Origin of the sequence: Streptomyces blattellae (assembly GCF_009709555.1) — a bacterium.
Classification (GTDB): domain Bacteria; phylum Actinomycetota; class Actinomycetes; order Streptomycetales; family Streptomycetaceae; genus Streptomyces; species Streptomyces blattellae.
The window spans coordinates 1-57,671 of sequence record NZ_WJBG01000193.1 but is presented as its reverse complement, the minus strand read 5'-3'; the positions used below and the strand labels follow the sequence as shown (position 1 = coordinate 57,671).

Sequence of the window (57,671 nt, the reverse complement as noted above, 5' to 3'; positions counted from 1 at the left end):
ACGCCTGGCTCGCGTCCCCGGACGCCGAACCGACCGGCGGCGGCGAGAGCTTCACGGCGACGGGGACGCGGGTCGCGGCCACGAGGGACAAGCTGGTGGCGGCGTACACGGGTCACACGGTGCTGCTGGTCACCCACGTCACCCCGATCAAGACGCTCGTACGGCTCGCCCTCGGTGCCCCGCCCGAGTCGCTGTTCCGCATGGAACTCTCGGCGGCCTCACTGTCGGCGGTGGCGTACTACGCGGACGGCAACGCGAGCGTGCGGCTGTTCAACGACACGTCGCACCTGCGCTGAGCGCCGCGGCCTCGCGGGCCAGCGACTCGATCCGCGCCCAGTCCCGCGCGGCCACCGCATCGCCGGGAAGCATCCAAGTGCCGCCCACGCAGCCGACGTTGGGCAGCGCCAGATACTCGGGAGCCGACGCGAGCCCGATCCCGCCGGTCGGGCAGAACCGCGCCTGCGGCAAGGGCCCGGCGAGCGCCTCCAGATACGCCGTACCGCCCGCCGCCCGCGCCGGGAAGAACTTCATCTCCGTCACGCCCCGCTCCAGCAGCGCCACGACCTCCGACGTGGTCGACACCCCCGGCAGGAACGGCACCCCGGACGCCCGCATCGCCTCCAGCAGTACGTCCGTCCAGCCCGGGCTCACCAGGAACCGCGCCCCGGCCGCGACCGCTCGGGACACCTGCTCCGGCGTGATCACCGTCCCCGCGCCGACCACCGCGTCCGGCACCTCCCCGGCGATCGCCCGGATCGCGTCCAGCGCGACCGGCGTCCGCAGCGTCACCTCGATCGCGGGCAGCCCACCCGCGACCAGCGCCCGCGCGAGCGGAACGGCGTCGGCGGCGTCCGGTACGACGGCCACGGGGACGACGGGGGCGAGATCAAGGAGGGAGGCGCTCATGCCCCACATCGTGCCGCCGGCGAACAGTATGCGCAACGCGCGTTGCGCATACTGCAATAGACACTCCGGGGACCTAGTGAACCTCGTCCACCAGCACATCCAGCGCCCACGCCACCCCCGCCCGCCCCGGCGGCTCTGCCTCCACCGCATACCCCAGGTCGCGCAGCGCCTCCACCAGCTCCGCCGGCCCCTTCGGCGCGGCCCCGGCCGAGAGCAGACTCCGTACGATCCGCCCCTTCGTCGCCTTGTTGAAGTGGCTCACCACCTTCCGCGTAGGCGCATGCAGCACCCGCACGGTCGCCGTCCTCCCGGCCACCCCGCCCTTCGGCTTCCAGGCGGCCGCATACGCGGAGGACCGCAGGTCCAGCACCATCCCGTCCCCGGCGACCTCGGGCAGGACGGTGGCCATCGACGTACGCCAGTGCGCGCCCAGTGCCCCGAGCCCAGGCAGCTTCACCCCCATCGAGCAGCGGTACGAGGGGATCCGGTCCGTCACCCGGACGGCACCCCAGAGCCCCGAGAAGACCAGCAACGAGCGCCCGGCCCGCCGCTTCGCCCCGGTGTCGAGGGAGCCGAGGTCCAGAGCGTCGTACAACACCCCCGTGTAGATCTCCCCGGCGGGCCGCGCCCCCGCCGTCCTCAGCTCGGTGTTCTTCGCGACCTCGCCCCGCAGCCCCTCACTCAGCCCGAGCACCTCGCGCGCCTTCTCCGCGTCCCCCGCGCACAACTCGACCAGTTCGCCGAGGACCGCCTCCCGGGCCGGCGTCAGGCCGGGCAGCGACAGCGACTCCAGCTTCAGCGGGGCGCCACGGCCGGAGGCGGCCTTGCCTTCGGAAGGCGGCAGCAGGACAAGCACAGGTTCTCCTTCGGATCGGGCTTCGCGACAGCGTACGGCGTCGGATACCTGCGGATGCCACGCCCTCACCCCGGCCCTACGCTCGGTGTCATGCCCCGCCGCCACATCCGCGTGACCGGCGCCCCTGAAGCCCCCCTCCGGGCCGCCCTCACCGCGCTGCGCACCGAACTCGGCGTCTCCGCGAGCTTCCCGCCCGAGGCGGTCCCGGCCACTCCCGAGGCGCCCGACCACGACGCCACGGACATCCCCCTCTTCACCATCGACCCTCCCACCTCCAGCGACCTCGACCAGGCGATGCACCTCTCCCGCCAGGGCACCGGTTACCGCGTCCGGTACGCCATCGCCGACGTCGCCGCCTTCGTCGTACCCGGGTCACCACTGGACCTGGAGACCCACCGCCGGGTGACCACGCTGTACTTCCCGGACGAGAAGATCCCCCTGCACCCGACGCTGCTCGGCGAGGGCGCCGCCAGCCTCCTCCCGGACCAGCCCCGCCCGGCCGCCCTGTGGACCATCGACCTCGACGCGGACGGCCGCACGCTCGCCGTCGACGTCCGCCGGGCCCTCGTCCGCAGCCGGGCCAAACTGGACTACGCGGGCGTGCAGCGGCAGATCGACTCCGGTACCGCCGAAGAACCGCTCGCACTGCTCAAGGAGATCGGGGAGGCGAGGGAACGCCTGGAGATCGATCGCGGCGGCATCTCGCTCACCGTGCCCGAGCAGGAGATCACCGAGCACGACCACACATACGAGCTGAACTACCGCGCCCCCCGCCCCGCCGACGCATGGAACGCCCAGATCTCCCTGCTCACGGGAATGGCGGCAGCAGACCTGATGCTGGCCTACGGCACCGGCGTACTGCGCACCCTCCCCACCGCCCCCGACGGCGCCGTCGGCCGCCTCCGCCGTACCGCGCACGCCCTGCACATCGACTGGCCGCACCACGTCTCGTACGCGGCCCTGATCCGCTCCCTCGACCCGCACCGCCCGCACCACGCGGCGTTCCTGCTCGAATGCACAACCCTGCTGCGCGGCGCCGGCTACACGGTCTTCCGTGACGGCGCCCTCCCCACCATCACCACCCACTCCGCGGTAGCCGCCCCCTACGCCCACTGCACGGCCCCCCTCCGCCGCCTCGCCGACCGCTACGCCACCGAGATCTGCCTGGCGTCTGCTTCCGGAGGCGCCGCGCCCGACTGGGTCCTCGCCGCCCTCGACACCCTCCCCAAGCAGATGGCCGACGGCACGCGGAGGGCGGGCCAGGTGGAGCGCGCCTGCGTCGACATCGTCGAGGCCGCGCTGCTGAAGGACCGGGTGGGCGAGCAGTTCGACGGGTACGTGGTGGACGTGGAGGAACACCGGCCCACGGCCGGAAAGGTCCAGTTGGACTCCCCGGCCGTAGTAGCCCCCATCGAGAGCACCACGGCTCCCCTCCCCCTCGGCGAACGTCTCCACGTCCGCCTCATCCAAGCGGATCCGGCGGCGGCGAGGGTGCGGTTCGCGTGGCCGCCGCCTGCGTGATCGCGTGCTTCGTCGCCGCGGCAGGGTCAAGCGAGCCCTGTCCTGACGGTGACCGTGATCGTGGGCCACGCTCGACGGAACGGATCCCGATCTCACCTACAGGTGATCAGCCGATGTCCCCAGTCGCATCCGGCCTCTTCGGGGGCGCCGACTCCTGGATGCCCTGCGAGGGCGTCGCCATGGTGCTGGAGGTGACCTCCACCAAACCGCAGTCCGACCGCGAGGCCAAACGCCCTGTCACGCCCGCGGCGGCATCCCGCTCCATCTGCTGGCCGACCGCGAAACCTCCCAGGTCACACTCTTCAGTGACGCAAGGCAGGACGACTACCGAGAGCAGTGCACCCGCCCCTTCGGCAGACCGCTCACCCTCCCCGAGCCCTTCGCCTGCGAACTGGACACCGCGGACTTCCTCTGATCCCCTCGGGATGAGGGGGTGCAAGGTGAGCACACGGGAACAGGCCCGCTGGACCAGGGCGCGGCTCGGCCGCTGCGGCCCGCCCTTCTACCTCCTCACCGCCGCCTTCGACCGCCACGTCTACGCCCCGCACGCCCACGAGGAGTTCACGGTCGGTGTCTGCGTCAGCGGCGAGGAGGTCATCGACTACCGAGGCGGCCGCATCCGCACGGGCCCGGGCTCCATCGTCGTACTGGCCCCCGGAGAAGCACACACGGGCGGCCCGGGCACGTCCGACGGCTACGCGTACCGAGCGCTGTACGCCGAGCCGTCCCTCCTCACGGAAGGCACCGTCGGCGGACTCCCGCACTTCCGCGAACCGCTCCTCGACGACCCCGAACTGGCCGCGGCCTTGCGCCTGGCTCACACCGAACTCAGCGCCTGCCCCGACCCGCTGGAGGCGGAATCCCGCCTCCCCTGGCTCCTCACGGCCCTGGCCCGCCGCCATTCCACGGCCCGCCCGGCGGATGACAAGGTCGCGGGCGCGGCGCGCATAGCGCGGGAGGTACGAGAGCGCCTGGCGGACGAGCTGCGGACCCCGCCCTCCCTCACGGAACTGGCCGCCGGGCTGGACCTCTCCCGCTACCAGCTCCTACGGGCCTTCCGCACGGCGACGGGAATGCCGCCGTACGCCTGGCTGGCCCAGCACCGCGTGCACCGGGCCCGAGGCCTGCTGGAGTGCGGGCTGCGACCGGCCGAGGTAGCGGGGTCGGTGGGCTTCGCCGACCAGGCGCACCTCACGCGCTGGTTCCGACGCGTGCTCGGGGTGACACCGGCCGCGTACCGCAACAGCGTTCAAGACGGCGGACGCTGAGGCGGCCGAGACTGCGCGCATGACTGCACGTGGCTGGTTCCTGTTCTCGGTGATGAGCGTGGTGTGGGGCATCCCCTACCTGTTGATCAAGGTGGCGGTGGAGGCGGATCTGTCCCCGTCGATGGTGGTGTTCACGCGCTGCGCCTTGGGCGCCGCACTCCTGCTCCCCTTCGCCCTGCGCCAGGGCGCCCTGCCCCGGACGGTACGTCTGCACTGGCGCCCGATGCTGGCCTTCGCCTGCATCGAGATCATCGGCCCGTGGTGGACCCTGACGGACGCGGAACGGCACCTGTCCAGCTCGACGGCGGGCCTGCTGATCGCGGGCGTGCCGATCGTCGGGGTCGCCCTGGCCCGCTTCTTCGGGGCGGGGGAGCGGCTTGGGGTGAGGAGGGCCGCGGGCCTGACGCTGGGATTGGCGGGGGTGGCGGTCCTCACGGTCCCGCATCTCACCGGCGGGGACGCGCGGTCGCTGGGGGAGCTGCTGCTGACGGTGCTCGGCTACGCGACGGCACCGCTGATCGCGGCGCGCTGGCTGAGGCAGGTCCCGACGCTGCAGCTGACGGCGCCGTGCCTGGCGCTGGCGGCACTGGTGTACGCACCGGCGGCGGCGATGACATGGCCCTCGTCGGTCCCGTCGCCTTCGGTACTGGCTGCTTTGGCCGGCCTGGGTGTGATCTGCACGGCGGTGGCCTTCGTGACCTTCCTGGAGCTGATCAAGGAGGTGGGTCCGACGAGGGCGATGGTGTTCACCTACGTGAACCCGGCGGTGGCGGTGGCAGCGGGCGCGGCCTTCCTGGACGAGCAGCTGACGGCAGGGGTACTGGCGGCCTTCGCCCTGATCCTGACGGGCTCGGTACTGGCGACGGCGGCCGGACCGGGCAGGACCCCACGCCCGTTGCTACGCCGCCCCGGGAAGCAACCCCCGGACACCGGACCCGGACACCCAGCCGAACCGAGGCGACGCGCGAGCCCGGTAGCATGGTCCACACGGCAGACGAGCCGGGCGGACGGCCGCGTGGAGTCCCCCTCACGGGGTGCTTCCCGAGGAACGTCCGGGCTCCACAGGGCAGGGTGGTGGCTAACGGCCACCCGGGGTGACCCGCGGGACAGTGCCACAGAAAGCAGACCGCCGGGGACCGTACTCGTACGGCCCCCGGTAAGGGTGAAACGGTGGTGTAAGAGACCACCAGTGCCCAGGGTGACCTGGGCAGCTAGGTAAACCCCACCCGGAGCAAGGTCAAGAGGAGCCGCCTCTTCGGTAGAAAGGGCGACTCTGCGCGGACGTTCGAGGGCTGCCCGCCCAAGTCCGCGGGTAGACCGCACGAGGCCGGCGGCAACGCCGGTCCTAGATGGATGGCCGTCTCCCCGGCCGCCGCGAGGCGACCGGGCGACAGAACCCGGCGTATAGCCCGACTCGTCTGCCTTTATGCTGTTTTCGCAGGTTATGCCCGCTATGAATGCCTTGGCGGGTGTCTGCTGGGGTCGATTCGGGTCGAATTCCCGGTGGGGCAGCGCGAGACAACTCGTGCGTGTACGCCGAGTATCGTCGATCCCGTCTCGGCCGCAGGGGGCGGATTGGGAATGTTTCCAGCGTTTTGCTTGCAGTGGAGCACAGCCGGATGCTCGTGGACCGTGAGAAGGGGCCTTCGGCCTTCTTGACGGGGGTGTCGGTCTGCCTCGGGGGCGCCGGTCGGCGTTCGCAGCACCGGTTCGGTTGTGGTTCGTATTCCCGGCGGACCGGTGCTGCTCGGGGTGGAGCTTCCCCATGGATGCGGCAGTTGGGGGTCATCTGGTTGCGTTGATCAGTGCCGGATGCCTCCGTGCCCCGATTCTGACCCCACACATCCGTTTGCGGCGTCAACATATGCACGCCTATGCCTCGTGCTCAGTGCCGTGTACGGTGGATGGTATGAGGGACGACACTGGATCCGCTGCTGCGCCCTTGGTCACTGGGGCTGAGATTGCTCGGCTGGCGGGAGTGACCAGGGCCGCCGTGTCCAACTGGAGGCGGCGCTACGACGACTTTCCCGCCCCCGTGAGCGGTGGGGCGGGCACCCCTCTCTTCTCTCTTCCCGAGGTCCGTGCCTGGCTTGCGCAGCAACGAAAGGGGCAGGATCTCTCGGACGATGTGCGGCTGTGGCAGGCCTTGCGCGGAGCCTATGGTGACGACATGGTCAGCGGGCTCGCATTGGTTGCCCGGTTTCTCACCCGCGGTGCTGTACCGGGGCTGGACCCGGCTGTGTCGGAGCTGCTGACCCAGCTTGCTGCGCGTGAGTCGGCGGCACACGTGATCAAAGCGCTGACTGAGCGGTTTCTGGATTCGGCGCGTCGGGCCGGATCTGATCAGGTGACGTCCCCGCGGATTGTCCGGGCCGTGAGTCATTTTGTGCCGCCGTTGCCTGACGGCGGCACCGTCTTCGATCCAGCTTGTGGCATTGGGTCGTTGCTCTTCGCCGTAGGTCCGCTGGTCGGCTCCCGCCGCTGTGGGCAGGAGCTGGATCCCAGCGCTGCTGAGTTCGCGCAGTTGCGTGCCGACCTGATTGGGCTGAGGGACGTGTCCGTGGCGACTGGCGACTCCCTGCGCTCGGACAGTTGGTTGAACCTGCGTGCGGACCTCGTGGTGTGTGATCCCCCGGTCGCCGAACCCGACTGGGGGCGTGAGGAACTGCTGCTCGACTCGCGCTGGGAACTGGGTACGCCGTCCCGCGCGGAGGGGGAGCTGGCGTGGCTTCAGCACTGTTATGCGCACACTGCCCCAGGTGGCCACGTCCTGATCGTGATGCCTGCGTCGGTCGCTTATCGGAAGGCCGGGCGCCGCATTCGCGCCGAGATGGTGCGTCGGGGGATCCTCAGCCAGGTTGTTGCGCTTCCGCCGGGCACGGCAGCATCACACAAGTTGCCGGTCCATCTCTGGCTGTTGCGTCGGCCGTCGTCAGCCTCGGACGCCGTGTCCGTTGTCCGCATGGTGGATCTGACAGCCAACGATCCTGAGGATTCGTTGGAACCTGCGCCCGAGCAGATCGTGGACGTACCCCTCGTCGAACTGCTCGACGACATCGTCGACCTCACACCCGCAAGTCATGTACGGGCGTCGCACCGTGATTACTCCGCCGAATACGGTGCCATCCGGGAGGAAATCGAGGAGCAGCTGAGCGCGATGGCCAGACTTCTGCCGGCGCTCGGCGCAGAAAAGGGCGGCGATTCCCTCGACTCTGCGACCGTGAGTCTCGCGGACCTGGGCCGTGCGGGACTGGTCGATCTGGGCGACGACGGACCCACCTCGACGAGCGAGCAGTTGGACGAGGACTACCTGCAGGGTTTTCTCCGCAGCGCGGCCAATACGCGTCGCTCCACCAGCTCCAGCGGTACCTTCCGCTTGGACGCGCGAGGCGCGCGCATCCCCCAGATGGCCATTGGTGAGCAGCGTCGATACGGAGCCGTCTTCCGTCTGCTCCAGGAATTCGAGGAGCGGGTCAAGAAGGTGTCCCAGCTCGGCGAGCAGGCGGCCTCACTCGCCCGTGACGGTCTCACCAGTGGGGCGCTCACTCCGCCCCGCGAGGACGACTGACATTTCGCGCTTCAGCTGTCTCAGGCCCCCTGCGGCAGGAAGGGGCTCGGCGTGCCACTCCACGAGACGTGCAGCGCCTCGCGTGCCCGGGTGCACGCGACGAACAGCAGGCACCGCTCCCGCAGCATGTCGGTCTCGTGCTGCATCCTGTCCACGTCGGCCGGGGTGATCTCCCGGGCAAAGGGCACTGCGCTCGCTGTCACACCAAGCACCGCCACGCACCTGAACTCCAGCCCCTTCATCGCGTGCATGGTGGCCAGTCGCACGCTGTCCACGTCCGGCCCGGGATTGTCCTTGACGCGCACCGTGGGGACGCCTGCGTCCGTCAGCCTGTCGGCGACTCGGTTCAGCAACAGGTTGAATCGAGCGCATACGGCGATCTCGGCGGGTCGGACGCCCTGCGCCATCCAGTCCTCTATCCGCTTCACCAATGCCGCGACCTCGTCGTGCTCTGTCCTGTGTCCTGTGACGTAGGGGGTGCGGCCGTGCAGCAGTGAGCGGTAGCCGACGAGGTTGTCCGCTCCGTCGCCGGCCAGATCCTCGACGGTGACGTCAGAGAGGATGCCGGTCGACCAGGACAGGATCTCCTCCGTGCTCCGGTAGTTCACCCGGAGCCTGCTCGACCGGCCCGTGACGGTGATGCCGAGCGAGCCCAGTGAGACCCGTGAGTCGTAGATGCGCTGATGCGGGTCGCCTGTGATGAACAGGTCGTCGGGGCCGGGCGTCACAGCCGCGCGCACCACCCGCCACTGAGCAGGGTGCAGGTCCTGGGCTTCGTCGACCACCACATGGTCGTAGCGGTAGATGCCCCCTTCGGGGGCGTCCAGCAGTCGCGCGGCTTCCGCACATACCTGCAGGTGGGTGCAGACGCCCTGGGCTCCCAGGTCGGATGTGAAGCGTTCCACGGCGCCCCAGACCTGATCCCGCTTTGCAGGCTGAAGAGGGGTGCCCCTGCCCCGGCGTGCCGCGCGCCGGTACTCGTCGGCGGTCCGGATGTCCTGGGCGAGGATGACATGCCGGTATTCCTGGGCCAGGAACTGTTCCGTCCACGGCAGGGCCAGCTGCTTGCGCACCCGCTGCCAGACCTGGCGCTCCTCCCGGTCTCCGACGGGTGCGGGTGCCTTCCCTCGGAGCTCGGAGATAACGCGGTGCGCATAGGCGTTGACGGTCGTGACATCAACGCGCTCCAGCCGCTCCGCGTCGTCGAGGAGCAGGGCCAGGTTCTCCCGCAGGGCAGCTGCAAGGGCTCCGGTGTACGTGGTCAGCAGGATCCGGTGGTCCAGTGAACGGGTCAGGAGGTGCTTGACCCGGTGCAGAGCCGCGACCGTCTTGCCCGTGCCGGGTCCGCCGGTGACCTGTGCGGGACCTCCGTACGACGTCCGGTAGGCCACACGCCGCTGGGAGGGGTGCAGGAAGACCCGCCAGGCGGCGAAGGGCTTGTCGAGGATGTCGGCCAGCTCCTCCGGCCCGGTGACCAGGGTGATGCGGCTCGATGTGTTGGCGATGGCGGTGGCAAGGTCCTCGGTCGCCTCGGGCGCCGCGTCGGTGGGCCGGCGAACGGCTACGACATCCCGGTAGACCTCCTCCGGTGTGAAACCCTCCGCGAGAAACTGGAGGACCTCGAACTGGTCTTCCGGCAGCAACGTGCCGAAGGCTTCGAGCTGCGCCTGGTCGGTGATCGTGCGAACCGCACGAAGCACCTGGTCGTCGATGCCGAGTTCGCGCAGCACGGTGTCGGAATGCCGGGCGAAGAGCAGCTTGGGCGCCACGGCCGCTGCCTTCGCAAGCGCCGGGGTCAGCTGTTCGATGGCGACGACGTTCCGGACTTCAAGGCCCCTTGTCGCGGTGTTGACCGTGTAGAGCCGCTTCGCCGCCCAGGTGTACGCATCGTCATGCGGCACGACGTTGAGGAGCAGGAAGACGTCGCTTGAGTCGTCGGGGGCCAGGACGACTCCGCGCCAGAAGTCGTTGATGCGGATGGTCCGCATCCTCGGGTCCCGGGCCTTGTCCACCGATTCCAGGTGGATGCCCTTGTCCGAGTGGAGTTCGGCGACCGTGAGCTGCTGGAACTTCGCCATGGCCTTGCGCACGCCGGCCTTGACGGGTTTTTCCAGCACGTCGTAGCTCTCCCAGAAGCTGTGCGCGAAGGCGAGCTGCGGCATGGCGGGACTCCTCACTCCGTGCCGGACAGGGTGCGTTGATCAAATGTGCGAGCCTCGGGCGATCCGTTCGGCCAACTCCCGTACAGATGAGAGGAGGTCGGCGGGAGACCGGTCGAGGTCCAGCGCGTGCTGCTGGAGCGTGATTCCCGCGCGGCGGACGCGGTGGGCGGCGTGCGGGGCGTTCCCCTTCGCGTAGATCAGGTGCCCCTTGGGCAGCCCGAGGGCCGTGCAGTAGGCGAGCATCTGGTAAAGGTCGGCGTCAGGGAATCCCTCGGGCTTCTCCGCCTTGTATTTGGCGTCGGCCACGGCGAGCGGGCGACCGTCGTCGCCGTACCGAACGAAGTCGGGCCGCATCCGGACGGCGTTCTCCTCGTCCAGGTGCACGCCCCTGGCCTGGAGAGTGCAGTGCCCGCCGTACGGGGCCAGGGCCTCGCGGAGTGCCACGCAGACGAAGTCCTCGAAGATCTTGTTCATGTCGAGGAGGAAGCCGTCGACGGCGATGTTGCCCGGCAGGTGGTCCACGGACGAGCCCCGCAGGACAGTCTCGGCCAGCCGCAGCGCGGGCTGATAGCGGGAGTTGAGCCTGCTGGGCCGCCATGTGGGCAGCTCACGCCCCCGTACCAGCGGCTCGACTTCGGTCATCCGTGCCTGATGATGGCGGAGTTTGCGGCGGACGTCACCGGGGACGCGAGGCAGCCGGAGTAGCCGGTCGGCTGCTGCGCGCAGCAGCCGGTTCTCGGGGATGTCGGTGGTGTACTCGTCGTAGGCCACCTCGACCGGCAGGACGCGCCCGTGGCGGCGGCGGATCTGGTCGGCTTCGCGGATGCGCCCGCGGACGACGAAGGCGGCCTCCTCGGTGTGCCGGTAGCCCTGGAGCACCCCCTGGCGAAGCGCCCGTTCCAGGGCACGTTCGTATGCGTGGGCCAGAGCGGGAAGCACCTCGGCCTGCTCCGTCACGTGCACCTCTCCTTCCCTGTGGACCGCAGGGTTCAGGGCGTATCCGATCAGGAAGAAGAGCCTGGCGACCGGAACTTTGGGTGTGATGCGCAGGACGAACGGTCCGTGTCCGGGCGCCTGAAGAACCAACGCCCCGACCTTGCTTCCGGCCCGCAGCCGCCATTGCCCCGGCAGATACGGGTCGGGCGTGGCGTCCACGATGCGGGAGGCGGCGAGCGCCCGGCCGATCTCGTCCGGCAGCGCCCGCGTGAGCGCCGGGGCGTACTCGACGAGTTCGACGACGGTCACGAGACCGGCCCACTCCCGTCGTCCTGCTCATCCGGTGTCCCGGTGCGTCCGACCGCCGTCCGCAGGGTCTGGAGCCCGTACCGCCTTTCGGTGTCGACGCCCTCGCCGTAGTGGTGCTCCTCCAGCAGGGGCAGGATCTTGGTGCGCCAGGTGCGTTCCAGTCCGCCCTCCCGGTAGACGCCCTTCTTCATCAGGTAGGACGGGCCGATGAGGAAGTCGGGGTCGTCGATGCGGGCGTTGAGCGCGTCGAGCAGGTCCGCCGGCTCGACGTCCCGGTCCTGGGCGTGAAGCCAGCGGCGCAGCAGCCCGCGGGTGGGCTCGGTGCGGGGCGACAGTTCGACGAACGCGAACCTTCTGCGCATCGCCGCATCGACCAGCGCGATGGAGCGGTCGGCCGTGTTCATGGTCCCGATGACGAAGAGGTTCGGCGGCAGTGCGAAGTCGTCACCGGAGTACGTCAGCCGCACCGACTTGTTGCGGTACTCCAGCAGGAAGTACAGCTCGCCGAAGACCTTCGCGAGGTTCGCCCGGTTGATCTCGTCAATGACCAGGAAGTGGGGGACGTGCCGGTTTCCCTCGCGCGAGGCCAGGTCGGCGAGTTCACGCAGCGGGCCCGCGGTCAGCCGGAAGGCGACCTCGTGTGTCCGCGGGTCCTCCCTGGGCCGGAACCCCTCGAAGAAGTCCTCGTAGGCGTACGAGGGGTGGAACTGCACCAGCTTCACCTGCTCCGGCCCGCCTCCCAGGAACTCGGCGAGCTTCAGCGCGAGGTACGTCTTGCCGGTGCCCGGTGGCCCGTACAGCACCAACTGCCGCTCATCCCACAGCAGATCCCGGAGCTCGCGCAGCCACTCCACATCGTGAACCAGCAACTCGTCCGCGAGTTCCTGGTCCGGCTGCGGGAGTTCGAGTCCCCGGCGGGCCGCGATCGCCGGCACCTCGATGCTGGGATCGCGATCTATGGCCTCCGCGTCGTCGGCCAGTTCCTCGTCCGTGAGCCCGAGCCCGTCGACGAGAGCCTGGACGGCCGTCAGATCGACCACGTCGTGTTGCACGGATAGCTTCTGCTGGAGCGCCTCGGGCAGTTCGTCGTACGGGTACCCCGTGCTCTGCCACTCGACAGGACGCCGCAGATTGGACCGCCCGCCCTCGGATGCGGTTTGTTGCACGGATCCGGTGATCTCGCCGACATAGAGGCGCCCGCCGGAGATCGTGCACACGGTGTCGCCGGGTTTCATCCAGGACAGGAAGGCATACAGCTCCTCGACCAGCTCCAGTTTCTGGTTGTACGTCGCCGTGGTCCCGTAGTCCTCCTCGACGAACGCACGCAAGCGCTCCTTGCTCACCCCCTGCCCGACTCCCTGGCGCAGGCGTGCCGCCGAGAGCGACACCCGCCCCTCGGGCAGCCAGAGCCTCTGGACGAGGTCGGCTCCCGACACATTCGAGCCCCGGACGAGCCAGGCCCGGTTCGGTCCCGACCGGACGCCGTCCATGAAGTCCGCGAGCGGGACACCGGCCTCGGTCTTCCACTCCTCCCAGCCGTTGCGGGGGGCACCGACCAGGAGTTCCGCGGCCGAGGACGGGGACCCACACTCGACGTCTTCGGCGAGCTCCAGCCACTCCGGCCAGCGCTCGGAGGGACGGATCACATCCTGGGCCTTCAGTTCTTCGCGCCGCCGGTAGGTGCCGCTGAAGTGCTTGGGAAACGAAGGCATCACGTGGGCGCGTGCCGGTGATCCCGCACGGATGAGGAACCTCCTGCTGCCGTTGGTGCCCTCCGCGTCCAGCAGGACTCCCCTCGCCCGGTCGATCTCGTCACCACCGGGCAACCGCAACTGGAACTCGGGATTCTCCGTCGCACCAGAGGAGTTTCCGTATTCCTCGCTCACGCCCACCCCTCGACTGGCAAGATCCATGGCCCATCGCAACGGACCCTATCCACGTGAACACGACGACGGCTACGTTCAGTATTCGGCGGACACGCCCGACGTCGTGTTTCGCTGCCGTACTTCTCCGGAAGGCACCACCCAGGCATGAGACTCCACGACGACCTCACCATCAGCCGGAGCAGCGGACGGACGGCGAAGTCCGGGGAAACCTGTTCCGGGGAGCAGTCGACCGGCGTGGCCGCCGAATGGCAACTTGCTCTGCCGGGCCGCCCGCTGTTGACCGTCCATGACACCAGGTGGGACAACGGCGAGCGGGATCTCGTGCTGTACCAGCCGTCCCTCGTTCCCGAGATGCCGGCTCCTCTGTCCAATCTGCACAACAGACGACGGGCCGGGATCGAGCCGGCAGCCCTCCGTCGGGGGCGATTGCGGATCATGGCCTGGCTCGCCGTACCCGGTGCCCACGACCGTCCTTCCTTCCGGAAGTCGCTCACCACTGCCGCGCTCGTGGCCGACTGCGGCTCGGACCGGATCCGTGATCTGACCGACAGACCAGGCGTGAGCCTGGAAGCAGCCTTCGACGAACCGGACCTTCCACCGGTGGACATCGGGGAGCCCCAGGATTTCAAGCCGCTCCAGCATGCGCTCTGTTTCTCTGAAGGGGACGACGAGACCCCTGTCCTCGCCTTCACCCTCTTCCGGGTCATCCCCACACTCCGCCACATCGGTTGGCTCCAGTAGTGCATCGTTCCTGTCAGGTCAGGGTGTTGGTCAGGTGGGGACCGATGTACCCGATGTAGATGCCGTGCTCGGCGCGGGCGCCGTCGTAGTAGTGCAACCGAGGCGCGATGGTGTTGCCTCCGCCGATGCGTATGTGTGCCCCCATGAACACCTTCCGCGCGGGATCCACCTGCTCGGGCACGGGGAAAGTGCGTTCCCGGCGCCAACCGGCGTTGCTCTTGACCGACTTGGACTCGTCCCGGACGACCTTCCGGGGCGAGATCGTACGCACACCAGCGGGGGCGTCCGAGCACCATTGCTTAAAGTCGCAGCCGGCGCGTCCTGCGGTGGCCTCCTCGGCGAAGTCCCGGAGCGCCAGCAGAGCGTCCCAGGTCATTCGCACCCACGAGGAGCCGTACGCCTGCGCGTCGAGTTCGAGGGTCACCTTGGAGGAGCCGGTGAAGTGCAGGTGGGGCAACTCATCGATACGGCCGAGGACCTCCTCGAAGGACTCCGGGACGTCGTCCGGCATGGCGACGGGCGTGTATGCGGCCTCACCAGCGCCGACGACCACCAGTCGCTTCCGCAGGCCCAGTAGCTGTGCCCGTGCCTCGTGCAGTTCCCGGTACTGCTCGTCGTACTCGGCGATGAGCAGGGTCTCGTTGTTCTCCGCCTTGCGCAGCTCGTGCTTGAGATCACGGATCTCGTCGGCCCGGACGCGCTGCTCCCGCCCCGCCTCCTCCAGGATTTCCAGGAGCGCCTCATTCTCGACACGCAGCCTTTCCAGCTCGGGGGCCTGCGAGTCGTTCCTGGCGCGCGTCCGCATGACCGGCAAGGAGTCCAACTCGGCCGGCAGCGGAGTGCGGGCCGCAAGCCGCTGCGGTAGTTGGGCGAGGATCCGTCGGGCACGGGCGGGGTTCTCGGTGATCACCTGGCGGGACATCACCCGGTGTCGCTGTCCGTCGGCGGGCCAGGCGGGGTCGAAGCCCGGAAGGTAGGTGCGGACGCCCCCGCCGTAGACACGGTGGTACTCCAGGACCCGGTTGAAGCGAACCTCCGCCTCGGGCGCGAGGGCGTAGAGAACGGCCAGTCCGGCCAGCGGGCGGACCAGTGGGTCCACTGTTTCCTCCAGCCAGGTCTCGAAGTCGATCCCGTACGGGGTGCTGGCCACCACGATCGGCAGGCGCCGGGACTCGTCGCACAGCTCGTCGACGACGGCCTCGACGTCCTCTGCCTCGATGACCTGGGGCTCGGCCGTCACATCTGCGAGGCCGTCGCGCGCGTCCAGGACGCCGAGAAGGCTGCGGGCGAGCCGGGGTGTTTTCGCGGGCACGGGCAGGGCGTCGGGGTCGTCCGGGAGGTGTTCGACGTCCAGCTGAACCCTAGTGGGGTCTTCTCCGGCCTGGCGGATCAGCAGGGTCGTCTGCCAGGTTCCGCCGGGGAGGGTCTCCCGCAGCCGCCAGCGCCCGTACGCTCCGGCCCTTCCGGTCGCGGAGTCGTGGTCGAGGGTGACCCCGCGGGCTATTTCGTTGCGACCCTCAGCGAAGGCAGCGACGTCATAGTTCTTCGGGGACTCCTTGAGCCAGAGACGCAGCCGGTCGTCGACCTGCGCGCCGGTTCGGACGTAGTCGAGGCCGCTGGTGACGACCATGCGGTAGCGGCGGGTGTCCAACAGGAACTCCTCGCGTTCACTGATCAACGGGCATGGACGAGCGGTGGCTGGGGGGCGTCTGTGTGTTCAGGAGACCGGTGCGTGAACGGTGGGCATCGTCGTTTCGGGCCCCGCTCCCAGAACCACCAGCAGATCGGTGACCTCCAACAGCCGGGTGTGGATCTCCGCCGGGGCCGGGGGCAGTTCGTACGTCCGGTAGTGGCACGCCGCGCTTAGCGCCGACCAGGTGGTGCGGCACCTCCTGGCGGTGTCGTGGCCCGCGTACCACTCCAGGCACAGCATCCGGTGCTTGCCGATCCGGGTCATCGACGGGGTGATCCGCCGCCAGTAGGAGTCCAGGGCCTGGTCGAGTGCCATGCGGAGCAGGACCGCGGCGGCGCGGGCGCGCAGGCCAGGGGCCAGCGTGTGCACCGTCCCCGGTGGCGGCCGCAGGAGACGTCCGGCGGCGGTGACGAGGGCTTCCGGAGACGCGGTCACCGGACACCTCCGGCGTTGCCCGTGGTGCTCGTCCCACTGGTGGCCAGGCTGCGGCGGATCGCCGTGGCGAGCGCCTTGGTTCGGGTCACGAGCGCCTTGCGGTCGTCGACCGTCGGCAGGGGCGCGTGTGCGCCCGAGTTGAACGCCTCGACCAGCGCCCAGCCTCCGGGACGGAGCCGCTCGACGGCCTCACGGGCGGACTGCCGCTCGTCCCCGAGCAGGGCGAGGGAGACGTACTGCTTGGTGCGGTCCAGGGACGCGACGCGCTCCTCGATGGCCCGCAGACCGAGTCCCTCCTCGTCACGGAGCCTGCGCCGGGCGGTCTCCAGACACGCGGCCTCCATCGCGACCCGGCACATCGCGGGCAGTACGTGATCGGCCACTTCCGGAGGCAGGTTCGGGTCCATGGAAACGGCCCGGGCCTCGGCGAGCGCCTGCTCCACCGGGTCCGTGAGGGTCTCCACGCCGACCACCGAGTCGGTCTGCCGGGTGACTCGCAGGACGGTCGCCTCGATGCCGAGGTGGGCGATGGCCTGCTGGAGCCTGGTGTCGTGGGTGAACACGATCACCTGCCGGTCGCGGGCGCACGCGTCGAGCACCCGGGCCAGCCCCTCGACCTTCTCCGGGTCCATGGACTGGACGGGGTCGTCGATGACGAGGAAGCCGAACGGGCTGGCCTCGTGCGTGGCACGCGGGATGAACAGGGAGAGCGCGAGGGAGTGCAGTTCGCCCTGGCTCATGACGCTGTAGGCGGGAGCGTCCATGTCGTCGACGGACACACCGAGCTTCACACTTCCGCGGTTCGGTGTGCCGGCGAGGGTCACGGAGCCGAGGGTGACGCTGCTGTGCTCGCACAGCTTCTGCCAGATCTCCTGGGAGCGCTCCGCGTACGGCCGCAGCCGCTCGTCCCTGAGTTCGTCGAGGATCGGCCGCAGCCAGTCGCGGGCCTTCTTCGCGTGCCGTCGGCCGGTTTCCGCGGTGTCCGCGGCCTCGGCGGCGGACAGCCACTCGGCGAGCCGCACCGCGAGCGGCTGCCAAGTGCCGTCGTGCTCGGCGAGTCGCCCGGCAGCCTCCTCGCGGACCTGGTGGCAGGCCTCGTGCAGGATCCTCGCGGTGCGCTCGGCGCGGTCCGCCAGTTCTCCGGCATCCGTGACGCCACGGAACAGCGCCCACTCACGCCAGAGGTCGGCGAGCGGCGACGCCTCCCTCTGCAGGAGGGCGGGGACGGGATGGATGAGGTCGTGGACGGCACGCACCGCGACGGCGAGGTCCCGGCGGGCCGCCTCCGCGCCCGCGGCCTCGGTCTGGAGTCGTTCCACCTCCGCCCGCGCGTGCTCGGCCCACGACTGGTCGAGGCGGTTCTCGCTGCCGCACACGGGGCAGTCGGGGCTGTCGGACCGCCGCCGGTGGTCGAGTGCCGCCTCCAGGAGCCGGGCAAGCCGTCGGGCGTCCTCGGCGCTGCCGAACCGCGCTTGCTCGGCGGTGGCGGCGGCCTCCCGCAGCCGGGCGACGGCCCCGGTGACCTCCGCCAGGTCGGGTCCGGCGAGGCTCGCACGCTCCCGCAACCGCGCGAGTTCGTCCGCGTCGGCCGGGGAACGGCCCTCCAGCAGGGCACGCACCCGGGCCGAGTCGGGCGTACGATCGGACAGAGCGGCGGCGGCCTCGCGCGCCCTGGGGTCGTCCACCAGGTTCAGCTCGACGAGCAGCTCCGCGGTGAGCGCGTTCCTTCGCTTGACCATGCCGTCGTACTCGCTGTGCGCGTCCTTGACTCGCTTGTCGAGTTCGGCCAGCAGTTCGAGCCCGAGGAGCTTGAAGAAGGCGTCGTGGAGTGCGCTGAGCGAGCCGTTGATCATCGAGCCGAGTTCGCTGTAGGGGAGGAAGGGCCGGGCCAGCTCCAGCGCGCCCGCGTCGACGACCTCGTCCAGCTTGAGCTCCGCGCCGTCCGCCCCCTCGACCTTCGTGCGGGCTTCGTCGACCTTGGCGCCGTACCAGGTCCGTCGCACGGTGGCGGTCTCACCGCGCTCGCCCACGGACAGCTCGACGGAGACCTCGGGGGTGACGTCGGGGCTGTGCAGGTTGCGCCAGCCCTGCTTCCAGTCAGTGGTCCGCTGGCCCTCCCATCGAGAGTTCCGGGCGGTCAGCGCGGTCTCGGCGGCCTCGGCGAAGCTCGACTTGCCGGAGCCGTTGGGTCCCGCGACGACGACCAGGCCGGGGCCCGGCGGCAGTTCGAGCGTGGTCCGCGGACCGATGCCCCGCCAGCCGGCCGCGGTGATGGACCGCAGATGCACGGGCCCGGCCCGGCCGCCGCTGTCCCTGACCTGCTCGTCAGGAAGCAGCTCACGCAGCAGCTCCCGCACCTCGGGCACGAGGCCGGAGTTGTCCAGGCGCGCGAGGAGGAGGCCACGGACGGAGGAGTCGGGCACGGACGGAGAGGTCGGCGTCGAGTCGAGGGATGCGGGGGTCTGTTCGGTCATGCTCGTTTCCTTGTGCCGGGCGCGGCGCGGGTGTGCGGCGCGACGGGTGGGGCGAAGCGTTGCCATGACGAGCATGACGCCCACTTGTTAGCGACGTCAACAGGCTTATGGGATCCGCTAAATTCGAATTTGTGTATGCATGTCGCAGATTTGATCGAGCATGATGAGGGTGCCTTGACCGCTGCTGCCCCGCCCGGATCCGCACCCGCCGGTCTCGGCTGTCAGGCGGAGCCGTCTCTGGTGTCGGGTCCGGATTCCAGACGCTTCAGCCAGGCGTCGAGGTGGGGACAGGTGATGCGCAAGGCGTCCAGGCCGAGAAGCTCGACGGCATCGGGGCCGTCCACGACCTTGCGGTAGGCCGGATGGGCTCTCAGGATCCGCTTCGACGGCGCTGTGTCGGGACCGTCGTTGACGAGCTCGGGGCCGCCCGCGGCAGCGACATGGGACCGCAACACGTCGGCCAGCCTGGGCGAAGCGACCAGCTCGGCGAGCTCGTTCGCGGCGGCGAGCACCCACGCTTCCGTCTCGTGCAGGACGAGGAAGGGCAGGAACCGCTGGTCACCGATGACCCGCGCCATCGCCTCCTCGACATGACCGACCCGGGCGTACGCGTCAACGGCCGGGGCGTCGGAAAGTCCGGGAGTGTCGGTGGGCAGCCCGTACAGGTCGAGCATCGTGGTCACCGTGTCGACGGCCGAGTTCCGCAGCAGCGCCCGGATGTCGTGCTCGATTTTGGGCCACCGGCTCACACCACCTTTGTCGTGCGGCCGACCGGCGGCCCGCCGGGTCTTGAGCGCAACGGGGGTGACCCAGACGTCCCGCACGATCAGTTCCGGTTGGAGGACCTGCTGCACCAGGCGCTCCTCCGTCGCACCCTCCACCAGTACGTGAACCTGACGCATCGCCTCGACCTCACCGCTCCTGCTCGGGCCGGGGACGACCGCCCAACAGGTTCTTCAGCCACAGGTCGCCGAGCGAGTAGCTGTCGAGCCAGGCTGCCAGTGCCTCGGGATCGGGCCGGTGCAGCCTTGTCGAGCCGTCCACACGCTCCGCGACGACGAGTTCGTCGAGCCCGAACTGGTCGACCAGGGTGACGGACTGGGTGGCGGCGAGAATCTGGCTGTGGGCGGAGGCCGACCGGAACAGCTCAGCCAGAACCGTGATCGCGAAGGGGTGCAGACCCAGCTCGGGTTCGTCGAGCACGAGCAGCGCAGGCGGTCGCGGCTGGAGCAGGAGGACAACAAGGCAGATGAAGCGCAGCGTGCCGTCGGACAGTGCGTCGGCTGGGAACACCGTGTCGGACCCGAACTGCTTCCACCGGAGCAGCACGCGTGCCGCCGCGTCCTCGGAGAGGACGAACTCACGGAAGAAGGGCGCGACGGAACGGACCGTACGCACGATCTGCTTGCACTCCGCCGGATGCTCCTCACGCAGGCGCAACAGGAACGCCGCGAGGTTGCGCGCGTCCGGGTGCAGGACCTCCGTGTCGGAGGCGTATCCCGGCTGCTTCACCGGAGCGCCGGGGGTCGTGTCATGGAAGTGGTAGACGCGGCAGCCTCGCAGTATCTCCAGCGTGTGACGGGCCACACCGCCGGCTCCGCGCGGTCCCTCTTCCGCGACCTCGGCGAGTTTCGACTCGCTGTGGCCCCGGCCGATCTCTTGCTTCAGCGGCTGCTCATAACGCGCCTTGTCGTGGAACTCCACCACCTCACGGCCGAAGACCAGTTCCCCCCGATGCGAGGGAACCAACGTCGCCTCATAGGCGTTCACGAGATCGCTGTCGTCGGCCTCCACGCGCAGCCCGATCCCAGCGGATCCCTTGGCCACGTCGTGAAGCATGGCCACCGCTCCGCCACGCAGCCCGACCTCCATACCCAGCTCACCGTCGGCGATGCGCCCGAGCAACTCGACGGCCTCGATGAAGTTGGTCTTGCCCGCGCCGTTGGGGCCGACGAGCACGGTGACCGGGCTCAGGGCCAGCTCGACCTGTGCGATCGACTTGTAGCCGCTGACGGTGATGCGTCGAACCCTGCGTGACATGGTCATCAATGTATCGAGGTATCGGAGTCAGGCACTGGCGCGTGGCGTCGACGCCTGGTGTGGTGGGCGGGCGACGATCACCAGTCGGCCCAGAGCAGTGCCGACCTGATCCACACGGCCGCCTGGTGCGGGGATGCGTGCGTGTCGACACCAAGGACGTGGATGCTCCCGAGTGAGCCCTGCGGTCCACTGACCCGGAGGACTCGGTGGGAGTGCCCACCGGAGCACGGGTGGACGATCACTGCGCGCGGGCCGGTGCTCGGGGTGTAGCCGGCGCTGTAGGTGAGGAGTTGGTGGACGTCGCCGGCGCCGACGCCATAGCGGTCGTAGCGCTTGTACTTGGCGTCCACCGGCAGCAGGGTGCGCGCGGACTGGTCATGACCCGGAAGGCTGAGCAGGACATCCGGCCGGAAGGCCGAGGTACTGCCGAGGTCGCCCCGGACGGTGATACCCGTCGCGCCGCTACTGAGGACGGTGCGCCCGCCGTGTGGGGCGGTGGCCTCGGTGGTCAGGCGCCGGACGACGGCCTCCCAGAGGGCGGGCATGGGCAGCAGGAGGCCGTCCGCCGTCATGCCGTCGTCGGTGAGGAGGCCGGTCACGCCTCCGCCGCGCAGCAGCAGGCGGGCCCAGGTGTGCGCGGTGCGGTAGCGGTTGTTCAGGCGTGTGTACCGGGTGCGGTCCAGGGCGCGGAGCGCCGCGTCGGGGGTGGGAGCCTGGGGGAACGCGTCGGCGATGGCGTGGAGGTCGCGGACCAGGTCTGGATGTGTGGCCAGGGTGCGGGCCACCCGCAGTGCGGTTCCCAGGACGCGGTTGTCCTCGATGTCCGTCTCCCGGTCGAAGGTGCGGACGCGCAGTTGATCGAGTTGCCCGTAACGGCGGGACACCTGGGCCGCGATGTCGAGGCGTCCCCGCAAGACCGGTTCCAGGCTCTGGCGGCGTACGTAGTCCCGGCGCAGCCCCTCCCGCACCAGTTGCTCGCACTGCTCCAGCAGGGCCGCGGCCACGAGGTCGGCGTAGCCTTCCGGGCCGGTGGCCCAGCGCCGTGCCGTCGCCGGGAGCGGTGTCGGCGTGCCGAGGGCGTAGGCGAGCCAGCTCATGAGCTGCTCGCCCGGGATGGCGAACTTGGGCTCGATGACCAGGCGGATGCGGTCGAGCACCAGGATCCCGACGGTCGCGTCGGCCTTGAGCCGCCACCCGGCAGGGGCCTGGTCCAGGCTGAGGCAGCCGCGCGCCTGGAGGGCACGCAGCCGCTCGACGTCCCGAGGCGTGAGCTGGTCAGCCCCCAGCAGTACGGCTCCGTACTCTGCGAGCCGGACTTCGGTGGGGTCAGGCATCGGGGCCCGGCGTGCCGCTGGTGAACTCGGTCGCGAGCGCGGCGGCGAGGTCCGGCGGCGACATCAGCGCGGGACGTCCGGTGTCCGCGTCGACGAGGCCGCCGAGGATGCGGTGCAGCAGGTCGGCGCGGCCGAGGCAGTAGTCCTCCAGGAGTGGGATCACCTCGTGGTGGAAGGCGGCGGCCAGGTCGTCCTCGGTGGCGATCGGCTCGCCGTCGCGCAGCAGGTAGGCGTGCCCTATCTGGTGGTCGGCGTCGAGGTGCCGGGCGATGCGGGTGTTGAGGGACTCGAAGAACTCGGCCAGGTCCAGAGGGCCGACGGTGCCGGAGACGGCATCCGGATCAGGGCCGACCGGGAGGAAGGCGAAGCGGCGGCGTACGGCGGCGTCCAGGTGACTGATGCTGCGGTCCGCCGTGTTCATGGTCCCGATGATCCGCACGTTCGACGGCACGGAGAAGGTGCGCCTGCTGACGGAGAGGGCGAGGGGCAGGCCGCGCTTGTCGAGTTCGAGCAGTGTGACCAACTCGCCGAAGATCCGCGGCAGATCACCCCGGTTGATCTCGTCGATGATCAGCAGGAACGACTCGTCCGGGCGAGCGGCGGCCTGGGCGCACAGGCTGTGGAACACGCCGTCCGTGAGCGCCAGGGTCAGCCCTGGGCCGGTGGCGCTCAGGTCAGGCTTGAAGCCCTCCACGAAGTCCTCGTAGCCGTAGGACGGGTGGAAGGTCACCATGTGGATCCGGCCGTCCCGCAGCATCTCGGCCTGGGCCGCGGCCCGCCGGCCCGGCGTGGAGTTGAGCGCGTCCGCACGACCGGCGAGGGCCAGGGCGGCACCGAGTGCGAGCCTGGTCTTTCCGGTGCCGGGAGGCCCGTGCAGGATCACCTGGCCCTTGCGCTCCAGCGCCTCCAGCACGCCCGCGACATCCTCGGGCAGTGTGACGGGGCCGTCGGTGTACGGCCCCGCGGAGTCCGTGCCCGCGTCGGCGAGACCCGCTGTGATCCGGGCGAAGAGCGTCGGCTGCACCTTGGCAAAGGTGGACCGCCAGCCGTGCTGGGGTTTCGACAGTTTCCGGGCATGGGAGACGTCCCAGGACACCGGGACGATGTGCCGGAACTCGGAGTGGTCGGCCTCGAAGCGATAGTTCCCGCTGACGGTGCCGGTGGCCAGGACCTCGTCCATCCCGCGGTTGGCCACGATCCGGTCCCCCGTCTCCAGGTCTCGGAACGCCAGCAGCCGCCGGGCAAGCGTCAGGCTGCCCCCGCTGCTGCGCGGCCAGTGCGCGTCAAGCGTCTGCTTCAGCTCGGTGTCGCTCTGGTACTGGCCGAGGTCGCCGAGCTCGTCCCACCCGACGCGGATCACCCCACCGTCACGGCACTCGTCCCACAGCCGTCCGCGTTCACCGGGGGCGATCTTCCAGATGGTGCGCTGCTGCGGACGCGGATCGAACCTCTCGTACAGGAAGTGCATGACTTCCTGCCCGCTCCATCCATCGAACTCGGCACGGGATCGTACGAGTTCCAGCAGTCTGCGGTTGCTGTCCCAGGCGGGTGCGTCGCTTTCAGCGGCCCCGTCCAGCAGCGTGACGAACTTGCGCAGGTGCTCGCCGGCGTAGATGGGCAGGAAGTGCTCGGGGAAGTAGGTGGCCAGCGACTTGGTCACCAGGGTCTGCCCGTAGCGCAGCGCCTCCAACTCGTTCACCGCCTCGAAGTCCCCCGCGGCCACGGCCTCGAAGGCCCGCACGAACTGTCCCCGCAGCTCCTCCCACGAGTCCTGCGGCTCCATCCCGCGCAGCGGAGCGGCCACCCGCCACTCGCCGGAGTTGTGGTGGTACATGATGTGCTTCGCCGCGCTGCCGCCCTTGATGCTGCCGAGGTTCGGTGTACCGAACTCCATCAGCCGGCAGTACGTCGGCCCGCTCCCGGACTGCCCCAGGGCATACCCCGACAGCGGCAGTGTCGCCCATTCCTCCAGGGGGAACTGCGCGAGCACCTGTTTGCGTTCGTCCTCGGCGGTCGTCTCGGTCTCCGGCGCGCTACTCCGGTCGAATGCCGCCGCTGCCGCCCGTAGGTCCATTTCGTCCGCCATGAAGGTCATCATGCCGGATCATCGGCATTCTGGGCGCCATACCTGGGCAGTTGAGGGCGAGCTTGAAAGAGGTTCAGGATCGCCGATAGTGCCGGGAAGGGGACGGCTGGGTGGGCCCCCTCCCGCCCAGCCACTACCAGGATTCCAACTCCCGTGTGCCCGGTGCCTCGGCAGGCAGGAGTGCCTCACGGGCACGGGAGTTGAGGGCGGTCAGCCGACCGGTTGCCCGGTTGAGGCAGAAGGCGAACGCCTTGGCCTTGTCAGCGAAGTCCGCCGCCGGGCGGGTGAGGCCGGCGCCCGTGATGACGATCAGGCGCTTGGGCAGGTCCTCGCCGGCTGCCGCGGCCAGGCCGTTCAGCCGCTGTATCTCGGAGGCCGACAGATCCTTGGTGGTGCTGCGCCACTCGATGTGGAACGCGTCGGACTCGATCGGGACGTCGGCCTCGCCCTCCAGCAGATCCGAGAAACCGAAGGTGGTGAGTTGCTGGAGGACCGCTTCCGTGATCTCACGTGGGGTGAGCGGGCCCTGGCGGCGTTCCGGCAGTCCATTCTGTGCGGGCTCGTCCACGAACTCGGTGAAATCCTCCGCCCACTCGGGGAGGTCGCTCTCGACAGGCAGGTCCGCCAAGAGGCTGTCCTGCAAGGCGGATCTCGACTTCCCGGCGGTTGGCGTGCCGTGCCGCGGCGGATCCCAGGGCGGCTCCGTATCCCAGGTTTCCGGCCCTTTGCAGAGCAGGTCGGCGATCTCCGCCACGGAGACGTCCGTGCGTGGCACACCAGGAGTGGGTGAGGGCCGGCGGTCCAGGCACCAGCCGAGCTCGACGCGGCCCCAGCCGCCCCACTCCGGCCTGTGCAGGTCCACGAACCAGCCGAGGGTGGGCTTGAGCGAGACGCGGACGAACGCCTCGGGGAACTCGGCCTCCGTGAACGACTCGTCGCGTTCGCCGACGATGTCGAGCTTCGGCGACAGGCGCGGCCCGTAAGCGAAGTACCGGTTCCCCGCGGCCACGCGCCGCACCCGTACATCCCGCGCGTCGAGGAGGTCGGCCAGTTCGGTCATCTCGGACGGCTCGCTCTCGTGCCAGCACCAGGGGGACGCGACCGGCTCCCCGGTGAGATGGGCCGAGGCGTGGGCGTGTACGGCGTCCACGAGTACCTCGTCGGGGGTGTCCAGCGGCCAGAGGGACGGCTCGCTGTCCAGCACCGGATCCATCACCGCCCAGACGATGGCGTGATCCATACGTACGTGCGCCAGGGCGACCGATCGACCACCGGACAGCGCGACCTTCAGGAGCATCCGTCCCTGCGAGTCGTCGAAATGGACCCGGTCGGCCAGCTCGGGATGACGTTCACGCAGGGCCTGTTCCAGGCTCTGGAAGTGCACGTGCCTGCCGAAGGCGGCGACCATGTCGCCGGGCGGGAAGGGCAAAGGACACACTCCTGTCAGGCCGGGCCGCGCGCTCGACGGGCGGCGGGGTCGTGATCCGTCGTCGGAGCGTAGGCCGACCTGCTTCGCTCACTCAAAGGTTTTGCTGGTGCACAAGGGGAGTTGGCCGTTCGATTGGCTGGATAGCGTCGCTGGTCCAGTTCGTGGCTGAGAGCGGCATCCGGCCATGTGGACCGCGGAGGCAGAGACCGAGGTCGGACCGTGACGAACCGCGGCCAGTGGCTCTGGCAGGAGTTCATGCGGCTCGACCGGGCCGCGGCAGAGGACCTTCTCGGCTGCCCGATCCCGATCGACGAGCGGACCTACGGCATCGGGCTGGCAGACCTCGAACCACTGCTGAGGCAGTTGCGACAGCGCAAGGAGACTGCCGAGCCGCTGGCCGAGGTACCTGTCGTCAATCAACACAAGATCGAATACAACCGTCTCACCGACGATGTGCGAGAGACACTCGTCAAAGCGCTGCGGCACAGCTACCTGGTCGACGAGTACTACGACGGGATCACCCGGGTGGACGAACACGACTTGGTGGCCCGTGGATTCCGGATCTACTTCGACCAGCTGCGGGAGACGGCCTCCGACGCCGAGGAGCTGTGGCTCGGACTGGAGCAGTATGTGGTGGGCAACGCGCGAGTCACCCACCGCGCCACATGGGCGGCAGCCGTTGTCATCGCGCACTTCTTCGAGCGCTGTGACGTCTTCGACGTGCCGCCGTCCGGCTGGGCACCGGCGACCACTGGGGAGGTGTGACGTGCTCACCCCGACGAAGGGAATCGCACCCGACCGCGCGTTGCTGGCCGTCGGTGCGCAGATCCTCCTCGCCCTCGACCAGCCCCTCACCGTCAGCCAGGCCTGGGCGCGTTTCAAGGAGCAGCGCGCGCGGCTCGGCCATCACTCCCCGGTCTCGTTCGAGTGGTTCGTACTCGGTCTGGACATCCTGTACGCGCTCGGCACGGTTGAGCTGCGGCGGGATCTGCTCGTACCGACAAGGAGCGAGGATGCTGCGCCGACTCTCCGCTGACCACGGTTCCTTCCGTACGGTCACGTTCCGTCCGGGAATCAACCTCTTGGTCGCCGACACGACCGAGACCTCACGCGAGACCGACAGCCGCAACGGCACGGGCAAGTCCAGCCTTGTCGAGCTGCTGCACTTCCTCCTCGGCGCCAATGCGGGCAAGAAGAGCCTCACGTCCCGCCGTCCACTCCAGAGCATCACGTTCGCCCTGACCCTGGACTGGCCCGGCAACGGGCAGGTGACCGTGCAGCGCAAGGGCAGCGATCCGGGTTTCGTACGGCTCGATCCCGACATCCGGCACGACTCCGACAGCCTCTTCGACGTCGTAGGCCCGGCAGCGATCCCGACCGCGGAGTGGAATCGGCTCGTCGAGCAGGCTCTCTTCGGCCTGGGCCCGGACCATCCGGGGATCTCCGGGCGGACGATGTTGTCCTTCCTGATCCGGCGCATCGCGGCCAAGGCTTTCAACGACGCGGTCAGAACCTTCCCGCAGCAGTCGGAGGCGGAGGCCACGGCCAACCTCGCCTATTTGCTCGGACTCGACTGGCGGCTCGCCGCCGAATTCCGCGAGCTGGCGGCGCGGGAGTCGACCCGGCGACAGCTGAGGAAAGCCGTGGACGACCCGGTGTGGGGACGCATCGTCGGCAGCGTGGCGGATCTGCGCGGGCAGATCGCTCTGGCCGAGAACGAGGTCAGCCGCCTCAAGGAGCAGATCGGTTCCTTCCGGATCGTACCGGCTTACGAGGAGCTCAAGAACCGGGCGGACGACATCAACCGGCGGATCCGCGCCATCCCCAATGAGGACATCACGGACCGGCGCAATCTGGAGGACCTTCAGAAGTCGGTGTCGGAGGCCGCCGACCCCGACACCACCTACCTGGAGCGGGCCTACCAGGAACTGGGAGTCACGCTCGGTCAGCAGGTGCGGCAACGGTTCGACGACGTACAGGCGTCTCACGCCTCGGTCATCCGCAACCGCCGCCGCTATCTGACGGACGAGATGAACACCATCCAGCAGCGTCTGGAAGCCCGCAGACGCGAACGGGAACAGCTCGGCGAGGAACTGGCTTCCGTACTCAAAGCCCTTGATGAGGGCGGCGCCCTGGAGGCTCTGACCGCCCTTCAGCAGGCGCTGGCCCAGAAGCAGGCGTCCGTCGATGCGCTCAAACACCGGTACGAGGCAGCCCAGGCGCTGGAGAGCAGCGCCCGGCAGATCACGGCGAAACGGGCGGAGCTGCAGGAAGCCATGGCCACCGACCTCGACGAACGGCAGGCCCAGACGCGGGAGGCCATCCTGCTGTTCGCCGAGTACGCCCGCAGACTCTACGGACCCGAGCACGAGGCCTACCTCGCCATTCAGTCAGGGACGAACTCCCTCAAGATCACGCCGTTCATCGACCGGGGCGACAGCCGAGGCATCGGCAACATGGTGATCTTCTGCCTCGACCTCACGGTCGCGGTCATCGCCCGCCGCCATGGACGCGGCCCCGACTTCCTGGTGCACGACAGCCACCTCTTCGACGGCGTCGATGACAGGCAGATCGCCGCCGCGCTCACGTTGGCCGCCGAGGTCGCCGAGGAGGAGGACATGCAGTACATCGTCAGCCTCAACTCCGACGACCTTTCCAAGGCGGTCCAGCGCGGCTTCAGCGTCAAGGACCGTGTCATCGACCCACGGCTGACGGATGCGAGCGAGGAGGGCGGCCTCTTCGGTTTCCGCTTCTGAGTTGGTCCGGCCGGCAGGAAGGAGACCTGCTGGCGTGTGCCATGCTGTGGCGGTTTTCGGAAGGGGAGGGTGAGATGACCGAGAAGCCGCTGACGCACAAGCAGGCGCTCGCCGCGGTGATCCAGGCGCTGGGAGGCACTTGGGACACGGAACGCGCTGTACTGGCCCTGCGAGTTGCTGGGTATCGGCCGGCGGACGACGAAGCCGCGGGCAAGGAGGCCCGCCGCAACCTGCGCGAGCTCGCCCAGGACGGTGTGATCGTGAGGCCGGATCCGGAACAGGCCGTGTACCGGCTCGCGTAGACGTCACCGCGGGCGCCGGCGCTGCCGAGGTTCGGCGGGGTCGAACCGGTGATCCGGTCAACGAGAGGGCGCCGACCGGGCCTGCGTGAGCAGCGCGGGCGGCACCGCGCGGAACGAGCAGGCGGCCACGGGCCGGTCGAACTTCGCCTCGGGCCAGTACCCGTACTGGCCGTCCGCCACTGCCAGGGTCGGGGTGTAGCCCAGGCCGTACAGCGCGTCGGCGGCCTGGGCCATGCGGTGGTGGGGCGACCTCGATCGACTGACGTCGCGGAGCCCAGGCGTACGCACGCGAGCGCGGTCGTGTAGCCGGTGCCGGTACCGATCCCCGCACCGTATGCCCCTCTTGGAGGGCGGCTGCGAGGTGACGTTGGGGTATCAGGTCTCCCGGTGCCCGCTCAGAACAGTGCCAGACCCTCGCCGCTGGTGTCCGCGATGACCGGCCGGGACTGGGCAGGGAGGCCGTCCAGGCGGTCAGGGCCAGCTGCGGCGGCCACGGCAGGGGCCGTCTCGGCCAACCAGACGCGGAACCGGTCGACGGCTTCGCGGTAGGGGACTTGTGCCAGGACACGGTGCTCGCCGGAGGGGCAGCAGTCGACGGCAACCGTGAGCAGGCAGGAACGGGGCGCGTTCTGACTGCCCGTCCAGGACACGCGCAGGATGCCGCAGGGAGTGCGCCCGCGGGGGGCGCGGTGGGTCGGGCGCAGCGACCGGCAGGCTATGTGGGCGGTCCATGCGGCGAGGTGCGGCAGGGGCAGGGTGGTGCGTGCGCGGCAGCCGGGGCAGCGGTGCCAGTGGCGGAGCCAGTCGTCGGTGTCCGTGCGGAAGAGGCGTGTGTAGCGGTTCGCCACGCGGATGTCGTTGGTGTACAGGTGGTCGGGGCGTTCCAGTGTGTTGCAGGACTGGCATACGGGGGCGCGGACGTAGTCGTGTTCGTGGCAGTGGTCGAGAACGGCGGCGGGCACGGTACGGCAGACGGCGCACGCCCACTCGGCCACCCTGCGGGAGGTACCGGGCTTCCTGCTGAGCACCGAGTACAGCTGACCTTCCAGCTCTGCGTTGTACGGGCGCGGTGAGGCGGTGGGGCCCTCGGGGCTCGTCGTCTGCCGACCGTCGGCGTCCCGGGCCTGCCGGGGGTGGGAGGGCGGCTCGGTGACGGTTGCGCCTGCCTGGCGGGTCCGCGCGGCTCGCACCCACTGCGTCTCGGCGTGCTCGGCCGCATCCAGCAGCCTGACCACAGCGCGCGGCAGCCACCACGTCCGCTGCGTCCCCTCGCGGGTCTGCTCCACGAGCATCTGTCGCCAGTCGATCCCCGCCAGATGGTACGGCCGGCCGACCTCACGTCGTGCTGCCCGCTCGGGGCCGCCCAGTTCCCGCAGTTCCCCCGCGATGCGTCGGCGCCAATGCAGCGGCGTTTCCTCGTCGCACTCCCGCCTCGGCGCCCCGCGAAACGGACCGATGCAGACCAGGTCCTGCCGGTCCATCCCCACCGCGTTCAGTTCTGAGGCCGCCCGGCGCACCTCGATCTCCGGAACACTCCACTGACCGCCGCTCGCCCTCACCGTCGCCACCACACGGCCGCCGAGCAGGACGTACCCCACCCGGGCACGAGCAGGAGAGCGGGTGAACGCCCCGAAAGCCGTCGGCACAGCACTGCCGGCCGTCAGATCGACCCACAGGGCGTCCGCGGCGCCCAGGGTGATCAGGCCGTCCGTGCGACCGGGCATGACACGCTCCGACATACCGACAGGCTAACGGCGCCAACGCGCCAACGGATCTCCAAGCGCCTGGGGCAGCCGGGCCGCCGCCCGCAACTCAGACGTCGGAGTTCAGGAGACAACCCGCTCGGCGCGGGGCGGGCCCGTCTCTGTCGGCCTTGGGCACGCGTCCGGCGACCGCGCCAGGTCAGCGGAGGTCGGGTCCGCCCGCCGCGGCTATCTCATCGAGCAGGCTGATCTCCTCGTCGTCGGCGTCCGGGACATCCGAGCCGTCCGGGCTGCTGTCGGGGAAGGAACCGGCTGCCTCGTCGTCGGCGAGATGCGGGTACTTCTCCAGGAGGAACCGCCGCCGGTACGCCATCTCGGCAGCGTCGACGATCCCCTCCAGAGTGGCCCAGTTGAGGGTGCTTCCTACGACTATCCCGAATGCGGGTACGGCCTTGCCGAGCCCCTTCTTGGTGAGGCGGGTACCGAACGTCTTCGCGAACTGTTGGGAGACCTTGGTGACCACCGAGTCGTTCAGGACCTCCCACGTCTTGCCGCGGAAGAGTGCCTGGGTCAGCCGAGAGATGTCGGCCATCGCGGCGTTTTTGGCCGTGGCCGAACTCGCTGTCCCGATGTTGACGACAGACATCACGAAGAGCTTTTCGGCAGGCTCTTCGGGGTCGTAGCCATGGAACAGCGAGACCTGGCCGACGGCGCGGGACGCGAGTCCGAGGACGGCAGCGGTATCGGCGGCGAAAGCGCCCGCGATCGCACCTCCCGAAGGCGCTGCCGCGGCGCCGGCCGAGGCGGCGATGACGAGCTCTCCTCCCGAGATCACAAGTCCCGCACTCGCTCCCGAGAGCGCAGCCGCGGCCGGGTAGTACCAGCTCGCTCCCCGTCCACGGACAGCGTCAATCTGCTGGAGATCGAGGCGGCGCAGGTCAGAGAGCGACGCGACGTCGTGCCCGCGCTTCTGGTGGAGCGCTACCACCCGCTTGGAGGAGAGTCCCGCTCGCGAGACTCGTCCCACCGTCCGGCGTATGGACTGCACAGCAGTGCCGCTCCAGTCCGGCAGGGCGTCGGCGGCCCCGCGCGCCCCGGCGCCGACCTTCTGAGCGCCTTTGGCGACGAATTCCTGCCCACGTGAAACCGCCGATTGGGCCCGCGGGTGCTTCTCCAGTTGCTTCGCGGCACGCTTGCCGAGCCCCGTGACGCCGTTGGCCACATGCTCACCGGCGTTACTCATCGCTCGTGACAGTGGGCGGCCCTTGAACTGCTGGATGGCACGCCATTTCTCAAGCTCGTAGTCCGAGGGAAGCCGATCCGGCTGCTGTGGGTACTGCGGGTCGCTCATGGTCCGTGGCGCTCCTGTCTCTGGGGCGAGCTGTCCGGCGGGGGGACGGGGGCCGGGTGAGGGACGAGGTGGAGGTCAGAGGCCTCGGTTGTCCGCCCCGGCCGTCGTGTCCTCTGCCACTGCGCCCCTGTCGTCGCCGTATGCCGCGTCCGTGGGGCGTGCCATCGCGCCCCCTCACGTTCGTTCGCCTGCCGGGACCGTAGCGCGTCGACGGTGACCATGAGGAGTGAACGGGTGACTCGCGGCGGTCAGTTGGGCGGGGAGTGCCCGTCAGCTGGTCTGGTGACTCACCTCCGCCCAGACGGTCTTGCCGCCTGGCGGACGCGGTTCGGCGCCCTAGCGGTCGGCCAGGGCGCCGACCATGAGCAGACCGCGGCTCGCCTCGCCGTCCGTCGTCGAGTCGGCCGGTACGACGGGGAGTTGCCCGCCCTTGGCGTCGGTGACCGCGATACGGAGAACGCCGGTCGTGGTGTCGAAGGTGAGGGCGAGCCGGAAGTCGCGGCCCTGGACGCGACCGTGCAGGGCCGCGTTGACGGCGAGTTCGGCGACGATCTGCTCGGCTCGCTCGGTCACGTCGGGTGACAGGCTCCAGGCGCAGAGCTGGGTGGTGGCCAGGAGGCGGGCGAGGCGGGCTCCTCGACGGGTGGAGGACAGGAGCTGGGCGAACGTGGCCACGGTGCCCGGTGGTTGGGGAAAGGTTGCGCTCATGAGGCCACCGTGGCGGGCGCGTGGGGGCGCGTTCCAGGAGTGACGCCCGTACGGTGCGTCAGCGTACGGACACATTCTGTGGCCGGTACGCGGCGTCTTCCGCCACGCTGGGTGCCGTCGGGCGTGGGGGCGACGGACAGTGCGTGTCGCGTGTACGGAACGGGAGGTGACCGCGTATGACGGGCGGCATCGACATCATGACCGACGGCGGCGATGGGGAGCCGGCCGACGGCGAGCCGGATCGCGAGCCCGCCCCTTCGGACAGCCTGCGGACCTGGGGTGCCGTCCAGCAGGCGCTGCGCGAGCACGCGGGGTACAGCAGGGCCGAGTTCGCGGGCCTGGTGCGCTTCTCCGAGCACACCGTGGAGTCGGTGGAGCTGGGTCGGAGGATGCCCGACGAGTCGTACGTGGTGCGGCCGGAGGAACTCCTCGGGAACACCGGGGCGTTGCGGAAGTCGTCGAAGTACGTGACGCGGGGGCGGGGGGATGTGGGACTCGCGGCCTGGTTCCGGGAGTGGGCCCGGCTGGAGCGGGTGGCGGTGAGTCTGTGTACGTATGAGTGCAGGCTGGTGCCGGGGTTGTTGCAGTCGGAGGGGTATGCGCGGGCGGTGTTCGACAACAGCATTCCCCTGCTGTCGGACCAGGACTTGGAGGACCAGCTCGTCGCGCGGCTCGATCGGCAGAAGCTGCTGCGCGCGCGGCACAACGTCCCCTTCAGCTTCATCGTCGAGGAGCATGTGCTTCGGCGTCGGCTCGGCGGGGTGGAGGTGATGCGGGGCTTGTACGACCACGTTCTGGGAACTGACCGCGCCTCGGAATGGGACGTTGCAGATCATGCCGGTGGACACGGAGTTCCATGCATGTCTGGATGGCCCGGTGCGGCTTCTGGAGACTCCGAAACGGCAGCGGCTCGGGTACTCCGAAGGGCAGCAGAACGGGCGCGTGATCTCCGACCCGAAAGAGGCGAGCCTCCTCTACCAGCGCTATGACACACTGCGCTCGCAGGCCCTGAAACCCAAAGACTCACGGGGTCTGCTGGAGCGACTGCGAGGAGAGCTATGAGCACATCGGAACTCGCCTGGTTCAAGTCCAGCTATAGCGGCACCCAGGGCGACGACTGCGTTGAGGTCGCCATCGCCGAACAGGCCGTCTGCGTACGGGACTCCAAGGATGTGGCACGGCCTCACTTCGCGGTCGGGCGTGAGGAGTGGACGCGGTTCGTGGGGTTCGTGGCGGAGGCCTGACCGGTGCGCGCGGTGGTGCGCTCAGAAGATCTTGCAGAGCGTCATCGCGCGCATGTCGACCTCGCTCGGCGATCCGAGGATGGAAGTGCGGCCCACGTAGATGGTGTCCCAGTTCGAGGTTCCGACCGGGCATGTGCCGGAGCTGAGGAGCAGGCCGCCGGAGAGATCTGAACCCAGGGTGCTCGCGTCCGGTACGTCCAGGGTGGCTGGCTCGGCGGAGGCGCCGGGCTCTCCCTGGTCGCCCTTGGCGCCGCGCTCGCCTTGCAGCCCCTACTCGCCCTGGGGCCCAGTGGCCGGGCCCTGTGCGCCAACAGACCGGTCGCGATGGAGTAGGCGCCGGCCACTGCCTCTGCCGCGCTGGACAGTACGACGACGGCGGCCGTGGCGGCGATGCCGATTGCGGCCCGACGGCGGTTCATTCTCATGCTTCTTACTTCGATTCAGCGGTGCTTGAGGGCTATGCATCGTGAACACGCGGCGGGAGTTGAGAGCATTCGCCCTTGAAGGCCGGGGTCGGCGATCCGCCTAGCCACGGCCGCCCTCATGGACTGTCGCCTCGCTAGCGAAGCCACTATTACCGACATAACGGGATCAACCACCAAATCCGAGAGAAAGCGGCCCGGCATGTCTCGCCCCCAACCATCATCGGACAAGGTTGGAGGTCGTTGCGCGAAGCTTCCCGCCCTTCTTGTTGATTATCGCAGCACGACGCATCAGTTCCTTCTCTTTCGTATCGTAGACAATTTCAACAGCTTTTGCGAAATGCTCGATTCCGTCCAGAACCCAAGCCAACGGCATGACCTCACTCTCATGACTACCTACATTGCCAATCCACTTCATGGCCATCAACTGATCGGCAGCTGAAGGGTTCTTATCTCGAAATAGTTCGATCCGGGCGTGTGTCGTCAACCTCTTCTTGCGATTTCCCTGCGGAAACTTGCGTACCCCTTTATGGTCCAGAATGCAGTCGATGGCTGATCTAATCCTATTTGCTGATGCGCTGGGATCGGAAAGTAGCGAAGCGGAGGCCGCAGAGATCATGGGCTGCAGACCTGCAGGAGCGCCATCGGGAAGTTCAATCAGAGGGAGTTCAGGCAGTATGTGTTTGACCTTGTATGCGACGAGGTACGGGTCCTCTTCAGATCCCGAAACGTTAGCGGGGCCCCAGTCATACGTCCAAGAGCCCGCCACAACGTATCTGTTACCACACGGGGTCCGGGGACACTTCAACTCACCGTAGAAAAATCCGCTAGCATCTGTAGGGTCCCAGTCATCGGTATTTCTTGCAGCCGCGCTCGTAGCACTCTCGAACTCATTTATCTCGGGCTCCAAGGTGATTTGCGAGCACAGCGGGCACAGCAAGGCGGGCCATTCGCTAAATGGTCCTGCAAGTTTTTCGAACTTGCCCCGTTCGAACCTCTCCCCCACCGCGTTATCCTCTTTCTGTCGATAACTTCCTCACGGCACGGCACAAATCTGGACTAACCGAGGCTTAGCTGCTTAGCCTCGGTGCCGTAGCGTCGGCGAGCTTGGAAGTACGGCAGCAATGTGGTGGGAATATTCGGCTTCTGTCCCTGCAGAAGCTGCTGAACCGTCACGATTTGAACCTTCGGATATTCCTTACCGTTGACTGGATAGCGGTATATGCCGGAGTGATTGGCCGCCTCATGCATCGCGCGTGTGGGCTCCTTGAGGCAGATGAACACCCCCATAGCAGCCTTGCTGGACTCAACGGCCCCCATCAATTCTCGGATGTGAATGGGGCCGGTGCCTCCTCCCTTGACGGACACTATGATCCTGTGTGATGTCCCTCGGGCGTCGATAGGGATTCGAATCACACCGTCTATTCCCTTGTCTCCAACCTGTTTTTCATTGGGTTGGCCGTCAACGAGCATGACGCACCACCGCTCAAATTCAAAAGGTGACTGTTGGAACAGCCGTTGCGCAGCGCTGACATCCTGGGGGATCCCGAGGATGACATAGTCTTCCTTTATGGATTCCCCATACGTATGCCTGAGACGAGCATCGATTAGATCGACAGCTAGCGTAGTGATGTCGATTCCAATCCACCGCCGACTCAGTTTTTGCGCTGCGTCCACCGTCGTTCCGCACCCAGCGAAGGGGTCAAGAACAATGTCTCCGGGTTTAGACGCGCACTCGATGATGCGACTTAGGAGCGGCACCGGTTTTTGCGTCGGATACCCAAGGCGCTCGGCAGCACGAGCGTTGAGTGGAGAAATGTCTGCCCAGACATCACCCAGCGGCTTGCCCCTCTGCTCATCCAAGTACCTTTTCATGCGGGGGACGCGCCCCGGTGCGGTCTGCACTACGAGTCCATCGGCGTAGGCTTTCTCCATCCTATCTTTGGTCCAGCGCCAAACCCTAGTCACGCCCAAGAATTCGTACGTCAGATTTGGCCTGTCTGGATTCGGATTGATGAGGCTAGTAAGCTGATATCGACGCCCATTCTCATCAGTTTGAGAATACTTGCTGAGCGTTTTCTCGTCGAGTTCATGCTCCTCGTACGGAAGGAAGAGAGACTCTTCGTTCCAAAGGGCATCCTCACTCTTTCCGTAAGCCAGGATTACGTCATGGTTGGACGGTAGCCTTCGGGTCATCAAAGCCTTTGCCTGCGTCCGCTGCCAGATAATCTCATTGCGGAAGTTCGTCGGACCGAAGACCGCATCCAGCAAAATCTTCAAGTAGTGGCTTGCTGTAGGGTCGCAATGCAAAAATAGGGAGCCCGTGGGCTTCAAGACGCGATGAAGTTCAATCAATCGCGCCGTCATCATAGTCAGGTAGGCCAGCACGTCATTTTCACCGACCAGTTTCCGAACCGCTTCTAGCGCATCCTTAGTAGCGATAGATGTGCCACTTTCGAGGATTTCGTTGAATAGGGCTTCCGTTTCGTAACTCCAGACCCAGGTGTCTCCGAATGCCTCAATTTGAGCAGGTGACTCATCGCCGCTCTTCTCTTTAAAGAGCACATTGTATGAGCGATTCGAATTAAACGGAGGGTCGAGATAAACGAGATCAACCGAATCCGATGGGATACTTTGCCGCATGACCTCAAGATTGTCACCGTAGAACAGCTGATTCGGCTGCGCTGCTGCTGGAGAGGGGCTGGTCCTGGTCATAGCGAGATCTTGCCAGACAAGTAGCCCACCTGCACGACCTGTGGACAAGACTCTGATGCATCGCGTGGCTGCCGTTTCAGCAGGAGGGCTTCGGCGAGACTCCTCGCAAGATCAAAGTCAGGTTGTTGAGCAAGTCGCACGGGGTGCAATGAGCGGAACCCTCGCATGTGGAGCTGGTTGGTGTGCACGGTTGGGCACCGGTGCGGGCGAAGAGAGTCGTGGCACGCTGTTCCAGTCAGGAGAGGAGGGCCGGTCTCGGCCCGGCACCGGCCGACCTGACCGCGAGGGCGCAGGCTTGCGGCCGGCCGGAGGGCGAGGCTGAACTTCAAGGGCTTCGAGCCGGGCTGGAGATGAAGCAGTGGCATCGCTCGTGGCGACGCCAACTGACCGGCGGGCACCGCGGCCGCCAGGAGATCGCCGTACGCCAGATCGCAGCCACGAAGGCGATCTGGCCTGCGGGGACGGCAAGGGCTGGCGGCGCCAGGCGGGACGCGTTGCGTCCCGTTGACGTGATCAGCTGGAGTGGCGAGGGCCGTGGCCCGGGGGCGGGGTAAGCGTAGAGATGTAGTTCTCGCTGTCCACGAGGGGGTTGATGAGACTCACTCCGACTTCAGCCATGCGGTCATACTCGTTGAGGATCAGCTCCCTAGTGCAGTAGTTACCGTATTCGGCCTCGTCCTTGCGGCGGACGATGGAGAACGTGTCGAGGATGTAGCCGACATCATCGCGGGGGATGCCGTAGAGGTGGAAGAAGAGCGCGTCCAGCTCGGCTCGGATCACCTGGCGGCGAGGTGCGTCCCAGCGGTAAGGGGTGCCCGTGTCATTCAAGTCACGCGCGAACGGCGCCATGTCATTTGCCGTGTAGGTCAGTTCGAGCACACGAGGAGTGATGAAGGAGGTGTGCCGGGCTAGCGAATCCGGGGTGGCGACAGGCAACTGCTCCCAGATGAACTTGCTCATGCTCGTACCACCGATCTTCTGGCGGCTCACGTAGTCAAAGACAAAGGAGGCTTGATTTGCACACAGGGCGGCGACAAGTTCGGGTCCTGCGGAAGAGAACATCAGCGGGAACTTGTTCCCAACAGCGTTGCGTGGGATGAAGGAAGGAACCGCCGTGCGCTCATTGGTAGCGCTTGTTACATAGCACCAGCCGAACAGCCACTCACAATTCCATTGTGCTGCATTCAGTTTATCTTCAACGACTGATGATGAAACCCAGTGGGACGGAATCGCTAGTCGTTCGGGATCCTGCAATTCTCGGGTTGTCAGGTAGCGGGGCTGATTCTGGCGCTGCACAGCCGTTTCGCTTTTCACGACGTCTGCCGCTCGATGAGTGAAGAAGTCGATCATCTTGGCTTCGTAGAGCGGCAACATCTTGGCTGTGTCGCGAACAAAAGAGTTCCCGATCAGTGTCCATCCGTCCCTCGTAAGCTCTTCGCGGTTACGGAAGATGTCCGAGTCGTGGGACATGTCGAACAGCCCCGGCTTAAAGGAAATTTCCCACGGGTTATCAGTGGGCTTCGCAGTCTTGACGAGGACTGGAAATCTGCGATAGATGCCGAGAGTAATTTCGGCATCGCGACGGGACCGAAATACTGGACAATTCCCGGTGTTTGGGTTTAGAAGCGTGATCTCCTCCGGCGTCAGCGTGAACACCTTTTCCGCGTCGTCCAGTTCGGTCGGGTCATGCAGGAAGAACGCGAACCGTGCCGCCGGTTCGGTAAGGGATCGGCCAGTGACCGACAAGATGCTGAACTTCATCCGGGAGTCCACGGCCGGGAAGAGACCGGCGCGATTCTCGAAGTCGTACAGCGCCGAGATCGCGCGACTCTGCACCAGGTCCTTGAAAAAGTACTGCGTCCGTGCATCCGTGGCGATCCCTGTTGGCGCGATAACTCCTGCTCGCCCCTTCGGCCCGATTAGGATGCGATCCGTCTCTGTGAAGACGGCGTACGTGTTGAGATTCCCCTGGCCTGTCAGCGGAACTCGACCTGAACGGCGAAGGAAGTGACTCTCGGCATACACCTTCCGCTTGCCCGCCTGGAAGTCTTCGTACAGCGGTAGTGTGTCTGGGGATTCCCTCAACGCATCGATCATCTTCTTGCGGACGGCAGACCGGGACGCTTCGGCGATCTCCGGCGCCTGCTTCGTCGCGAAAAATTCCTGTTCCCGGAATTCCACACTGTCCCACGGCGGATTGCCAACTACGCAGTCGAAGCCTCCGGCCCACCCGGTCGCCTCTGAAACACCTCGGCCGTCCTCCGGTACCGAGAAGACCTCGGGGAACTCCAGATGCCAGTGGAAGAAGGTGTACTGCTTGCGCAACCGCCTGATCTCGCCCTTGGTCTCCGACGCGACCCCCTCGCCGCTGGAGTCCTCCAGCGCCTTGAACACCCCGTGCGTCACCGCACGCGGAGCCTCCGGCGTCTTCAGCCACACGAACGCCGCGCACCACGCGTCGGCGACCCGCAGTGCGCGCTGGTACTCGGACGAGGCGACCCACTCTTCGTACGCCTCCTCCTGGCTACGTACGTCGGTCAGTTCCTCGGCCTGAGCCAGGGTGATGGCCCGAAGCCCCCGGCCGAACACGGTGTTGGTGACGTTGACCGTCTCCTCGCCGATGTCGAAGAGGCTGCCCTGGCCGATCCGTTCCTGCTGGTTGGCCTTCTCCAGGGCCTTGGCGTGCTTCTTGTCGTCGCCCTCGGTGGCGATGAAGGCGTCGTCCGGAATGCCGTCACGGAGCAGCTTCGGGGTCGCCCCGATGAGCCCGTTGCCGTGCTTCACGTGGGCGTCCAGGAAGCTCAGCGGCTTGCCGGGCTCCAGTGCCTCCAGCCACAGGGACACCTTGGCCAGTTCCACGGCCATCGGGTTGAGGTCTACTCCGTAGATGCAGCGGGCGATAACCTCGTGCAACGCGTGGCGGACGGCGTCCAGCGTCGGCTCCGGGTTGCGTTCCCGGACCGCCGCCACCTGCTTGGCGATCCGCCGGGCCGCCGCCACGAGGAAGTGGCCGGAGCCGCACGCCGGGTCGCAGACCGTCAGGGACAGCAGTTCGGTCACGATCGAGTCCGCAGGGTCGGGCGCCCCCGCGCTTGCCGCCGCTTCCTCGCCCCGCTTCACCGCGTCGTCTATCACCGGGTCCAGCGCGGAATCCAGCAGGCACTCGATGAGCGACGACGGCGTATAGTAACTGCCTGTCGTCTTACGGGTGTTGCCCGCCACCTCGACCAGTTCGAAGGTGCGGTCAGCGGCGCTGTACTTCGGCTCCAGTTCCAGCAGGGACTCGTAGACGGAGCCCAGCTCCTCCGCGTCGAGGTGCCGGTAGTCGACCGCCCGCCAGCGGCCCGCACTTCCGTCGCGGACCTGGGACAGGTGGCGTACGGCGGTCAGCAGGGCTTCGTTGGATAGCTTCAGGCCGCGCAGCGGGGCGTCCGCGTCCGTGTCGTTGAACAGGCCCCCGAGGCCGGGCAGGCCGAGTTCTGGGCGGCCGTTCTCGTCGCCGAGGGCCGTGAGGACGATGCGCAGCGCCTCGTACAGGTCGCCGTGTGCCGTGCCGCGACGCTTCCGGGCGTGGGCACGCAGCCGGGCCGACGAGAAGTACGTCTCGTACCGCTCACGCGCCAACGCGTCCGCGTCCGGCGACAGCAGCGCGTCGCGGTCCTCGGCGACGAAGACGAACAGCAGCCGGTAGACCAGCCGGAGCAGGGCGGACCGAAGTTCCCTGGGGTGGACGTCCTCGCGCAGGGCCCCGTTCCCCGGATGCCGCAAGAACCCCGTCCCCAGCGCCGTGATCGCCTCCTGCACCCCCTTCCGGAGCTGGTCCAGCGCACGCGTGCCTGAGGCGATGGCCTCCGTGCGCCACGCCTCCAGCGGGCATGTCGAAGGAGCCGCCCCCTCCGCCACCTCGAACCGCGAGGCGTGCAACAGCCGGTACAGCAGGACGAACTCGCTGAACAGCTCGCCGTCGAAGATGGCCTCAAGGTCGAACTCGACGTACGACGCCGTCGCCAGCGCGCTGGAGTCGCGCAGCAGCCGCAGCTGGCGGCCGTTGGTCAGGACGCCCCAGAGGTGGGCCTCCGTGCGGTTCAGGCACTCCTGGACCATCGACTGGGGCGGGACCGTGCCCGCGCCGCCCGGTCGCTTGTCCAGGTGGGCGTTCCATGCGGTGAGGTGGATCAGGGCGTGGTTCCAGCGGTGGCTGACCGGGAACCGCTTGTCGGGGTCGCTGTCGGCGGGGATGCCCGATGCGCCGACCGGGGTCAGCAGGCCGAAGCCCAGCTCGGCGAAGAGGGGTTCGAGCCACTGGGTGATCGCGAGGCCGGTCGGGTCGGCGCGGACCTCGGCCTCGGGGTCGGCCGGCAGCTTCTCGCGCAGCTCGCGCCAGGCCGCCTTCAGGTAGTCCCAGTGGCGTTCGGCCTCGTCACGGACCGACCGGGCGCCCACGACGCGGTAGTCGGACGGCGCGGAGCCCTTGATGTCCTTGCCCTCCGAGATGCGCAGCAGCATGTCGGCGGGGAGCAGGCCGCCGACCGTGTGGACGGCGGTGAAGACCTGGTTGCGGGTGGTGGCGGACATCAGGCGTGCTCCCCCGGGGCGGCAGCGGTGGTGGTCGCGGGCAGGTAGACGTATGCGCCGAGCACGTCGGCCGGCTTCTGGGCGGTGACCCGCAGGCCCCGGACGATCTCGTCGGAGGCACGCCGCACCCGGCGGTGCGAGTCGTACAGCTCGCCCGCCAGTTCCTCGCTGTACTGCTCCAAGTGGTCGGTGACCTCTGGGAGCTGGTCCAGGATGCGGGTCATCGTGCGCTCGCCGAAGTACGGGTCGGTGTTCTCGGACGCCTCGGCCTCCAGCAGGGCCAGTGCCGCGTCTTGTGACAGCCACGCCGCGTTCCTCGGGGCGCCCTGGAAGGCCAACAGGCGGGCGTCCTCGGCGACGAGCTGCTTCTCGCCCTGCCGGGACGGCAGCGTGAGGTGGAAGCGGTAGCGGACCAGCAGCAGGGTCGCACGGGCGGTCACCGCCGTCGTGGTGATCACTCCGCAGCGGCGGGCCGGGCGGCGGCCGTCGGCCTGGGTGTCCAGGGCCGCGTTCAGGACGTGGGAGGCGAGGGCGCCCACCACGGGGTCCGTGCGGACCAGGGCCGCCTCGCCCCGGGCCACCGCCGACGTCGTACGGAACGGGATCGGTTTGCCGTTCTCGACCAGGCCGGCGCCCACCACCGGGGCCAGCGCGTCGCGCAGGCCCGCCGGGGTACCGCTGACCTCGGCCGTGAAATCGCCGGAACCGGAGCCCGAGCCGTCGCCCGCCTCCACCACGTGGGCTTCCAGCGCGGCCAGCGAGTGGCGGACGAAGTCCTGGACCTCGTCCGCGCGGCCGAGGGTGTCGCGGATGGCCGCGACCTCGCGGGCGACCTCCTCCGGGTGGATGGCCCGCTGGGCGAACTTGGAGCGGGAGGTCGTCTCCTGCTCGGCCGCCGACTTCCAGTCCGTCTCCAGCTTCGCCGCCTTGGCGTCCAGCGCTTCGAGGGCCTCCAGGCCGAACAGGCCTTCCTGCTCGCCCTGTTGGCCGCGCAGCAGCAGCCACTCGACGATGGCGTCCGTGACCGCCGTGGACGACTCGTCGGGGACGGAGACGGAGATGCCGAGGTCCTTGCGGATCTGGCGGTGCTTCTTGATGAGGACTTCGAGGACCTTGCCGTCGATGCCGTTGTCGGCGCCGTAGAGGGTGATGACGCGGACCTCGTCGCGCTTCTGGCCGTAGCGGTCGACGCGGCCTTCGCGCTGGTCGTGGCGGGTCGGGTTCCAGGCGAGGTCGTAGTGGACGACGGCGTCGAACCAGTGCTGGAGGTTGACGCCCTCGGAGAGGCAGTCGGTGGCGACCAGCACCCTGCGGGCCGCCGTGTCCTGGCCCGCCTCGGCCGCCAGTTCCTCGATGCGTTCCACGCGTTGCTGCGGGGAGAGGGTGCCGGTGACGGCCTTGATGACGGTCCGGGCGCCGAGCTTGCCCTCCAGGTGCCCGGCGACGTACTCGGCGGTCGGGATGTAGCGGCAGAAGACGATCGGGTGGTAGCCGTCGGCGAGCAGGGCCTTGAGGTGCTTGACCAGGGACTTGAGCTTGACGTCCTCGGCCGGTCCCTCCAACGCCGCCGCCCGCTCGGCGAGTTCGGCCAGCCGGGCGCCCGCGCCCTCCACAGGCGTGCCGTCGGTCTCCGCGCCGGGGGCCACGTCCAGGCCCTCCAGGGTGTCGTTGTCGGCGGAGTCGCGGGTGAGCGGGGCGCCGAGCCGGTCGGCCTCCTCCGCGCTGGCGGCCGCCGCGGCGGCGGAGCGGGTGCGCAGGGTCTGGGCGGCGGCGCGCGGGGAGGAGACGAGGGAGCGCAGCAGGGCGATCGCCGACCACCAGGCGATCCGGGTCTCGCGCTTGCCCTGCTCGCCGGCGGCCTCGACGCGTTCGCTCGCGTAGGCGATGGCGTCCTCCAGCAGGGCGCGGTACGCCGGGGACAGCTTGTATGTCTCGTCCTTGAAGTAGCGGTCGGAGGGGAACGCCGTGCGCTCGGCGAGGCTGTTGTCGCCGAGACCGTCCTCCTTGGTGAGGTACTGGCGTACGTCGGCCCGCTTGCGTTGTACGAAGTGCCGGGCGAGGAGTTCACGGCCGCGCGTGGAGTCCATGTCCACGGTGGCGAGTTCGGGCCGGACCAGGCCCAGCAGGTTGCGGAACGCGGACTCCTTGCCGCTGTGCGGGGTGGCCGTGACCAGGAGCAGGTGGCGGTCCTCGGCGGCGGCGATGCGGCGCAGCAGTTCGTAGCGCAGCTGGTTTTGCGTGGAGGTGTTGTCGTCGGCGGCGACGCAGGTATGGGCTTCGTCGACGATGACCAGCTCGGGGCAGTGGCGGACGAAGTCGTCACGGTGGCGGGTGGACTTGATGAAGTCCGTGGAGACGACGACGTTGGGGTGCTTGTCGAAGAGGGACTGGCCCAGCTCCAGGCCGCGCTCCAGGCGGGAGACGGTGGAGGCGAGGACGAGTTCGGCGTCGATGCCGAACTTGGTGCGCAGTTCCTCCTGCCACTGCTCGGCCAGCGCGGGCGAGCACAGCACCGCCAGCCCCGTCGCCTCGCCCTGTGCCAGCAGCTCGCTCGCGATCAGGCCCGCCTCGACCGTCTTGCCGATGCCGACGTCGTCGGAGATCAGCATGCGGACGGTCTTCTGCCGTAGCGCCATCAGCAGCGGTACGAGCTGGTAGGCGCGGGGCTCGACGGCGATGCCGGCGAGGGAGCGGAAGGGGCCCGCGCCGGAGCGGAAGCCGATGCGCAGCGCGGAGCGGAGCAGTCCGGCGGCGCGGGCGTCGCCGAGGTCGGTCGGCGAGGGCGGCGCGAACTCGGCGCCCGTCACCTCCTCGAAGGTGGGGAAGACGGCGGCGATGTCGTCGTCCGAGCCGCCGAGGGGGCGCAGGACGAGCATGTCGGGCGCGCTCTCGGGGAGTACGACCCATTCCCGGCCGCGGGCCGTCACCAGGGAACCGGCGGAGTAGGTGAGCGTCATCGGGGTCTGGTCCTCTTCCCTCCGCCCCCGGTGGTGGGGGCGTGTCGGTGCGGGTCGGCTGTGTGGACGGTGGACGGCCGGCCGGTCAGGGCGCCGGGTGGCCGGTGCCGAAGTACCGGCCGTGCCGGGCGGCGATCGCGTCCCAGTCACCGTCGTGGGGGAAACGGATGACGTCCCAGTTCGCGTCGTACAGGCGTTCCTCGGCGTCGGCGTCGCGCGTGGCGTCCTCCTCGGCGTCGGGGTGTTCGACGAAGACGGCGAGGTTCACGCCCGGCATGCGGTAGACGAAGTCGGGCACCGCGTTCGCCTCGGTGACCAGGGTCTGCGCCTCGTCGGGCAGGCGCAGGCCGCACTCTTTCAGCCAGGTAACGAAGGTCCGCTCCAGGGGTGTGGAGGCGGCGGGCTCCGCGGGGGCGTCGTCGGCCTCGGCCTGGGGTGCCTGGGTCACTTGCTGGACGAGCCGTCGGTGCTGCTCGGTCGGCGACTCGCCGCGGGACTCCGGCTCGGCCGTGGCGGAGGCCAGGCGCAGCAGGAGGTCTCGCACCGAGTGGCGGTCGATGGCGGCGTGGTCGAGCTGGTTGCCGTAGGTCAGCAGGCACTCGTAGCAGCCTCGGGCGCACGGGCGGTCGGGGTGCGGTCCGCCCGTGTCGTTGCCGTGCTCGTCGAAGTGGCAGATCTCCAGCGCCTGTTGGGCTGCCTTCGCCAGTGCGCCGGGCTCGGACTGGAGGCGGCGGAGCACGCCCGCGCCGCCCTCGGCGGCCTCCATGAACAGCAGGCGCTCGCGGGGGCCGTCGTCGGGCGGCAGGAGCTCGCTGCCGAGTTCGGAGTCCTCCAGCTCGAACGCGGTCTCGATGCCGCGCTCCAGGGCGTACATCAGGGAGATCGCGACGGGCTCGTCGAGCGGTTCGTCGAGGGTGAGGACCAGGATGTTGCGGCGGTCCTCAACGTACGGGATCACGCGCTTCTTGCGGCGCTTCTCGTTGCCGTCGGCGTCCACGACGGGCATCTCGCTGGAGTCGCCGGAGGCCTCGGCGGCGTCCCGCTCGTTCATCCAGCGGCCGTCGGCGGGGTCCAGCCAGTAGCCGGGCGGCTCGTTCTCCTTGGCGCGTAGCCGGCTCATGTTGGTGATGCGGACGGTCGCCGAGTCGCCGTACGAGAGCGTCGCCAGCTGGCCGGCCGGGTCCGCGACCTCGGCGTCCTGGCGGCCCCTGCGGGCGCCATGGTCCTGGAAGCGGTACGAGATCTCCAGGCGGAAGCCCGCCCTGCGCCGCTCCTCCTCGTCGGAGGAGATGCGTTCGCGGCGCTGGGTGTAGACGGTGTGCAGCTGGAGCAGGCCGTACAGGGCGGCGCCCAGCGTCTGGCCGCACATCTCGCAGCGGTCGGCGCGCTGCTGCGGGTCGTGGTGGTAGCCGCAGTGGCCGCAGCGGCGGGCCTCGCCGGTGACGATGTCGCCGGAGGCGTCGGGCGGCAGCTGGATGCGGGTGACCTGGTAGCGGGCGCCCTCGTGGTAGATCAGCGCGCCGGGGCCGAACTCGCGGATGGCGAGGAACCGGGGGCGCTGGAGGTAGTCGCCGTCGCCCTGGCGGCGGCCAGTGGTGGGGATGTAGGCGGCGAGCGGCAGACGGGGGAAGGAGTAGCCCGGCAGGAAGCCCTCGGAGGCAAGGTAGCGGTAGGGGTTGAAGTCGGAGAGGACGGACTTGCTGTCCGGGGTCTCGTTGCGCAGCAGGGCGAGCTGGGTCTCCGCCTCGTCGCGGCGCCGCCGGGCCTGCCGGCGGTCGCCCTCGGTGAGCGTGAAGTCGTTGCGGCGGCGGTTCTGCACGTACTGCTCGGTCAGGGCGGCCCGGAACAGGTCGCGCCAGCGCTCGAAGGCCAGATTGAACCGCTCGGGCGCCGAGCGCACCCGGTCCTCGATCCACTTCTCGTCCCACCAGGTCGTCCGGGCGAACTCGGGCAGCAGCGGACCGAGGACCTGGTAGGCGGCGGCCACGGTACGGGCCTGGGCGCCGGGGTCGGCTGCGGCGGCCTCGATGTCGGCGTGCAGGAGGAGCGCGGGGTCGGGTCGGCCGGCGGACTCGTCGAAGGTGGTGTCCAGGACCTTGGGGATGGCCCGCCCCAGCGCGATGCCCGTCTCGGCGAGCCAGATGCCCTGGAGGTGGGACAGGACGAGGTCCTCGTTGGCGAGGTCCAGGCGGGGCGGAGCGACTGCGCCCGCGACCATGCGCGCGGAGCGGCGGAAGTAGTACTGGTCGTGGCTGTTGCCGGTGGCGCAGTACGTGGTGACGAGCGCGGGCTGCCCGCTCCGGCCGGCGCGCCCGCTGCGCTGCGCGTAGTTGGCGGGGGTCGGCGGGACGTTGCGCATCATGACGGCGTTGAGCGAGGAGATGTCGACGCCCAGCTCCATCGTGGGGGAGCAGTAGAGCAGCTTCAACTCGGCCTTGCTGAAGGCCTCTTCACGCTTCTCGCGCTCGCCGGGGTCGACCTGCGCGGTGTGCTCGCGGGCGAACAGGCCCGCCAGGTCGGCGGCGGCCTGCTGGTAGAGGTCGCGGAAGAAGGTGTTGACACGGGGCCCGTCGCCGCTGGCGTAGGTGCGGGTCAGCGGGTCGTGGGCGCCGGTCTGTCCGCTGCCTGCGCGCCAGATGAGGGAGGCCGCCGAGACGCGGTACCCGGTGAGGGCCGGGCCGGAGGGGGCACGGAAGCGGCCGGAGCGCTGCGGCGCCTCGGTGATCTCCGTGACGAGGCCAGCCTTCGCGAGGACCTTCAACAGTTCCTCAATGACGAGTTGGAGGTCGTCGGTGTCCAGGTCGCGGAAGCCGGTGTGGGTGCGGCGCAGGTACTTGCCGTACTTGCCGCGCGCGGAGAGGAAGAGGCCGGAGCGGTCCAGGCCGGGTCTGGAGGGGCGGGGGTATGCGGTGCCCACCTTGGGGCTGTCGCTCTTGGTCAGGACCCACGGGTCGACGAGACGTTCCTCGCTGGCCCGCTGGAGCGAGTCGAAGTCGTCTCGGAAGTACTGGACGTCGATGGCGAGCGACCGGCGCATCTCGTCGAGCAGGGTCCGCACGATCTCGGCGCGCAGGGCCGGGTCGGCGTCCCGGAGCGTGGCGTGCGTGTCCTGCCAGCGCTCGTCCCGCTCGGCGACCCACTGCAGGTCCTCGTAATCGATGGTGAGCAGGCCGGTCTGCTCCAGGTTGGGCATGGTGATGCGCCAGCCGCGCTCCAGGTCGAGGTAGAGCCGGAACGCGATCACATCGCGCAGGGTCTTGGCGGCGGCGCGGGCGAGCGCGGGCGGCAGGTCCGACTGGCCGGTGTAGTCGGCCGGTTCCAAAGCAAGGGCGTTCGCCACGGTGGAGGCCAGCTCCTCGTGGTGGACGCCGTCCTCCCCGGCGTCGAGGGCCGCCCGGTACAGCGCGCCTCGCAGCTGCGTGATCTGGACGAAGTCGTTGAAGTGGCCCGCCTGGAGGGAGGCGTCCTGCCGGTTGTCGACGAAGGTGAGCAGCTTGCGCGCCGCCTTGTCGAGCGCCTCAGGGGGAACCGCCTTCAGGGAGCGGACCACGGACGCGGAGATGAGGGAGGTCGCCGAGGAGCGGCCCTCCTGGTCCAGGGTGGCCAGCTTGGCGAAGTCCTTGCCGCGCGTCTGTTCGTAGGCGACACCGCAGTGCAGGCAGAACAGGAACGGGGAGGGGATGAAGGCGGCGTGCAGCTCTCCGCGGCCCTCGGCGCCGTACGGGTCGACTCTGACCGCGCGCGGGACACGGTCCCGGTAGGACTTCTTGATGGTCTCCTGGCCGCGGTCGTCGATCTCCAGCCAGGACTCGGGCAGCCGGCGGTCGGCGATCGCCTCGTCCGGATTGAGCGGCCACGGGCGGTCGGGGTCGACATAGAGGTATCCGTCGCCCTGGCGGCCGCCGGTGGCGGCGGTGTCCCGGCGGGGCTCGTAGCGGACCTCGCGGTCCTTCTCCGTCCGCCACACGGTCAGGTACTCCTGGCCGCACTCGCGGCAGAAAGCGAGCGGCATCAGCAGCTTGCCGCCGCTGTCGGGCTGGACGCGCTGGTAGTCGCGGGTGAGGTGGCGGCTCACCTTGTCCTCCAGGGTGACGTACACGGTGTCGCTCTTGGAGAGGAACTGGTGCAGCCGGAACGCGAACAGCGGGCGTTCGGTGACCGGATGACGGGCCTGGGACCCTGCCTCCAGCGTGTCGCGGAGGGCCTGTGCACACCGGTCCACCGGTACGCCGCTCACCTCGGCGAGTTCCGCGGCGGCGTCCTCGATCTTCGCGGGCTTCTGCCGCACCAGGCGGCCGGTCACCTCGTCCTCGGCCAGGCCGAAGCGCGTCTCGATCCAGCGGGCCAGCGGGTCGCGGACCAGGTCGGCGTACGCGCGCGGGGCGGTCGGAGCCGTGAGCCGCTCCGCCGGGACCGCGTCGGGGGCGGGGTTGGTGGCCCGGACCAGCGTCTCACCGATGACGTGCTCGGGCCGGACGGTGGTACCGAACAGCTTCGAGGCCACCTCGGCGACGACCTGCCGCTGGTCCTCCCACGTGCCCTCCGTCGACATGGTCGCCGAGGTGCCGACGCACTGGAGCCGGTCGGCCCGGCACGCCTGACGGACACGCCGGACGAGCAGCGCCACGTCCGCGCCTTGCCTGCCGCGGTAGGTGTGCAGCTCGTCCAGGACGAGGAACTCCAGCCCCTCCGCCATCGAGATGAGGCTCTTGCGGTCGTCCGGCCGGGTGAGCATCAGCTCCAGCATCACGTAGTTCGTGAGCAGGATGTCCGGTGGGTTGTCGCGGATCTCGCGGCGCCGGGTGTCGTCCTCCTGACCGGTGTAGCGAGCGAAGGTGACCGGTTCACGCCCGGCGCCGTACCCGTCGCGCAGGTACTTCTCCAGCTCCTTCAGCTGGCTGTTGGCGAGGGCGTTCATCGGGTAGACGATGATCGCCCGTACCCGCTTGCGGGCGGCGGGGCCCTCGGCCTCGCGCTCCCGGAGCACCTTGTCGACGATCGGCACGATGTAGGACAGGGACTTGCCGGAGCCGGTTCCGGTGGTCAGGACGTACGAGACTCCCGTGCGAGCGGCGTCGACGGCCTCGCGCTGGTGCCGGTGCAGGGTGAGCGGACGGCCGTCACAGACGGTGCCCCCGTGCGTCTTCCCCGCCTGGAAGATCCGCGCGCACTCCGGGTGCAGCACCTCCCGGGTGGCCAGTTCGGCGACGGTGCCGGCAGAGGCGAAGAAGGGGTTCAATGATAGCCACGGGTCGGGCCACTGGGACTTGGCGTTCAGGTCGTCCTCGACGAACGCCGCGATCCGGTCGTCGCGGATCACCGTGCCGCCCTCGGTGAAGTCGCGGTAGTCGTCGATGAGTTTGCGGTGGACACCGAAGACGTCCATGCCGTCACCGGCCGACTGGCGCGGCTCGCGGGACGGAGCTGACGGGGAGCGGCCCTGCTCGGGCAGAGCGGCGGGGGCCGGGCCCTCGGAACGCATCTCCAGGAGACGACACACGGGATCGAACTCGCCCCAGGCGGGCAGTGTGGCGTCCTCGACCACGAAGGGCAACAGCGCCTCTCGCACCGCGACCGCGTCGGCGGGGCGGTCGGCCGGGTCCTTCGCGAGCAGCCGGTCGACCAGCCGTGCCAGCGGTTCCGGCATGTCGGAGCGGATCAGACGCACCGGGGTCGGCGGCTCGTGGACGTGCTTCTCGCCGAGCTCGTACGCGGACTCCCCGACAAAGGGCGGGACGCCCACCAGCATCTCGTACAACACGCAGCCCAGGGCGTAGAGGTCGGCGGCCTGCGTGACCAGCTTTCCCTGGAACTGCTCGGGCGCCATGTAGCGGGCGGTGCCGACGGTGACGCCCGTGCTGGTGAGCTGGGTGCCGTCGGGGTCGTCGACGATGCGGCCCATGCCGAAGTCCAGGACCTTCACCAGCCCGCCGCGCGTCAGCATGACGTTGCGGGGCTTCAGGTCCCGGTGGACCACCTCCACGGCGTGGGCGGCGGCCAGCCCGTCGGCCATCTGCACGCCGATGGCGGCCACCCAGGGCACGGGCAGCTGGGGCTCCTCGATGACGAGGTCGGCGAGCGGATGGCCGTCCAGGAACTCCATGGCCAGGTAGGGCAGATCGGGTTCCGTACCGTCGGCGCGGTCCACACCGCCGTCGATCGTCCGGGGCAGGTTGGGGTGCTTGAGCATGCCCATGATGCGCACTTCGCGAGCGAAACGCTGCACCGTCTTGTCGTCCGCCCCGGTGCTGACGTGCGCGCCCGACCGACGGCGCAGAATGAGCTTCACGGCAACGATCCGGTCGGCGCCTGCCTCGGCCACCTGCAGGTCCTCGGCCCGGTGGACCTCACCCATGTTGCCCGAGTCAATCGCCCCCAGCAGTCGAAACCGACCGGCGATCGTCTCCCGTTCCACGGCCCACTCCTCTGCCTTCTTCCCGCGACCCCATCGGGCGCGCGGGACTCCCCACGGCGGCTCCGGGCGCCCTGTGTGGCCAGGAAACACCTTCGGCTCGGGCATCGTACACGAAACAGGCCGAGGCAGCCACCCGTGCGACCTGTTGACGACGTCAACGTGCAATCCAATCGGGCCGAGTGCGCAGAGAAAAACTGCGTCAAGCTTCCATCATTGTGCAGCTACCGTGCGCTGATGCCGCATGGCGAAAGGTTGCCCACCGGCTCCTCCGGCGTCAGAACAGGTGGGTAGCCCTTGGCGCGCAGCCAGCCATCGAGGGCGAGGGCGATATGTCGCCGTGAGGCATGTCGTGGGCCGCAGCCCTCGTCTAGCTTGAGTACGACCGCACCATCTGATCAATCACGCAACGTCATGATCAGTTACTGGCAAAGACTCGCCGTTGAGGTATCGGCGATCAGCGGTGACGAACGTGCGCTCGGCCGCGTCGTACATTGCGTACGTCCTGGTCGGCGTAGTGGCTGAGGGTGTTGCGGAGTTCGGCGAGGCTGTGGTTGACGGCGGTGAGATGAGCGACGGGGGTGAGCGCAGCGTGGTCTCCTGGGCGAGCCGTCCGGTGACGTTGAAGGTCCGGCCTCGTGTCGACCCGCCAACGCCGTAGATCACCGAGACGGAAGTCGGTGCGTCCCTCCGGTCTCGGCTTTGTTCACGACCCTGACGCCGCCGAGGACATCGCTTCCTGCGCACAGGCCGACGGCCCCGGTATCGCTCCCTGACGGCCTCCATGATCTGTACGTGTTCACCCCGCCCCGGAGGGCGGGGTGAGCGTGAAATCCAGCCTGAATGCGGCACCCTGGCAGGCCGAAGCCCCCATAGACGTGCCGCGCCGCGAAGCCGCTGTTGAGAGGTCTGACTGGTGGGGACGCCTTTGCCTACATGTAGTAGGCGTAGCGGGTGGCGATGCGGGCATCGGGTGGGACGTGTTTGAGGATGGAACCGACTCGGTAGGCGGTGCGCAGGGTGAGGGGGTCGCGTTCGTCGAGTTGGGCGTTGTTCCAGTTCATCTTGGTCAGGGCGAGGATGTCGGTGCTGGCGGTCAGCAGATCCGTGCCGTGTGTTGCGGGCCGGATCAGCAGTGGCTGGGGGACGTACAGCCCGGGGTAGGTCCGGAAGTACGGCACTGAGCCGCGGGTGTACAGGAGCAGGGAACGGGCGTCCAGTCGGAGGCTGGTGCCGCGCAGCGATGGGAGTTGGCCGGTGCGGTACAGGCGCGGGGCGCCGCGCCGCTGGATCCACAGCAGGTCGACATGGTCGATGTCGCGCAGGTCTGCTGCCTCGTGGAAGCCGTCGATCTCACCTGTGGTGAAGTTCGAGGTCTTGTGTACGACGATGCGTGCAGGCTGGTGGCCGTGGGTGGTGCGGTATTCGGCCAGGGCGTCCAGCAGCAGTTGCCGGGCGTCGGAGAGTGTCAGGTGGGGCTGGCGGTCGGTCTTGGAGATCTGCGCGGTGCCGCCGCGGACGACGACGCCGTCGCCGCGTTCGTTGAACACCTGGGCGACGGCGGTGTGCAGCTCGTTTCCGTTCGCTGTGCGGTAGAAGCTGACTCCGACGTAGCAGGTGGCCAGGTCGGAGCTGTGGCGCTGCATGCGCCAGGGAGTCCCGCCGGCCTTGTAGTACAGGGCGGAGTGCAGGTTCCAGGCCCGGGTGGCTTCGTCCTGCAGCGGACGGGTGGTCTGCCCGCTGGTCCTGGTTGGGATCCCGGTCCAGGTCTCCTTGCGCATCAGCTGCAGGGGGGGGCTGACAGCGTGAGCGCGGTGGCTTTGAGCTGGTCGTGGAAATCGGCTCCGGCCTCTCGCTCGTCCTGTCCCTCCTCGTGGTCAGGCGCCGCCTCCTCCGACGGGGGATGGTCTTCTCTGTCCTGGAGTTCTTCAGGGCGGGCGCAGATGATGACCCGGCAGCGCCCGGTCTCGGCCAGAGACCGGGCGGCGTCGGCGTAGATCTCGACCGCGTCGGCGGTGGCGGAGACGGTGTCGGCGCGGGCCAGGCGGCGCAACTGGCGTTCGGGGATCTCGCGGACGAGGGCGTCGTCGAAGACCAGCTCGGCGCCGAACGGGGAGTCGGAGCTGAAGCCAGGGAAGGGCTGGTGAAGGTTCTCCTGCCCGGGTTTCGTCTCCTTGGCTTCGATGTGGTCCTGGCAGCGACGCAGCCAGCTCCGGATGCCGTCCACCGCACGGGCGGGGCCGACCAGGGCGATGGGGATCTGACGGGGTCCGGTAGGGGAGTCGGCGTCGGCCGGGCCGAACACGCTGATGCCGTAGCGGGGATCGATGTGGCGGTTTCCGGCCCGGAACTCCAGTTCCGGCTCGTGCAGCACCGGTGCTTTCATTGCGGCAGCTCCCACAGTCCCTCGGCCAGCCCATGCACGCTCGGCTTCGGCGCGGGCTCTTGCGGAATCCAGACGCTTTCGTCGATGGCGGCATCACATTCGAGCTTCAAGAGCTGGCCGAATCGGATGCGCTCATCACGGCTCCTGAACAGGGTGTCCTCGCCCTGCAGATAGTCGGCCCAGGCGCGTACGAGCTGATAGACGGCGTTGTTGCGTTCCAGCCGCTTGATTTTCTGGACGTACTCGGCGTCGTACAGCGAGTCGCGCTGGCCGTCGATGGTGAAGTGGTAGGTGGGGTTGATCTCCAGGTACCACTGCCCTCCCCAGCGCCGGAAGTACAGGCCAGCAGCGTAGTGACGACAGAAATTGATCTTGGTTGTGTCGTCCTTGCCGAAGTACGGGGTGAAGAAGGTGCGTCCGCGGCTGCCGCGGTAGCGGCCTTTGATCTTCCGGTGAGACCGGTCCGGCGGGGCCTGCATGTAGACGACCTTCTTCGTGGGATGCCAGACCAGTTCGGGATGGTGGGCGGAGCGCAGAGTGAAGTTCAACAGGGAGACGAAGCGGCGTTGCAGGTCGGGGTCCTCAGCGGTCGCCCATTCCTGAGTCGGGATGGAGGTGACCGGCCCGTCGCACAGCACGGCGAGCGGGCCCTCGTCCAGTCGGCACAGTGAGAAGATCCGTCCGGCAGCCAGGACGAAGCCGCTCTCGAACTGGTTGCCGTTCGAGCGCATCCGTTCCCAGGCATCGCCGCGGTCACGACAGGGGGTGGACGCTTCGTAGATGAGCGGAGCGAAGCCCTCGACGGTAAGGAGGTTCGAGACCAACTGCTCGCTTCCTTCGAGCCGTGGCAGCGGCTCGCCGGCCGGCACGCCCATGGCTGACAGTTGGCTGAAGGCATCGGGGTCGAAGCGGTCCGCGGTCTTGTCGAATTGAACGACGCGCCGTGCCTTGCGTTCAGCGTCGGCGAACCAGGTGTCGACGCGCTTCCACCATGCCTGTTGGATGCGCAGGTCGACGCAGATGAGCACGACCGGTCGGCCCAACCGAAGCCAGTAGTCGATGTGGTCGGCCTTGCACGGGAACTTGAATCCGGTGTCGGTCTCGCCCCGAAATCCGGCTTCTGTGGCCTTCACCTGGGCCAGGACGGCGACGCCGGTGACTTCCAGGTCGGAGTCCACGAACTCGATCTGACCGTCGACGGCGAAGTCACGTTTGGTGTCGTTCCACACGTGGCCGGCGTCGGAGACGGCCTTGTCGACGAATGCCTCGCCCCGGTACCCAGCCCGCTGCTGGACGCTGCGCTTCGGCATCTGCTCAGTGATCCGAGAAGACTGCAGACTTACGCCTCGCAGTCTGACTGAATCTGAGAGGCCGACGTCGCGTGCTGTTGTCCCACCCCATGCAGTGATCCTCCGTCGTTCCCGCGTGGTCCGAGTCAACTCAGGATATGAGGGACCACTGACACGGCAGCTGTAAGTCTTGATCGTCTGGCTCTGGTCATGTGGTCGCCGCCGCGGTGATGTTGTTCCATCGGCGGTGGGCCTCAGTAGCCTGGTGCCGGTGGTGACGGCGCCAGGCGGACCAGTGCAGGACGTGCTCGAGGTCGCGGCGGGGCGTGGGGAGTGCGGTGATCCGCAGGACGGCCAGGAGTTCGCGGTAGCTGGCCGGGGCGAGTTGAAGGCCGTGTTCGGTTCCCTCGACGGTGCGGGTGGCAGCGTGGGTGACGGCGAGGACGGCGGCGGCGAACAAGCTGATCAGGCTCCAGCGCATCCAGGAGGTCCAGCAGGTCACCTGGCCCTGGTCGAGTCCGGCCAGGCCCTTCGCGCCTTGGAAATCCTCCTCGATCTTCCAGCGGGTGCAGATGATGTTCACGAGGACCGCGAGGCTGACGGGGGTGGTGGAGTGGCAGCGGTAGAAGGACAGTTCGCGGGTGTAACGGTGGCGGCGCACGACGAGGAACGCGTGCCCGGCCTCGTCCCGGTCCACGGGGGCGTCGTCGGCCAGGACGTCGATCAGGGCCCAGTCGTAGTGGCGGTCGCCCTTGGTGCCGTTGCCCGTACGTCGTCGCATCCAGGCCCTGGCCGGCACCTTCGCCGCCAGCTCAGTGGCGCTGAAGCGGCCCACGGCAGTGCTCGCGCGATGGTCGGCCCTGACCGCCAGGGCGTAGTCGAAGTCCAGAGTGCGGGCGGTGCGACGCAGCTCCAGGCTGCCGTAGACCTCGTCGCCGGTGAACCAGCGGGCGGGAAGGCCGAGTTGACGGGCGCGGTGAAGCATGGCGGCGGCCAGCTGAGGCTTGGTGGCGAAGGTGACCTCGTCGGGCACGTGCCGCAGCAGCCTGCGCTCCTCGTCTTCGGCCCAGGCGGCGGGCAGGTAGAGCTCGCGGTCGATCAGGGCGTGACCGCGCGGCGAGGCGTAGGTGAGATGGACGGCGACCTGGCACAGACCCACCCCGCCAAGAGCGCCGGAGTACTGGTGGGAGGCTCCCACGCAGTCGGTGGAGGACTTCTCGTCACCCGTCTCGTCGACGATCAGCACGGCTTCGTTGTCGGCGAGTTCGGCCGCGACCCAGGCGGCGAGACGGTCGCGGGCCAGGTCATGGTTCCAGGCGCCGCGCGAGAGGAAGTGCTGCAGGCGGTGCGGCCCGTCGTGCCCGAGCGCCTCGGCGAGGGTCCAGCAGTTGCGCCGCTCCAGCTCCATCAGCATGCCCTGCGTCATCGCCCGGCCCAGCATCCGCGAGTCCCGGCGCGGGAAGCAGACGGCCACCGCCGCCATCAGCGACCCGAACGCCGCCGTCCAGACCCGCTCGGCTATCGTGGCCTCCACGGCCACCTGGTTCTTGATCGTCTTCACACACGTCAATGATCACGGTGGCCGTTCCCGTGTCCGCGGCCACCCCCACCCTGACCTGCACGGACGCCTCAACGATCAAGACTTACAGCTGCCGTGACTGACAACGACGGGTGTGTGCCTGCGGGAGGAGAGGCCCCGGAGGCTTGGGGCCTGGAAGTTCCGAGGCCGGCCGTTCGTTTCACCCAGAGTGCGCGGCAGTGGGGCCGGCCGACTGTTCAGCCTGCTTCGGATGGCGTCCCTTGTCGTGGTGTAGCCGATCACGGTTAGGGAGTGCGCCGGGGGCGTGTGTCGACGTGGCTTCCGCTCCCTGCCCGTAGGGCGGGCCACCGTGCAACTCTCCGTAATGAACGGCCAGTTCAACGCGGGAGGTGCAGGGTGGCCCTGTCTCAGCATGACCTACTCCGGTTGTTGGAGTCACTACGTTCGGCGGACGGGCTCGAACTCGTCCGCGGTGTGGCCGAGCGGATGCTCCAGGAACTGATCGAGGCCGAGGCCACAGCCCGGATCGGCGCGGAGTGGAACGAGCACACCGAGACGCGCACCGCGCTTCGCAACGGCCACCGCGACAAGACGATCAGCACCCAGGCCGGCGACCTGGACCTGGCGATCCCCAAGCTGCGGTCGGGGAGCTTCTTCCCCGCGCTGCTGGAGCGACGCCGCCGCATCGACCAGGCTCTGTATGCGGTCATCATGGAGGCCTACGTCCACGGCGTGTCCACGCGGTCGGTCGACGACCTGGTCAAGGCCCTCGGCGCGGACACCGGGATATCCAAGAGCGAGGTCTCACGGATCTGCCAGGACCTGGACGGCCAACTGACCGCGTTCCGTACCCGTCCCCTGGACCACCTCCGGTTCCCGTACGTGTACCTGGACGCGACCTACTGCAAGGCCAGGGTCGAGCACCAGATCGTCTCCCGGGCCGTGGTCATCGCCACCGGGATCACCGAGGACGGCGGCCGGGAGGTGCTGGGCGTGATGGTCGGCGACAGCGAGACCGAAGTGTTCTGGACCGAGTTCCTGCGCCACCTGCGCGAACGCGGTCTGACCGGGGTCCGGCTCGTGATCGGCGACCACCACTTGGGGCTGGTCAAGGCCATCCGCAAGGTCATGCTCGGGGCCGCCTACCAGCGCTGTCGTGTTCACTTCCTGCGCAACGTGTTCAGCGTGATCAACAAGGATGCGGCGGAGATGGTCGCCGCGACGATCCGCACGATCTTCGCTCAGCCCACCGCCGACGCGGTCCGCACCCAGCTCGACAGCGTCGCCGACATGCTCGGCAAGCAGTTCCCGAAGGTCAAGGAGATGCTGCTGAAAGCGAAGGACGACCTGACCGCCTTCGCCGCCTTCCCGGAGCGACATTGGAAGAAGATCCAGTCCACCAACCCGCTGGAGCGGATCAACCGCGAGGTCAAGCGCCGCACCGACGTCGTCCAGGTCTTCCCCAACGATGACGCGCTCCTACGGCTGGTCACCGCCGTGCTCTTCGAACTGCACGACGAGTGGATCGCCTTCCCCCGCCGCTACCTCCCCGAGGGAAGCATGGACCAGCTCTACCCCGCCGAGCGCCCCGAAAGCGCCCCCGCGCTACCCAACACCACCAACACGACCGCCGGATGATCGGCTACACCACGGGAAGGGACACGACC

Annotated in this window: 36 protein-coding genes, 1 other RNA gene and 5 pseudogenes (1 of these 42 running past the window's edge); 15 read left to right on the top strand and 27 right to left on the bottom strand. The window is 68.6% G+C overall.

Going from position 1 to position 57,671, the window contains the following annotated elements; translation table 11 throughout:
• A protein-coding gene (locus GFH49_RS25840) for a bifunctional RNase H/acid phosphatase (protein WP_155058487.1) crosses the window boundary here: on the top strand, nt 1-296 show its end. Its footprint begins 943 nt before the window's first position; 296 of the gene's 1,239 nt are visible here — the last part of the coding sequence; its start codon lies beyond the left edge, outside the window; the stop codon is at nt 294-296.
• Here GFH49_RS25840 and eda read toward each other — a convergent pair.
• The gene (gene eda / locus GFH49_RS25835) at nt 271-906 is read right to left on the bottom strand and encodes a bifunctional 4-hydroxy-2-oxoglutarate aldolase/2-dehydro-3-deoxy-phosphogluconate aldolase (RefSeq protein WP_196218129.1); all 636 of its coding nucleotides are present in this window, start codon (nt 904-906) and stop codon (nt 271-273) included. The genes GFH49_RS25840 and eda overlap by 26 nt on opposite strands.
• Nucleotides 907-979: 73 nt before the next feature.
• Nucleotides 980-1,762: a peroxide stress protein YaaA gene (yaaA, locus tag GFH49_RS25830; protein WP_155058486.1), complete on the bottom strand. Its 783-nt coding sequence runs from the start codon at nt 1,760-1,762 to the stop codon at nt 980-982.
• Between the two features lie 90 nt (nt 1,763-1,852).
• On the opposite strand from yaaA, the gene GFH49_RS25825 reads away from it, so the two are divergent.
• From GFH49_RS25825 to GFH49_RS25805, 6 genes and pseudogenes are all read left to right on the top strand, one after another.
• On the top strand, nt 1,853-3,283 hold the full coding sequence (locus GFH49_RS25825; protein WP_155058485.1) for an RNB domain-containing ribonuclease: 1,431 nt from the start codon (nt 1,853-1,855) through the stop codon (nt 3,281-3,283).
• A gap of 134 nt (nt 3,284-3,417) precedes the next feature.
• Nucleotides 3,418-3,698: pseudogene (locus GFH49_RS40415) on the top strand (Uma2 family endonuclease); the annotation flags it as partial.
• Between the two features lie 10 nt (nt 3,699-3,708).
• Complete coding sequence (locus GFH49_RS25820; protein ID WP_155058484.1) at nt 3,709-4,551, top strand: AraC family transcriptional regulator; 843 nt, start codon at nt 3,709-3,711, stop codon at nt 4,549-4,551.
• A 19-nt stretch (nt 4,552-4,570) separates the two neighbouring features.
• Nucleotides 4,571-5,353 (top strand): annotated as a pseudogene (locus GFH49_RS41615) (DMT family transporter); the annotation flags it as partial.
• 193 nt (nt 5,354-5,546) lie between these two features.
• Nucleotides 5,547-5,972: RNase P RNA component class A (gene rnpB, locus GFH49_RS25810), an RNA gene on the top strand.
• 488 nt (nt 5,973-6,460) lie between these two features.
• The gene (locus GFH49_RS25805; protein WP_155058483.1) at nt 6,461-8,119 is read left to right on the top strand and encodes an N-6 DNA methylase; all 1,659 of its coding nucleotides are present in this window, start codon (nt 6,461-6,463) and stop codon (nt 8,117-8,119) included.
• 20 nt (nt 8,120-8,139) lie between these two features.
• On the opposite strand, the gene GFH49_RS25800 is transcribed toward GFH49_RS25805, so the two are convergent.
• Genes GFH49_RS25800 through GFH49_RS25790 form a run of 3 tightly spaced genes read right to left on the bottom strand, consistent with a single transcriptional unit; the run spans nt 8,140 to nt 13,412 of the window.
• Nucleotides 8,140-10,281, bottom strand: coding sequence for a UvrD-helicase domain-containing protein (locus GFH49_RS25800; protein ID WP_155058482.1), 2,142 nt, complete (start codon nt 10,279-10,281; stop codon nt 8,140-8,142).
• A gap of 39 nt (nt 10,282-10,320) precedes the next feature.
• Nucleotides 10,321-11,526 (bottom strand): McrC family protein, encoded by a 1,206-nt coding sequence (locus GFH49_RS25795; RefSeq protein WP_155058481.1) that lies wholly within the window; start codon nt 11,524-11,526, stop codon nt 10,321-10,323.
• Nucleotides 11,523-13,412, bottom strand: coding sequence for a DUF4357 domain-containing protein (locus tag GFH49_RS25790; protein WP_230396488.1), 1,890 nt, complete (start codon nt 13,410-13,412; stop codon nt 11,523-11,525). Before GFH49_RS25790 ends, GFH49_RS25795 begins: the two co-directional genes overlap by 4 nt.
• Nucleotides 13,413-13,556: 144 nt before the next feature.
• On the opposite strand from GFH49_RS25790, the gene GFH49_RS25785 reads away from it, so the two are divergent.
• On the top strand, nt 13,557-14,153 hold the full coding sequence (locus GFH49_RS25785; protein ID WP_155058479.1) for a hypothetical protein: 597 nt from the start codon (nt 13,557-13,559) through the stop codon (nt 14,151-14,153).
• A gap of 13 nt (nt 14,154-14,166) precedes the next feature.
• On the opposite strand, the gene GFH49_RS25780 is transcribed toward GFH49_RS25785, so the two are convergent.
• From GFH49_RS25780 to GFH49_RS40400, 8 genes are all read right to left on the bottom strand, one after another.
• Nucleotides 14,167-15,804 carry a hypothetical protein gene (locus GFH49_RS25780; RefSeq protein ID WP_155058478.1) on the bottom strand — a complete coding sequence of 546 codons (1,638 nt, stop codon included), beginning with the start codon at nt 15,802-15,804 and terminating at the stop codon, nt 14,167-14,169.
• Between the two features lie 66 nt (nt 15,805-15,870).
• Nucleotides 15,871-16,281, bottom strand: a complete 411-nt coding sequence (locus GFH49_RS25775) for a hypothetical protein (RefSeq protein WP_155058477.1) — start codon at nt 16,279-16,281, stop codon at nt 15,871-15,873.
• Nucleotides 16,278-18,755: an AAA family ATPase gene (locus GFH49_RS25770; protein WP_155058476.1), complete on the bottom strand. Its 2,478-nt coding sequence runs from the start codon at nt 18,753-18,755 to the stop codon at nt 16,278-16,280. The genes GFH49_RS25775 and GFH49_RS25770 overlap by 4 nt, the downstream gene beginning before the upstream one ends.
• Before the next feature lie 221 nt (nt 18,756-18,976).
• Nucleotides 18,977-19,657 carry a DUF4276 family protein gene (locus GFH49_RS25765; protein WP_155058475.1) on the bottom strand — a complete coding sequence of 227 codons (681 nt, stop codon included), beginning with the start codon at nt 19,655-19,657 and terminating at the stop codon, nt 18,977-18,979.
• Between the two features lie 10 nt (nt 19,658-19,667).
• Nucleotides 19,668-20,795, bottom strand: a complete 1,128-nt coding sequence (locus tag GFH49_RS25760) for an AAA family ATPase (protein ID WP_196218128.1) — start codon at nt 20,793-20,795, stop codon at nt 19,668-19,670.
• A 77-nt stretch (nt 20,796-20,872) separates the two neighbouring features.
• Nucleotides 20,873-22,129, bottom strand: a complete 1,257-nt coding sequence (locus GFH49_RS25755) for an McrC family protein (protein ID WP_155058473.1) — start codon at nt 22,127-22,129, stop codon at nt 20,873-20,875.
• A complete protein-coding gene (locus tag GFH49_RS25750) occupies nt 22,122-24,215 on the bottom strand; it encodes a DUF8426 domain-containing protein (protein WP_155058472.1) in 2,094 nt (697 codons plus the stop codon). Before GFH49_RS25750 ends, GFH49_RS25755 begins: the two co-directional genes overlap by 8 nt.
• Nucleotides 24,216-24,348: 133 nt before the next feature.
• A complete protein-coding gene (locus GFH49_RS40400) occupies nt 24,349-25,644 on the bottom strand; it encodes a hypothetical protein (RefSeq protein ID WP_408055954.1) in 1,296 nt (431 codons plus the stop codon).
• Between the two features lie 219 nt (nt 25,645-25,863).
• Between GFH49_RS40400 and GFH49_RS25740 the strand changes: the two genes are divergently transcribed.
• From GFH49_RS25740 to GFH49_RS25725, 4 genes are all read left to right on the top strand, one after another.
• Nucleotides 25,864-26,409 (top strand): ABC-three component system protein, encoded by a 546-nt coding sequence (locus tag GFH49_RS25740; protein ID WP_155058471.1) that lies wholly within the window; start codon nt 25,864-25,866, stop codon nt 26,407-26,409.
• Between the two features lies 1 nt (nt 26,410).
• A complete protein-coding gene (locus GFH49_RS25735; RefSeq protein ID WP_155058470.1) occupies nt 26,411-26,680 on the top strand; it encodes an ABC-three component system middle component 6 in 270 nt (89 codons plus the stop codon).
• On the top strand, nt 26,658-28,400 hold the full coding sequence (locus GFH49_RS25730; protein WP_155058469.1) for an ABC-three component system protein: 1,743 nt from the start codon (nt 26,658-26,660) through the stop codon (nt 28,398-28,400). Before GFH49_RS25735 ends, GFH49_RS25730 begins: the two co-directional genes overlap by 23 nt.
• Before the next feature lie 74 nt (nt 28,401-28,474).
• On the top strand, nt 28,475-28,702 hold the full coding sequence (locus GFH49_RS25725; protein ID WP_196218127.1) for a hypothetical protein: 228 nt from the start codon (nt 28,475-28,477) through the stop codon (nt 28,700-28,702).
• Nucleotides 28,703-28,777: 75 nt separating this feature from the next.
• Here the strand turns inward: GFH49_RS25725 and GFH49_RS41610 are convergent.
• The 4 genes and pseudogenes from GFH49_RS41610 to GFH49_RS25705 all read right to left on the bottom strand — a co-directional run.
• Nucleotides 28,778-29,057: pseudogene (locus tag GFH49_RS41610) on the bottom strand (ATP-grasp peptide maturase system methyltransferase); the annotation flags it as partial.
• A gap of 40 nt (nt 29,058-29,097) precedes the next feature.
• A complete protein-coding gene (locus tag GFH49_RS25715) occupies nt 29,098-30,441 on the bottom strand; it encodes an endonuclease domain-containing protein (RefSeq protein WP_155058467.1) in 1,344 nt (447 codons plus the stop codon).
• Between the two features lie 163 nt (nt 30,442-30,604).
• Nucleotides 30,605-31,756 carry an EcsC family protein gene (locus GFH49_RS25710; RefSeq protein ID WP_155058466.1) on the bottom strand — a complete coding sequence of 384 codons (1,152 nt, stop codon included), beginning with the start codon at nt 31,754-31,756 and terminating at the stop codon, nt 30,605-30,607.
• Nucleotides 31,757-32,092: 336 nt separating this feature from the next.
• On the bottom strand, nt 32,093-32,464 hold the full coding sequence (locus GFH49_RS25705) for an ATP-binding protein (protein ID WP_155058465.1): 372 nt from the start codon (nt 32,462-32,464) through the stop codon (nt 32,093-32,095).
• A gap of 197 nt (nt 32,465-32,661) precedes the next feature.
• Here GFH49_RS25705 and GFH49_RS25700 point away from each other — a divergent pair.
• Nucleotides 32,662-33,526 (top strand): annotated as a pseudogene (locus tag GFH49_RS25700) (helix-turn-helix domain-containing protein).
• Nucleotides 33,523-33,708 (top strand): DUF397 domain-containing protein, encoded by a 186-nt coding sequence (locus tag GFH49_RS25695; RefSeq protein WP_155058464.1) that lies wholly within the window; start codon nt 33,523-33,525, stop codon nt 33,706-33,708. The pseudogene GFH49_RS25700 and the gene GFH49_RS25695 overlap by 4 nt, the downstream one beginning before the upstream one ends.
• Before the next feature lie 642 nt (nt 33,709-34,350).
• Here GFH49_RS25695 and GFH49_RS25690 read toward each other — a convergent pair.
• The 10 genes and pseudogenes from GFH49_RS25690 to GFH49_RS25650 form a co-directional block, all read right to left on the bottom strand.
• Entirely contained in the window at nt 34,351-35,136 is a 786-nt protein-coding gene (locus tag GFH49_RS25690; RefSeq protein WP_155058463.1) for a DUF4145 domain-containing protein, read from the bottom strand.
• A gap of 53 nt (nt 35,137-35,189) precedes the next feature.
• Nucleotides 35,190-36,845, bottom strand: a complete 1,656-nt coding sequence (locus GFH49_RS25685; protein WP_155058462.1) for a DNA methyltransferase — start codon at nt 36,843-36,845, stop codon at nt 35,190-35,192.
• Between the two features lie 513 nt (nt 36,846-37,358).
• Nucleotides 37,359-41,420 carry an Eco57I restriction-modification methylase domain-containing protein gene (locus GFH49_RS25680; RefSeq protein WP_155058461.1) on the bottom strand — a complete coding sequence of 1,354 codons (4,062 nt, stop codon included), beginning with the start codon at nt 41,418-41,420 and terminating at the stop codon, nt 37,359-37,361.
• Complete coding sequence (locus GFH49_RS25675) at nt 41,420-44,377, bottom strand: DUF8741 domain-containing protein (protein WP_155058460.1); 2,958 nt, start codon at nt 44,375-44,377, stop codon at nt 41,420-41,422. Before GFH49_RS25675 ends, GFH49_RS25680 begins: the two co-directional genes overlap by 1 nt.
• Nucleotides 44,378-44,462: 85 nt before the next feature.
• A complete protein-coding gene (locus GFH49_RS25670; protein ID WP_230396494.1) occupies nt 44,463-50,732 on the bottom strand; it encodes a protein kinase domain-containing protein in 6,270 nt (2,089 codons plus the stop codon).
• Between the two features lie 547 nt (nt 50,733-51,279).
• Nucleotides 51,280-51,473 (bottom strand): annotated as a pseudogene (locus tag GFH49_RS40385) (methylenetetrahydrofolate reductase); the annotation flags it as partial.
• Between the two features lie 248 nt (nt 51,474-51,721).
• Nucleotides 51,722-52,570 carry an argonaute/piwi family protein gene (locus GFH49_RS25665; RefSeq protein ID WP_155058458.1) on the bottom strand — a complete coding sequence of 283 codons (849 nt, stop codon included), beginning with the start codon at nt 52,568-52,570 and terminating at the stop codon, nt 51,722-51,724.
• Nucleotides 52,570-53,175 carry an argonaute/piwi family protein gene (locus tag GFH49_RS25660; protein ID WP_155058457.1) on the bottom strand — a complete coding sequence of 202 codons (606 nt, stop codon included), beginning with the start codon at nt 53,173-53,175 and terminating at the stop codon, nt 52,570-52,572. The genes GFH49_RS25665 and GFH49_RS25660 overlap by 1 nt, the downstream gene beginning before the upstream one ends.
• Complete coding sequence (locus GFH49_RS25655; RefSeq protein ID WP_230396493.1) at nt 53,172-54,485, bottom strand: DUF4365 domain-containing protein; 1,314 nt, start codon at nt 54,483-54,485, stop codon at nt 53,172-53,174. The genes GFH49_RS25660 and GFH49_RS25655 overlap by 4 nt, the downstream gene beginning before the upstream one ends.
• A gap of 187 nt (nt 54,486-54,672) precedes the next feature.
• Complete coding sequence (locus GFH49_RS25650) at nt 54,673-56,025, bottom strand: IS701 family transposase (RefSeq protein ID WP_155058455.1); 1,353 nt, start codon at nt 56,023-56,025, stop codon at nt 54,673-54,675.
• A gap of 375 nt (nt 56,026-56,400) precedes the next feature.
• Here GFH49_RS25650 and GFH49_RS25645 point away from each other — a divergent pair, with 375 nt between their 5' ends.
• Nucleotides 56,401-57,642 (top strand): IS256 family transposase, encoded by a 1,242-nt coding sequence (locus GFH49_RS25645; protein WP_155055961.1) that lies wholly within the window; start codon nt 56,401-56,403, stop codon nt 57,640-57,642.
• Nucleotides 57,643-57,671 lie beyond the last annotated feature (29 nt).

Coding starts and splice junctions, on each gene's coding strand:
- eda (WP_196218129.1), bottom strand. CDS start 906: ATGAGCGCCTCCCTCCTTGATCTCGCCCCCGTCGTCCCCGTGGCCGTC.
- GFH49_RS25825 (WP_155058485.1), top strand. CDS start 1,853: ATGCCCCGCCGCCACATCCGCGTGACCGGCGCCCCTGAAGCCCCCCTC.
- GFH49_RS25820 (WP_155058484.1), top strand. CDS start 3,709: ATGAGGGGGTGCAAGGTGAGCACACGGGAACAGGCCCGCTGGACCAGG.
- GFH49_RS25805 (WP_155058483.1), top strand. CDS start 6,461: ATGAGGGACGACACTGGATCCGCTGCTGCGCCCTTGGTCACTGGGGCT.
- GFH49_RS25800 (WP_155058482.1), bottom strand. CDS start 10,281: ATGCCGCAGCTCGCCTTCGCGCACAGCTTCTGGGAGAGCTACGACGTG.
- GFH49_RS25785 (WP_155058479.1), top strand. CDS start 13,557: ATGAGACTCCACGACGACCTCACCATCAGCCGGAGCAGCGGACGGACG.
- GFH49_RS25770 (WP_155058476.1), bottom strand. CDS start 18,755: ATGACCGAACAGACCCCCGCATCCCTCGACTCGACGCCGACCTCTCCG.
- GFH49_RS25765 (WP_155058475.1), bottom strand. CDS start 19,657: ATGCGTCAGGTTCACGTACTGGTGGAGGGTGCGACGGAGGAGCGCCTG.
- GFH49_RS25760 (WP_196218128.1), bottom strand. CDS start 20,795: ATGTCACGCAGGGTTCGACGCATCACCGTCAGCGGCTACAAGTCGATC.
- GFH49_RS25755 (WP_155058473.1), bottom strand. CDS start 22,129: ATGCCTGACCCCACCGAAGTCCGGCTCGCAGAGTACGGAGCCGTACTG.
- GFH49_RS25750 (WP_155058472.1), bottom strand. CDS start 24,215: ATGGCGGACGAAATGGACCTACGGGCGGCAGCGGCGGCATTCGACCGG.
- GFH49_RS25730 (WP_155058469.1), top strand. CDS start 26,658: ATGCTGCGCCGACTCTCCGCTGACCACGGTTCCTTCCGTACGGTCACG.
- GFH49_RS25725 (WP_196218127.1), top strand. CDS start 28,475: ATGACCGAGAAGCCGCTGACGCACAAGCAGGCGCTCGCCGCGGTGATC.
- GFH49_RS25715 (WP_155058467.1), bottom strand. CDS start 30,441: ATGTCGGAGCGTGTCATGCCCGGTCGCACGGACGGCCTGATCACCCTG.
- GFH49_RS25710 (WP_155058466.1), bottom strand. CDS start 31,756: ATGAGCGACCCGCAGTACCCACAGCAGCCGGATCGGCTTCCCTCGGAC.
- GFH49_RS25705 (WP_155058465.1), bottom strand. CDS start 32,464: ATGAGCGCAACCTTTCCCCAACCACCGGGCACCGTGGCCACGTTCGCC.
- GFH49_RS25695 (WP_155058464.1), top strand. CDS start 33,523: ATGAGCACATCGGAACTCGCCTGGTTCAAGTCCAGCTATAGCGGCACC.
- GFH49_RS25685 (WP_155058462.1), bottom strand. CDS start 36,845: ATGACCAGGACCAGCCCCTCTCCAGCAGCAGCGCAGCCGAATCAGCTG.
- GFH49_RS25680 (WP_155058461.1), bottom strand. CDS start 41,420: ATGTCCGCCACCACCCGCAACCAGGTCTTCACCGCCGTCCACACGGTC.
- GFH49_RS25675 (WP_155058460.1), bottom strand. CDS start 44,377: ATGACGCTCACCTACTCCGCCGGTTCCCTGGTGACGGCCCGCGGCCGG.
- GFH49_RS25670 (WP_230396494.1), bottom strand. CDS start 50,732: ATGGGTGAGGTCCACCGGGCCGAGGACCTGCAGGTGGCCGAGGCAGGC.
- GFH49_RS25665 (WP_155058458.1), bottom strand. CDS start 52,570: ATGCGCAAGGAGACCTGGACCGGGATCCCAACCAGGACCAGCGGGCAG.
- GFH49_RS25660 (WP_155058457.1), bottom strand. CDS start 53,175: ATGAAAGCACCGGTGCTGCACGAGCCGGAACTGGAGTTCCGGGCCGGA.
- GFH49_RS25655 (WP_230396493.1), bottom strand. CDS start 54,485: ATGCCGAAGCGCAGCGTCCAGCAGCGGGCTGGGTACCGGGGCGAGGCA.